This is a genomic window from Micromonospora tulbaghiae, from assembly GCF_900091605.1.
In the GTDB taxonomy this organism is placed as follows: Bacteria; Actinomycetota; Actinomycetes; order Mycobacteriales; family Micromonosporaceae; genus Micromonospora; species Micromonospora tulbaghiae.
On the sequence record NZ_FMCQ01000003.1, the window covers coordinates 122,495 to 180,165 of the forward strand.

Sequence of the window (57,671 nt, forward strand, 5' to 3'; positions counted from 1 at the left end):
GCCGGGAGCCGGGAGCCGGGAGCCGGGAGCCGGGAGCCGGGCGCCGGTTGACTACGCCCGCTCACAGATCGGCGCGGGTGGCCGCGGCGCGTCGAGCCAGGTCGGGGAGGCGACGACCGGGCTCAGAGGACGTCGAGAACCTGGCACAGCCAGGTGCCTCGGCGGCGTTCCAGGCGTATCGCGACCGCCCAGCTCGCGCCTCCGGCACCGGCGAACACGGCGGTGGCCTCGACCGCGCCCGCGCGGGGCTCGCACACACGCAGGCGTCGCAGCAGCAGCGCCGGCCGGGCGGTACGGCGGCGGACCGGGGTCACCCGGCGGGCCGCGCGGGTCAGCTCGGCCGCCACCGGGCCGGCCGACTCGGGCAGGCAGAGCGGCCGGATCTGGCCGGGTGGGCGGAAGCCGTTCACGATCTCCAGGAAGGTGCGCACGAACCGGTGCGCCGCCCGCGCTCCCTCGGGTGTGGCGGAGGCGAGGGCTGATGCCTGCGCGCCGGACCAGCGGGGCCAGGCGGGTGCCGGGTCCGGGGCGCGGCCGGCGGGGCGTGCGGTGGCACGGCGACGCGGGTCGGCCAGGTCGAGCGTGAGCTGACCGACGGGACTCCAGAGCGGTTCCTCGTCGGTGCACGGCGGGTCGAGCGGCGGGGCGGGCCGGAGACGGACCGGCGGGCGGGGTGCTCGGGGACGGCGGGTGTCGACCATCTCGAATCCTTGCGTTTGCCTTCGTTTGCCTCCGACAGGCTCTCATCTTCCCGGACTAGGGCGGCCGTCGTCAATGGCAGGCGGTCCCCGGGCGGTCACTCCTCGTCGCGCTCGCCGAGCGGGTTGCCGCGTACCCACTCGGCGGTCTCGGCGTACTTGCGCTCGATGTATTCCTCCAGCCGGGCGCGCTCGACCCGCCACTGTCCCCGGCCGCCGATCTTGATCGCGGGCAGTTCGCCGCTGCGGACCATGTGGTAGACCTGCGAGTCCGAGACGTTCAGCTCGGCGGCGACGTCGGACAGCAACAGGAACCTCGACTCCACGGTGACTCCCGGGGTTGATTGCGTTTGCTTCAGTTTGCCATCACCTGGTGACATCGCCGCGCACTCGTTCGGGAGAAACGCCGGCGGGACACTTCACCCGCGCGGGTGCCGGGTGTATGACGGTCTCGGCGTACGGCATGATCGGCGCCCGGAGTCGGCGTCCGCCGACGATCGGCCTGAGTGTGGGAGTAACAGGTGACCGACGAGCTTGTCCGGGTGTACCTGCCGGCGACCGTTCCCATGCTCGCCCGGCTGCGCGAGGAGGGGCTGAGCGCCGAGGCGGCGCACGCCGTGACCCCGGAGCTGCGCGAGTGGTACGCCGAGGGCGACGAGGAGGAACTGGAGTACGTGGCCTTCACCCGGGCCGCCCAGGACGCGCTGCTCCTGCTCCGGAACGACCCCGCCGCGCCCCGGCGACGGGTGGTCGTCTCGGCCGACCTGCCGGCCCGTGCGGTCGGCCGGGTCAACGGCGAGCTGGGGTCGAGCGTGGTCCGGCCGGCCGGGCCGGTGCCGGTGAAGTCGGTGGCCGCGCTGCACGTGGACGGCGCGGACGCGGTCGAGGACGTGGCCGCGGCCGTCGACGTGGTGGTGGAGGCCCAGGCCGGCGACCCGGACGCCCAGTTCACAGTCGACGGCGCCGAGGACCACGAACTGGAGTGGTACGACGTGACCGAGCTGGACCTGCTGCTGCGCGAGGCCGGCTGACGGCCGGTTCAGGCCGCCGGCTCGTCCTCGTCGTCGTCCACGGGGCGCGGGCCGAGCGTGCGTCCGAAGACGATGAGCGTGGTCAGCGCGCCCACGAAGAGCACCCAGATGCCGTTGTCCACCCGTGAGGTGCCCAGCGCGGTCTGCGCCACCTCGTCGGCCTCACTGAGCGCGGCCGCCAGGTCGAGCAGCCCGCGGCCGCCGATCCGGATGATCACCTCGGTGAGCAGCAGGAGCAGGCCCGCGCCCGCCCCGGCGACCAGGTACGCCGGCCAGCGCAGCGGCGACGCCGCGCCGTCGCGGCGCTCCGCCCGGCGGCGGGACCAGGCGAGATAGAGGTACGCGGCCAGGCCGGCGAGCAACCCGGCGAGCAGCGACTCGGTACGCGAGACCCACTTCGCGGCGTCGAGCACCGACTGCTGGGTCTCCCCGGCGCCGAACAGCTCGGACAGCGGATCGCGGGCGCGGCTGAACAGCACCACGAAGATCTGCGCGGTGAGCGTCGCGAGGGCGATCGCCGCCACCACCCGGGCCTGGCGCGCGCCGGCCATCGCCCCGCCGATGATCGCTGCCGCCGCCGCGGTGCCGGCGATGGTGTTCGTGGTGGCGTTGTCCGCGTACGTCAGGTTGATCGCCACCGCGGCGACGAGCCCGACCAGGAGGCCGGTACCGACGGCGGTCAGGAAGCGCACCGTGGCGCGGCCCAGCCGGTTGGTCGCGAGCAGGGCGACAGTGGCGCCGGTGACCAGTGCCGCGGTGATGACGCCGGGCAGCGCGTACGCGGAGAGGCTGATCGCGGTGACGCCGGCGGCGGTCGAGTGGATGGCCTCGCGGGTGGACCAGAGCATGGCGGCGAGCCAGCCGATCGAGACCAGGGCGAGCACGATGGCACCGGGCGCGAACTCCGGGCGCCCCGTCGAGGCGGCCTCGTCCGTGCTCGCCTCGCCGGCCGACGGCTCGACGGCCTCGGGCTCGTCCGTCTCCGCGGCCGTGGAGCTGCCGGGCTGGTTGCTCATCGTCTCCCCTTCGACGGTCGCCGGATCGCCCCGCGCCGGGCCGGGCAGGTCACCGGTCATCCAGCGTACGCGGCGTGCCGCCGCCGCCCGGGCGGGCGGGGCGCGGGTCGCCCTCGGACGACGGTCGCCGAAGGATCAACGACTCGTCATCCCGTACTCCGATGTTTCGTCGGTTGTGGGTGGGCCGCGGCCGAAGGTCCGGAGACGGCCGGGCTGTCCGGTGTAGCGGGGAGCCGGGGCCCGCAGGGGCGTCTCGTGACAGAATCGGGCCAGGTCCCGCCGCCGCTGACCCCGCGGTGTCCGGCGTCCGGCCGCCGGCCGGCGCCCGCGGGTCCGGTTTCGCCGTCGCCGTCGAGATCGCCAGGAGCCTGTGATGGACGCCGTGTTCTCCGTACCCGAGCCGGTCAACGAGCCGGTACGCACCTACGAGCCCGGCAGCGCCGACCGGGAACGGCTCCAGCGGCGGCTGGCCGAACTGGCCGCCGAGCGGATCGAGCTGCCGATGACGATCGCCGGCGAGCGACGGATGGCCGGCGGTGCGTCGATCGACGTGGTGCAGCCGCACAAGCACGCCCACGTCCTCGGTGTCACCGGGCACGCCACCCACGACGACGCCCGCGCCGCGGTCCGGGCCGCGAAGGACGCCGCTCCGATGTGGCGGGCGCTGCCCTTCGAGGAGCGGGCCGCGATCTTCCTGCGCGCCGCCGACCTGCTGGCCGGCCCCTGGCGGGACACGCTCAACGGGGCCACCATGCTCGGCCAGTCCAAGACCGCCGTCCAGGCCGAGATCGACGCGGCGTGCGAGCTGATCGACTTCCTCCGGTTCAACGTGCACTTCGCCCGGCGGCTCCTGGCCGAGCAGCCGCTGTCCTCGCCCGGGGTCTGGAACCGCCTGGACCACCGGCCGCTGGAGGGGTTCGTCTACGCGATCACCCCGTTCAACTTCACCGCGATCGCCGGCAACCTGCCGTCCGCGCCGGCCATGCTCGGCAACACGGTGATCTGGAAGCCGTCCCCGACGCAGCAGTTCGCGGCGCACTTCACCATGCGCCTGTTCGAGGCCGCCGGCCTGCCGCCCGGTGTGATCAACATGGTCACCGGGCGCGGCGAGGAGGTCTCCGAGGTGGTGCTGGCCGACCCGGATCTGGCCGGCATCCACTTCACCGGCTCGACCAAGGTGTTCCAGCACCTGTGGAAGACAGTCGGCGACAACATCGCCCGCTACCGCGGCTACCCGCGGCTGGTCGGCGAGACCGGCGGCAAGGACTTCGTGGTCGCGCACACCAGCGCCGACGTGGACGCGCTGCACACCGCGCTGATCCGGGGCGCCTACGAGTACCAGGGGCAGAAGTGCTCGGCCGCCTCGCGGGCGTACGTCCCGCGGTCGATCTGGGAGGGTGGCCTGCGTGACCGGCTCGCCGCCACCGCCGACTCTCTGACCTACGGCGACGTGACCGACTTCGGCAACTTCGGCGGCGCGGTGATCGACGACAAGGCCTTCGGCCGGCACACCGCCGCGCTGGAGCTGATCAAGGGCGACGACTCCTGCCGCATCCTGGCCGGCGGCACCGCCGACGACTCGGTCGGCTACTTCGTCCGGCCGACGCTGTTCGAGTGCTCCGACGCCGCGCACGAGACGTTCACCACCGAGTACTTCGGGCCGATCCTCGGCGTGCACGTCTTCGACGACGCCCGCTTCGACGAGGTCGTCGCCCAGGCCGAGTCGATCGCGCCGTACGCGCTGACCGGGTCGATCTTCGCGACCGACCGCCGGGTGGTCGACCAGGTGGCGGAGAAGATGCGGTACGCCGCCGGCAACTTCTACATCAACGACAAGCCGACCGGCGCGGTGGTCGGGCAGCAGCCGTTCGGCGGCGCCCGGGCCAGCGGCACCAACGACAAGGCGGGTTCCTGGCACAACCTGGTCCGCTGGATGTCGCCCCGGACGATCAAGGAGACGTTCGTCCCGCCGACCGATCACGCCTACCCGCACATGGGCTGAGACGCCCGGAAGAGGGCCCGTCCCGGCCGGGGCGGGCCCTCTTCCTCATCCGACAGTGCACATCGGACCCGTCATCGGGTGCCGAAATGAGCAAATCCTGGACGCCAGAGCCGACAAAGTGGCAGCTTAGAGGGCATGGCGGAATCCGGAGTCAACCCGACGGCAGCAGCTCTGCTCGGTCTGCTGCACGACGGCCCGATGACTGGCGGCCAGTTGATGGCCGCCGCTGAGCGCCGGCTGGCGCCGTACTGGTCGATGACCCGCAGTCAGGTCTACCGGGAGCTGCCGGTCCTGGCCGAGAAGGGTCTGGTGCGACTCGGCAAGCCCGGGCCGCGGATGAGCCAGCCGTACGCGCTGACGGCGGCCGGGAAACGGACATTCTCCCGCTGGCTGGCGGAGAATCCCGGCAAGGACACCATCCGTAACCCGATAGCGCTACGGATCGCGTTCGGCAACCTGCACTCGTCGAGCCAGCTCAAGAACCTGTACGCCACGGCGAACGAGTACCACACCGAGGCGCTGGCGGCGGTACGGGAGCAGGTCAAGAACGCCAAGAAGGAAGGCGACAGCTACGACGCCAGCGCGCTGGAGTTCGCCGTCGCCTACCACAAGGCGGCGCTGTCCTGGCTGAAGTCCTCGCCGGTCGGCTGACCACCTGCAACAGGTAGACGGAACGTGCAGCAGTCTTTTCGCGCGTGACTGCGGGGCTCGCAAGCTCACTCCTCGCACGCGCAGCGCCGACTTTCTGCGCGTGACTGCGGGGCTCGCAAGCTCACTCCTCGCACGCGCCGGTAGTCTTGTCTGTCGTGACCGCTGCCGATTACGCCGAACAGCTCAAGGAACTCGACGCCACGCTGCGCAACATCGAGGCTGTGCTCGACCTCGACAAGCTGCGCGAGCAGAAGGCCCGGCTGGAGCAGGAGGCCTCCGCGCCCGACCTCTGGGACGACCAGGCCAAGGCGCAGCAGGTGACGTCGCAGCTGTCGTACGTCAACGGCGAGATCACCAAGCTCGGTGACCTGCGCTCCCGGCTCGACGACGCCGGCGTGCTGCTCGAACTGGCCCAGGCCGAGTCCGACCCGGGCGTGCTGACCGAGGTCGAGACGGAGATCGCCGGGCTGACCAAGGCCATCCAGGAGATGGAGGTCCGCACGCTGCTCTCCGGCGAGTACGACTCGCGGGAGGCGCTCGTCGCGATCCGGGCCGGCGCCGGTGGCGTGGACGCCGCCGACTTCGCCGAGATGCTGCTGCGGATGTACCTGCGCTGGGCCGAGCGGCACGGCTACCCGACCGAGGTCTACGAGACCTCGTACGCCGAGGAGGCGGGCCTGAAGTCGGCCACCTTCACGGTGAAGGTGCCCTACGCCTACGGCACGCTGAGCGTGGAGTCCGGCACGCACCGGCTGGTGCGGATCAGCCCGTTCGACAACCAGGGCCGTCGGCAGACCAGCTTCGCCGGGGTAGAGGTGCTGCCGGTCACCGAGCAGACCGACCACATCGACATCCCGGAGAACGAGGTCCGGGTGGACGTCTACCGGTCGTCCGGGCCGGGTGGGCAGAGCGTCAACACCACCGACTCGGCGGTGCGGCTGACCCATATCCCCACCGGCATCGTGGTCACCTGTCAGAACGAGAAGTCCCAGCTGCAGAACAAGGCCTCCGCGATGCGGGTGCTCCAGGCCCGCCTGCTGGAGCGCAAGCGGCAGGAGGAGGAGGAGAAGCTCGCCGGCCTCAAGACCGGCAGCACCAGCTCCTGGGGCGACCAGATGCGCTCGTACGTCCTGCACCCGTATCAGATGGTGAAGGATCTGCGTACCGAACAGGAGACGGGCAATCCGTCCTCGGTCTTCGACGGCGAGCTGGACAGCTTCATCGAGGCGGGAATCCGCTGGCGGAAGCAGCAGCAGCTCAGCGCTGACAGTGCGTGATCACGGTCGGACTGAGCGCGTCATCGATCTCGGTCTGACCGGGTAAATCGACGACGCGCACCGCTTCGGCGGGGCTGGGGGCTTGGCTCTGCGGTTACACCGCGTAGACTACCGACCCGTGATTCAGCTTGAGCAAGTGACGAAGACGTACCCGAAGGCGTCCCGGCCTTCGCTCGACAACGTGTCCGTCTCGATCGAGAAGGGCGAGTTCGTCTTCTTCATCGGTCCATCCGGCTCCGGCAAGTCCACCATCATCAAGTTGCTGCTGCACGAGGTCACGCCCAACAAGGGCCGGGTCGTCGTCAACGGCAAGGACGTCACCTCGATGCGTTCCTGGAAGCGACCTCACTTCCGGCGTTCCATCGGCTGCGTCTTCCAGGACTTCCGCCTGCTGCCGAACCGCACCGCGTACGAGAACGTGGCGTTCGCGCTGGAGGTGATCGGCAAGACGAAGGCGGTGGCCCGCCGGGTCGTGCCGGAGGTGCTGGAGCTGGTCGGTCTCGGTGGGAAGGAGCACCGCTACCCGCACGAGCTCTCCGGTGGTGAGCAGCAGCGTGTCGCGGTGGCCCGGGCGTTCGTCAACCGGCCGCTGATCCTGCTGGCCGACGAGCCCACCGGAAACCTGGACCCGGACACCTCGATCGAGATCATGCGCCTGCTGGACCGGATCAACCGCACCGGCACGACCGTCGTGATGGTCACGCACGACTCCAACATCGTGAACCAGATGCGGCGTCGGGTGATCGAGATCGAGAGCGGCCGCATCGTGCGCGACCAGGCCCGCGGCGTCTACGGCTGAGCCGGACGACGTTCCGTAGACCCTGACGACGAACCCTCACGCCGGAGAGCCGGAGGAATATCCCGATGCGGATGAAGTACGTCCTGTCCGAAGTACTGGTCGGGCTGTGGCGCAACGTCACCATGACCATCGCCATGATCATCACAATGGCGGTGTCGCTGTTCATGCTGGGCGGCAGCGGCCTTCTCTACCAGAAGGTCGGCGACATGAAGGACCTCTACTACGAGAACGTCGAGGTCTCGATCTTCCTGAAGACCGATGCCACCAAGGAACAGGTCGACGCGCTGGGTCAGCAGCTCGGCCAGGACCCGCTGGTCAAGGACTCGACGTACGTCAACAAGGAGCAGGCGTACGAGCGCTTCCAGCAGATGTACGCCGACGCCCCGGACCTGGTGAGCGCCGTCAAGCCGGACCAGCTTCCCGAGTCGTACCGGGTCAAGCTGAACGACCCGGAGCAGTACAAGGCGATCTACGACAAGTACAAGGCCACTGAGGGCATCGACACGATCGTCGACCAGAGCAAGCTGCTCGACAAGGTCTTCGGCGTGCTGAGCGGCTTCCAGAACGGAGCGCTCGCGATCGCCACCGTGATGGCCATCGCCGCCCTGCTGCTCGTCGCGAACACCATCCAGGTCGCCGCGTACAGCAAGCGGCGCGAGGTGGCGGTCATGAAGCTGGTCGGCGCGTCGAACTGGTTCATTCAGGCGCCGTTCGTGCTGGAGGCGGTGGTGGCCGGTCTGTTCGGCTCCATCCTCGGCCTGCTCGCGTTGATCGGGGTGAAGGTGGTGGCGGCCGGCAGCTCGATGGCCGCCCTGGAGGGCCTGATCACCCCGATCTCCTGGTCCGAGATCTTCCTGACCTTCCCGCTGATGGCCGCCGTCGGTGGCGTGGTCAGCGCGGTCACCGCCTGGGTCACGCTCCGCTTCTACCTGCGGGTCTAGTCGCCCGTACGGCTCTGCCAAGGGCCCTCCCGCGCCGGAATAAACGGCGCGGGAGGGCCCTTGTGGTTCCGGTAGCATGATCTCCGCTCGCCGGCCGGTGGCCGGCGAGTCGATCAGGAAGGGGGTGGCGCCGATGCCACGGGAAAAGGGTCGCAAGGTGGTCGCCTCCAACAAGAAGGCACGCCACGACTACGCCATCCTCGACACGTACGAGGCGGGCATGGCGCTCACCGGCACCGAGGTCAAGTCCCTACGGGCCGGGCGGGCGTCGCTCGTGGACGCGTTCGCCCAGGAGCGCGACGGCGAGATCTACCTGCACGCCATGCACATCCCGGAGTACGCGCAGGGCACGTGGACCAACCACGAGCCCCGGCGTACCCGCAAGCTGCTGCTCAACCGGCTGGAGATCGACCGGCTGCTGGGCAAGCTCAAGGAGAGCGGCCTGACGCTCGTGCCGCTGCAGGTCTACTTCTCCGACGGCTGGGCCAAGGTGGAGATCGGCCTGGCCCGGGGTAAGAAGTCGTACGACAAGCGCCAGGACCTCGCCAAGCGGGACGCCGACCGGGAGATCGCCCGGGCGGTGGGCCGGCGCGGCAAGGGCATGGGTGAGTGATACGTCCGGTTCGTCCGGCTGCCCGCGTCGAGTGGGCCTCGGGATGAATCCGGTTGCGCCAGGCGTTAGGCTTGGTGTGCTGCCGACAGGGGCAGCGCTACGAGGGGGTGACTGGTTTCGACTTCGTACGCAGCGACAGGGGAAGCGAGCCGAGGAAGCCGACGTCGTCTCGAGAATCGGTCGTCGGAAACCAATAAGCGCCAAGAACAATCGCGCTGACTTCGCTCTCGCCGCCTGAGGCGAGTAGCAAGTCTGTCGGCCTGGGAGCGCCTTCGACCCAGTTAGCCGGCATCAGCTAGAAGGCTGGCCAACCGGACCCGGTCGCGGGGTCCGTGCGGCGAGATCAATCAGCGACTGGGCCCGTCACACCAACTTGCTCGCGTGAGCGGTGGGGCCGAGTAGAGGCATAGCGAGCTGCGCTCGGAGAAGCCCTGACAAACCGGCGAAGGACCCGGGTTCGATTCCCGGCACCTCCACCACACGACCTGTGCGCCTCGGTCCACCCGGACCGGGGCGCACAGTCGTGTCTGGGGTCGCTGAGACCTCTTGGGGCGGCTGTTGCAGACGGGGCAGATGAGGCGGCCCCGACGGCTGGACAGGTCCCCGAACCGGGTCCACCATCGCCATACGGGTTCGCACCCAGCAGCGGGAGGTGTCCCATGGTCACCAGTCCGATCCAGCAGCCGACCGCAGTGCTCCCGAGCGCCGCCGGTGACCTACGCGCCCTCGGGCGGGCGCCGGCCACCGGGCCGCGCTGGCGGGAGCGACTTCTCACCGATCTGAACCCCGTCCGGCGGGGCTTCACCGAACACGTCCGCGTCACCGAGGGAGCGGGTGGGCACTACGCCGACCTGGTGCGCGCCGCGCCCCGGCTGGACCGGGGCGTACGCCTGCTGGTCGGCGAGCACGCCGCGATCAGCGCGGCGCTCGCGGCGCTCCAGCACGCCGTACGCCTACCCGGGGTGTCCGCCGCGGAGGTGCGGGCCCGCACCCGCGACCTGCTGCGCGCGCTCGACCGGCACCGGCGCCACGGCGCCGACCTGCTCTGGGAGGCGTACCAGGCCGACCTCGGCGGCGAGGACTGAGCCCGGGGGAACCGGCCGGGACGGGCCCGCGTCCAACCGGCATGCGTCGCGTGCTCGCCCTGCTCGGTATCCCGTTGCTGGCCCTCTCCGCCTGCGCCACGCCCGGCGCCGATCCGGGGGTGGCCCCGCCGGCGGGCCCGGACCAGCGGCCCGCGTTCACCGAACGGGCGCAGGAGGTGGCCGCGGGCTGGCGGCCCGGGCCGGGCTGGCGCGACGGGTACGTGCCGCTCCAGGACCCCACAGTGCTCACCGGCGACCCGGGCTTCACCGACGAGACGAAGGTGGCGTTCGGGGCCGGCTGGTACCGGGACCAGATCGCGATCCCGGCCGCCGTGCCGAAGGACGGCACCATCCGGTTCCCCGACGGCACACTGCGGGTGCCGCTGGTGAGCGCCGCCGACGCGTACGCCCAGCTCCGCCAAGGCGACCCGCCGCCGTGCGACGGGCGCCCGGCCGCGCCGGACCCGGCCCCGACCGGGCGGCCCGGCCCGAACGACCCGGTGTCGACCTCGGCGCCGACGCCGTGCGTCCCGCTCACCGTGACCGAGGTACGGCTGGGCAGCGCGCCGGTGTGGACCAGCCGGGGCCGCGCCGAGGTGCCCGCCTGGCTGTTCACCGTGGACGAGCTGGCCGTACCCGTGGCCCGGATCGCTGTCGCGCCGCGCGTGACCGGCCGGGTCCCCGGCGGCGCGGTGCCCGGTGAGCCGCTGCCGAACGGTCTGGTGTCCGCGCAGCAGCTGCGGGCGGTCGAGGGCAACCGCGTCGACTACCTGCTCGGCGTCGGCGCCTGCGACGGTCCACCCACCCCGCTGGTGCTGGAACGGCCGGACGTGGTGGTGATCGGCGGCGCCGTGGTCACGTCCACCGGCACCTGCACCGCACAGCTCGTGCTGAAGCCGGTGAGCGTCACGCTCAACGCGCCGCTCGGCGGCCGGGCCGTGCTGGATGCCGCCAGCGGCGCCCCGCTGACCGTACGGCCCGGCTGAGGCTCACAGGATCCGCGGCACGTCGGTGCTGATCGGCACCGGCAGCACGGTCGGCCGGTCCGCGGCGAGCGCGGTGGTCAGCGCCGCACCGAGCCCGTCCAGCGTGGTCACCCCACCGGCACAGCCGTAGCCGTGCGCCACCGCCGTGACGTCCAACCCGGGCAGGTCCAGCGCCGGCACGCCCGGGGTGTGCTTCAGGTCGGCGAACGCCTTCAGGATCGCGTACTGCTGATTCACCGGGACCACGACGGCGAGCGGCAGCCGCAGCCGCGCCGCCGTCCACAACGCCTGGACCGAGTAGTGGAACGAGCCGTCGCCGACCACCGTGACCACCGGGCGGCCGCGCCCGGTGTCGCGTTCGGCGAGCGCCATGCCGACCGCCGCCGGGAGCCCGAAGCCGAGACCGCCGCTGGCCATCGTCAGGTACGAGCGCGGCCGCTCGATCGGCAGCCGGCGGCGCAGCGCGGCCAGGTTGGACGGCGACTCCTGCACCAGCACCCCGTCCGCCGGCCACGCGTCTGCGAGCGCGGCGAACAGCGCGTCGGCGCTCGGCGGGTCGGCCGGCTCGGGCGGGGCCGGCTGCGGTCGCGGTGACGGCGCCGGCCGGTCGGTCGCCGGCAGCAGCTCCCGCAGCGCGGCCATGGTCAGCCCGGCGTCGCCGAGCAGGCTCTCCCCGACCGGGGCGCGCGCCGCCTCGTCCGGGTCGTCGGTGACGTGCAGCAGCCGCGCGTCGCCGGGCAGGTAGTCGCCCGGCACGTGCGGGTAGTAGCGGAACACCGGCGCGCCCACCACCAGCACCACGTCGTGGCCGCGCAGCGTCTCCGAGAGCGGCCCGATCGCGTACGGCAGCACGCCCCGGAAGTGCGGGTGCCGCTCGGGGAACACGGCCCGCTCCGGCGCCGGCGCGGCCCAGACCGGGGCGGCCAGGCGTTCGGCCAGCGCGACCGCGTCCGGCCAGGCGTCCGACCGGTCCACCGCCGCGCCGAGCACCAGCGCCGGGGCGCGGGCGGCGGCCAGCGCCTCGGCGAAGCCGCGCAGCCGGTCCGGGTCCGGCGCGATCCGGGTGGCGACGGTACGCACCTGCGGCGGCGGGTCGGCCGGGCGGTCCCAGTCGTCCATCGGCAGGGAGAGGAAGACCGGGCCGGCCGGTGGCTGCACCGCCGACGCGTACGCCCGCATGAAGGCCGCCGGGATGTCCTGCGCGCGGGCCGGCTCGTGGGCCCACTTGACGTACGGCTGGGCCAGCTCGACCGCCCGTGGGCTGGCCAGGCGCGGCTCGATCAGCAGCATCTCGCGGGTCTGCTGGCCGGCGCTGACGATCAGAGGGGTCCGGTTGTGCCAGGCGGTGACCAGGTTGCCCATGCCGTTGCCGGTGCCCGGCGCGGTGTGCAGGTTGACGTGCGCGGGCCGGCCGGTGCCCTGGGCGTAGCCGTCCGCCATGGCGACCGCCGACGCCTCCTGGAGCGCGTGCACGTAGTGGAAGTCGGCCGGGAACTCCTGGAGGAACGGCTCCTCGGTCGAGCCGGGGTTGCCGAAGACCGTGGTCAGGCCGAGCGCGCGCAGCAGGTCGTAGGTCGCCTCCCGCACCGTCGCCATCGCCGGCTGCCTCCGTTTCGCACGCGGATGCCGGAGCCGGCCCGGTGCCCAGTCTCCCGACCAGCCGAATCTATCGGGCCGAAGGCGACTTTTCGGGCGCTTCCCGTGCTCAGGGCAGCGGGAACGGCAGCTTGATCCCGTCCAGCGCGCTTCCGCACCCGCACTCCCGCTCGGCGGGCAGCGCGGCCACAGCCTCCAGCAGCAGCCCGCGCAGCCGGTCGGTGTTCTCCGCGAAGACCCGGAACACCTCCTCGTGGGTGACCGACTCGCCCGCCTCGACGCCCGCGTCCAGGTCCGTGACCAGCGCGATGGACGTGTAGCAGAGCGCCAGCTCGCGGGCCAGCACCGCCTCCGGGTGACCGGTCATGTTGACGATCGTGCCGCCGATCGAGGCGAACCAGCGCGACTCCGCCCGGGTCGAGAAGCGCGGACCCTCGACCACGACAACGGTCCCGCCGTCCACCGCCGGCACGCCGCGACCGGCCGCCGTGTCCAGCAGCGTGCGCCGCCCGGCCGGGCAGTACGGGTCGGCGAACGACACGTGCACCGCGCCCCGGTCGTAGTAGGTCTGTGCGCGCCCGCTGGTGCGGTCGATCAACTGGTCCGGCACCACGAACGTCCCCGGGCCCAGCTCCGGCCGCAGCCCGCCGACCGCACAGGGTGCCAGCACCTGGCGTACGCCCAGCGACCGCAGCGCCCACAGGTTGGCCCGGTACGGGATCAGGTGCGGCGGATACCGGTGATCGCGGCCGTGCCGGGGCAGGAACGCCACCCGGCGACCGCCCACCTCGGCGACGGTGATCGGGCCCGACGGCTCGCCGTACGGCGTGTCCACCACGTGCTCCACGCCGTCGAGCAGGGCGTAGAGACCCGACCCGCCGATCACCGCCAGTTCGGCCTGCGCCGCCATCCGGCCCTCCCTCGATCCGTCGTGATCACCCGCCCGTCAGACCTTAACCAGCGGGCCGGACGCAGGCTATGGTGCGTGACATGGCGTTGACAGGGTGGACGGTCGACGGCCGCGAGCCCGTACGGGCGCACGGCTGACGGGTGTCGGACATGCAGAGTGAGGGGCAGGCGATCGGTGGCCGAGCCATGGAGTCGATGACCGGACGACTGCTGGTCGCGACACCAGGGCTCAAGGATCCGAACTTCGACCGTACGGTCGTGCTGCTCGTCGCCCACGAACCCGGCGGCGCCCTCGGGGTGGTGCTGAACCGGGCCACCGAGGTCTCCGTGGCCGACGTGCTCGGCGACTGGAGCGACCTCGCCCGCGACCCGGCCGTGCTGTTCGAGGGCGGGCCGGTGCAGCCCGACTCGGCCATCTGCCTGGCCCGGATGCGGCACCCCGTCCGGCCCGTCAAGGGCTTCCACCGCGTCTCCGGCGCGGTCGGCACCATCGACCTCTCCGTCGACCCGGAGAAGCTGCGCGAGGCCGTCGGCGGGATCCGCGTGTTCGCCGGCTACTCCGGCTGGGGCGCCGGGCAGGTGGAGCGCGAGATCGAGGAGGGCTCCTGGTTCGTGTTCGACGCGCTGCCCGGTGACGCCTTCGTCGACCGGCCGGATGATCTCTGGCCGATGGTGCTGCGCCGGCAGGGCGGCATGATGGCCGCGGTGGCCCACTTCCCGCCGGATGTGGCGCTGAACTGACCCCCTCGGTGGGGGACCCCCGCGAGATGACCATGCGGGGCGGCGTGTGTATAGTTCTTCCCGTGCCCGGGCGACCGGGCGCGAACGCAAGGGGCCGTGGCGCAGCTGGTAGCGCACCACACTGGCAGTGTGGGGGTCAGGGGTTCGAGTCCCCTCGGCTCCACCGATCGCACCATTGTGCGAACCGGTGGTACTCCTGAGGTGCCCCCGTCCGTTTCGGGCGGGGGCATTGTCGTGTCGGTGGGGATCTTGAACGCGGGTACGACTCCCTGGTCGGTGAGTTGAACTTCGGCGATGACGGGCTCGGAGTTGGGCGAGTCGTCGGCGGAGTTCGCGGATGCGGGGTCCGGCGGTGGCGTCGTCCATGGTGCCGTTCTCGACTTGCCGTGTGGTAGCGGTCGATGAGGTTTCTCGGTGGCGCTCGTCCGTACGCTGCTCCACCTCAGCCTCAAGGGCCGTCGCCTCGTCAGCCACGCTCATCGATACGGCACCTACCGCCCTGAATGCCTTGACGCGATCGGTCACGGAGCCAGGGGCGTCATGAGCGACGTCAATTCGATAAGCACTTTCCACAGCAGTCACGGTGTGGTTGTCGTCGTCAATGCGGCAGATGATCCGATAGGTGCCCCGCCGGGCGCTGAACCGATCCGACAATGGCGGCAGCAGGCGCGGCCGAGGCGCGACGGCGAATGGTATCCGCAGGAGAGCCGGCCTTCACTTCCCCCAACGGCAGCGTCGTCATGGCGGCAAGCCTGACCAAATGCGCTGGGCGTCCACCGTTCCTCCAGATACCACGGCGATGGTTCGCATCGTGAACACACGCCGCCACGAAACGGCAGGTCAGAAAGTTCCGTGGGCTGGAGGTGCCACCATGCGAACCACACCGCCACCATCGCCGGTGAGCCTTCGCTGGTGCGTTTGTGCAGTTTCCGTACGGCGTTCGCAGCCCGATGACGGAGCTACGACTCGTCGAAGACGTCGTCGAGCACGAGTGTTGCCCGGCTTGGGACCATGGCCCCGGCAGAGTCGTTAGGTGATGCCGAACAGTGCCAGCGGCCGGGTGCTGTCGCGGGCGTGATGCCGGTTGGCGGCGGCGATATTGGTGACCTCGGCCAGGCGCATGGCGCCGATTGCGGCGTTGCGGAGGGCGGCCGTGGCCTCGGTCCGGTGCCGGTGGAGATCGTCAGATCTTGCAGCGGCGGATCGCGCGGCGGCGGTGTCCGCGGTCGGTGTCGCAGGTGTCAGAGCCGGTGCACACGGGCGAGGGTCTGATCGAGGAGCAGCGCCAGTCAGGTGAAGAAAGCTCATTGACCAAGGTCACCAGTGGCTCCTACCATCTGCCCACGCGCTTTGCCGTACGGGGGCAGATGGGCAACCGCTGAACCCTGCGCGAGAACGAGTTCACCGCATGGTTCACGGGGGAGCAGCACAAATGACGATGGCGCATGCCCGCATCGCGCAGGGCGCCACTCTGGCGATCCTGGCGACGTTACTCTCGGTTGCTTCATCACCACCCACCGCCGCTCATGCTGCGGCTTGTCCGTCCGGAGTGGCCGCCGAGAGCGAGCCGGCTGCCGAGACCGAGGCGGCGGCACAGCGCCTCGCGAAGCTCTGTGACAAGCCCGTCGAGGTCCTCGCCGAAGCCGACGAGACCACCAAGGTCGTCGCCCTGCCCAGCGGTGACTTCTCTCTGGAGACCTACCTCGAGCCGCAGCGCGTCGAGCGAAACGACCGCTGGATCGCGCTTGACACGAACCTCGAGCGCGGCGCGGACGGCCGGCTCCGGCCCAGGGCCGCGGCCGACGTGTCGTTCTCGACCGGTGGCACCGGCCCGCTGGCGACCTACCGCGAGGGCGGCGCCGACTTCACGCTGACCTGGCCCGCGCCGCTGCCAGCCGGCGTCGTCAGCGAGGACTCGGTCACGTACCCGGAGGTCCACCCGGGCGTGGACCTGATGGTGCGTGCCGTGCCCGGCGGCTTCTCGCACGTGCTCGTGGTGAAGAGCGCCCAGGCCGCCGCAAACCCCAACGTGCGCGAAACCGCATACGTCATCGGCGGCTCGGCGACCGTGACCGAGACCAACGACGAGATCGTCGTGAAGGGCCCGGCCGGTGTGATCGCCGGCGCTCCCAAGGCGATGGCCTGGGACTCGACCCGGCAGGTCCGCGAGCCGCAGACAGCCGCGAACCGTCGGCTGGATCCCGGCGAACCCGCCCCGCTGCGGGTGGCCGAGCCGTCCACCGCCAAGGCGCCGAGCGAGTTCGCCCGCCGGTCCGATCTGGACGTACGGATTGTCGACAAAAGACTGACGGTCAGCGTCGACGAGGATCTGCTGTCGGCGCAGTCGACGTATCCCGTCTACATCGACCCGACCTATTCGAAGTACTACGCGAAGTGGATACCGGTCAACGACTCCCGGCCGGACACCAAGTGGGTCTCCGGCGACGCCTGGCCGCGTGAGGTCATCCGGATCGGGTCCAACTACGACAACTACGGCGACGTGTGGCGCGCGCACATGCAGTTCGACGTCAGCGCGCTCAGGGGCAAGAGGGTCATCAATACGCCCAGCGTCGACGCCTACCTGACGCACAGCGCCTGGTGCGCCGGTGAGTCGCTGGCGCTCTGGCAGACCAACGCCATCGACGGCAACACCCCGACCTGGAACGGCATGAAGGGCAAGTGGCTGCACGGCAAGGCGATCCACACCAAGACGGTCAAGGTGAACAGCGGCTGCAGCGGCCAGAAGCCGGCCTGGGTCAAGTTCAACGCGAGCGGTGTGAAGACCCACGTGCAGCGGCATGCCGACGAGAACTTCAGCAGCATCACGTTCGGCCTGCGGGTGCCCACGGAGAGCGGCGGCCACTGGGTCAAGGCCGAGCGCGGCAAGATCAAGCTGATCGTCGAGTATCAGTCGAAGCCGACCTCGCCGGTGCCGGTGCGCACCGCGCCGGGCGGTAACTGCGCCGCGTCGCCCGGTCCTTGGATCAACGACAGCACCCCGGCCCTGTACGCCACGGCGACCGACGCCGACAACTCGGTGCGGCTCGTCTTCGACGTGAACGGCCCGACCGTGCCGGCCGACTACACCTCCGCCGCGGTGGCCTCGGGCAAGGAGGCGTCCTGGACCACCCCGGTGCTCCAGGACGGAAGCTACAACTGGAAGGTCTACGCCACCGACGGCACGGACAAGACCGGCTGGAGCAAGACCTGCTACTTCCGGCAGGACCACACCCCGCCCACCCTGCCGGTGATCGCCCGCAAGGCCGGCACCCCGACGCCCGAGCTGGGCAAGCCGGTGACCCTCACCTTCTCGTCGACCGACGCGCTCTCCGGCGTCGGACGCTTCGACTACGGCATCGGCGTCGACGTGCAGTCGTCGAACGTCGCGGCGTCGGCCGGCAATGCGGAGGTCACCTTCACCCCGGACAGCGGCCAGACACAGGTCTACGTGTGGGCCCGGGACAACGCCCTCAACTACTCGTCGCGGGCGATCTACAACATCTTCACCGGGCGAGTCACACCGGTCGAGCCGATGGCCGTCTGGCGGATGACCGGCAACCTGCGTGACGACTCCGGCACCACCGACGACGAGGGCAACATCAGGGAGTCGGCCACCGAGAAGGACCTGCGATGGACGGTCTCCGGCACGCCGACGTACTCGGCGGACCGGCTGAACCACGGCGGCACCGCGCTCAACCTGACCGGCACGGGCTGCGCCACCACCATCCCGGTGGTGCGCAGTGACGCGCCGTTCACCGCCGCGGCCTGGGTCAAGCTGACCAGCAAGGCGGCCGGGTCGAACCGCACCGTGCTGGCAATTGCCGGCACCAACGCGCCGGCCTTCACGCTCTCCTACCACCAGGCCAGCGACCGCTGGGAGACGGCGATCACCAACGCCGACTCGGAGACGGGGACCTGGACGATTGCCCGAGGGACCACCTCCCCGACGCTGGACGGCTGGCAGCATGTGGCGGCCACGGTCGACCCGGCTGGCAAGACGTTGCGGCTCTATGTGGACGGCGCGGTACAGGCGACCACCGCGATCAGCGCTCTGCCGTGGCGCGGCACCGCCCGCACCCTGGTCGGCTGCGGCGGTTCCGTCGGCGTGACCAATGCGCACCTGATCGGCGCGGTGGACCACGTCGCGGTGTGGAGCGGCCTGCTCAGCGACGCGCAGATCGCGGCGGCGCGCGACGAGCTGCCGGCCGGTGTCGCTGCGGCCTGGAAGCTGCGCGGCACCGGTGACGACACCAGCGACCACGGCCACACGCTGACCGTGCCCGCCCCGGCGACGCCGCCGACGCCCGAGCCGACCCCGGAGCCCGAGGTCACCGACGATCCGGCACCCGATCCGGGCCCGGGCGGTGGCCCGACCCCGCCGCCGGGCGAGGAGCCGGCGCCCGAGCCGACCGAGACCGGCAACCCGAGCGAGCCGGACCCGACCGGCAGCCCCGAGGTGCCCGAGGAGCCGTCGCCGGATCCGTCCGAGGAGCCGACTCCGGAGCCGACTCCGGCGCCGACGGTCCCCATGGAGTGGACCGACGACGCGTACGGCCGGCCGGGCTCCGCCTGGTACGTCAGCGGTGACCGGTGCGCCACCACGCAGCACAGCGTGATCCGCAGCGACGAGTCGTTCACGCTCGCCGTCTGGGCCCGCCTGGACGACCCGAGCGCGATGAACCAGACGATCATCGGCACCGACGGCAACCGGGTCAGCGGTTTGTTCCTCGGCGCCCGCACGAACGCTTCCGGCGTACCGTTCTGGGCGCTCATGATGAAGGCCTCCGACTCCGAGACCTCGACCTCGGAGTGGGCGGGCGGCAGCACCGACGCGTTCGCCGCGACGGTGGGCAAGTGGACGCACCTGACCGCCACCTACAACGCCACCACCAGGACGATGTCGCTGTTCGTGAACGGCGCGAAGGCGGCGTCCGTGGTGCGGTCGACCGGCGCGAACTGGAACGCGTCCGGTGTGCTCAGCCTCGGCTGCGCCAAGTACGCCGGCGCGCGCAACGACTTCTTCCGAGGCGCGATCACCGATGCGAAAGTGTGGCGCGGCGCGCTCACCGACGCCGCGGCGGCCGCCGTGAAGAACGCCAACCCGCCGGTCAGTGTGCAGGCCTGGTACCCGCTGGAGGGGCCGCGTGCCGAGGAGCCGACCAACCTGGAAGACCGCTCCGGCAACGCCAGGCACCTCTCGATGGTCTCCGGCGAGCCGCACTGGGAGCAGGACCGGTTCGCCAGCCGTAGCGGCGCGCTGGGCCTGGCCCTCGACGAGGGCTCGTGCGCCGAGACCGGTGCGCCGGTGATTCAGGCGAACGAGTCGTTCTCGGTCGCAGCCTGGGTATCGCTGGACGACCTGACCGGCAACCGCACCTTGCTGTCGCAGTCGGGCAGCGTCAGGCACCGCTTCCTCATCGAGTACGCGGCCAGCGTCGGCCGGTTGCGGGTGGTGATGACCGGCGGTGACTCCGCGGACGCGCCGACCGCGGAGGTGCGCTCGCTGGCCGCCCCGGCGGCCGGCGCCTGGACGCACGTGGCGGCGGTCTTCAACGGGCTGACGAACGAGCTCACGTTCTATGTGAATGGCGAGCCGCAGGGTGAGGGCGCCACGCTGACCGGCTCCCTGTGGCCCGGGTCCTCCCCGCTGCGAGTCGGTTGTCTCGCCCTGACCGGCGGGACCCGCTCCAACTACCTGGGCGGCATCGTCGACGACGTCCGCGTCTGGACCTCCACGGTCGACCCCGACCTCTTCGGCACCTTCGCCCACGCCTGACCGGAGAACGTTCATGCCTGAGAAAAAGAAGTTCTTCTCATCAGACCGGCGCGGGTTCGCCCTGGCTGCCTCGGCTTTGATGCTGACCTCATTCCTGACCTACAACTGGGTCGCCGAGGCGCTGGACGGCGAGCGGGACAGCCAGTCCGTGGCCGCCACCAACTTCGGCACCGTCAAGGTCGACCCGGTCCCGCTGCCCGCCGACGGCGGCGCCTGGAAGGGGCCGAAGAAGGGCCGCTGGCCCGCCGCCGGCTCCACCGAGATCGTCCTGGCCGGGGCCGCCGGCCGGGCGGTCGAGGGCAAGGCCGGCTCGATCATGGTGCGGGTCAAGGCCATACCCGGCAAGAAGGCGCCGGACCGGGTGCGGGTCACGTCCCTGCCCGAGGAGCAGTCCACCAAGCTGGGGTTGAGCGGCCCGGTGCTCGCGGTCGAGGGCGACCAGCCCGGCGACGTGGAGACCGAGGTCGACTTCGACAGCTTCAGCCAGATGTACGGCGGCGGCTGGGCGGGCCGGCTCAACCTGAGCCGTTTGCCGGCGTGCGCGGCGACGACCCCGCAGAAGGCGGAGTGCCAGGACGCGGTGCCGCTGAAGACGGCGAAGCAGGCGACGACGCTGGCGGCGCCGATGGCGCTGACGGCGGCGGGGCCGACCATGCTCGCCCTGTCCGCGGACACCGAGTCCGGTGAGGGCGACTACAAGGCCAGCGACCTGCAGGCGTCCGGCTCGTGGACGGCCGGCGACAGCTCCGGGGCGTTCAACTACTCGAGCGCCATCAACGTGCCTCCGGCGCCCGGCCCGGTGCCGGCCGTCGCGCTGAACTACTCGTCGCAGATGGTCGACGGCCGGATGGCGGGCAACAACAACCAGGCGTCCTGGGCCGGCGACGGCTGGGACTACACCCCGGGCTACATCGAGCGCAGCTACGTCACCTGCCAGGACGACGTGGACAAGGTCGCCGGCAAAGACCCGAACAACAAGGACAAGAAGACTCTCGACCAGTGCTGGAAGGACAAGTCGCCGAACATCACCGTCTCGCTGAGCGGAACGAACACGGCGCTGGTCAAGGACGACGCGACGGACACCTGGCGGCCCGCCGCGGACGCCAACTGGAAGGTCGAGCTGGAGGGCTCGCCCGCCAAGAAGGGCACCGCGACCACCGAGCGGTGGATCATCACGACCCCGGACGGCACCCGTAACTTCTTCGCCGCCGAGGTCGCCACGTCCAACTCGCGGTGGTCGGTGCCGGTCTTCGGCAACCACGACGGCGAGGACTGCCACGCCGACGCGTTCAAGGACTCGTCCTGTCAGCAGGTCTGGCGCTGGCTGCTGGACAAGCAGATCGACGTCCACGGCAACATGACCCGCTACTTCTACAAGAAGGAGACCGGGCACTACGGCGCGGCCGGCGACAAGAGCAACCGCGTCTCGTTCGACCGCGGCGGCAACCTCGAGCGCATCGAGTACGGCCTGCACACGGCGTACCCGGACGTCGCGGCCACCGGCCGGGTCATTTTCAGCACAGCGGACCGGTGCTTTGCGACCGAGTGCTACTCCGACGGCAAGCCGGTCACCGCGAACTGGCCCGACGTGCCGTGGGACAAGGAGTGCACCGCCGAGCCGTGCACCGACAAGCTCGCGCCGGTCTTCTACTCCATCAAGCGGCTCGCCAAGATCACCACTCAGATCCGCACGAGCGCGACCGGGTTCGACCCGGTCGAGTCATGGACGCTCGACCAGGAGTTCAAGGCGCCCAAGGCGGCGCGCTCCGCGTCGCTGTGGCTCAAGTCGATCACGCACGCCGGGCACGTCGGTGGCACCGTCACCGACCCGCCGGTGGTGTTCACCGGCGTCGAGTTGGCCAACCAGGTCAACGCGATCGCCGGCACCGAGTTCTTCTCCCGCTGGCGGATCCAGAACGTCCGCACCGAGTCCGGCGCGGACATTTTCGTCAGCTACTCGGATGCCGACTGCGACGCGAACGACCTGCCGGCCGTGGAAAACAACAGCCGGCTCTGCTACCCGGTGTACTGGACGCCGGACGGCTACTGGGACCCGACCAGGGATTGGTTCCGCAAGTACGTGGTCAAGGAGGTCACCACGTACGAGAACACCGCCGGCCAGCCGCCGGTGACCACCCGCTACGCGTACTCGAACGAGGGCACCAATACCAACGTGCTCTGGGGCTGGGACGACGGCGAGTTCACCAAGAAGAAGCACCGCACGTACGGTCAGTGGCGCGGCTACTCCCGGGTGACCGCCACGGTCGGCGGCACGCAGGCTCCGCTGGTCACCCGCAAGCAGTTCTTCCGTGGCCTCGACGACCAGCCACTGCCCGGCGACAAGACCCGCAGCGTGCAGGTCATCGACTCGGCCGGCACCAGCTACACCGACCAGCCCGCGCTCGCCGGCTCTACGCTCGAGGTGGCCTCGCTCGACGGCACCGCGGTCGTCGAATCGTCGATCACGTCGTACTGGGTCAAGCAGACCGCGACCCGCACGCGTACCGGCGGATCAGACCGGGCGTACAAGATCGCCCCGTCGGTGAAGAAGGAGCGCCGGCTGCTCGCCCCCGGCACCTGGGAGCAGACCGAGACCCGGACGACGTACGACGACGAGGGCTACGCCGAGGTTGCGTACGAACTCGGCGACACAAGCAAGACCGGCGACGAGTCGTGCACCCGTAACACGTACGTGCAGAACGAAGCCCTGTGGTTGCGCGGGCTGGTGTCGCGGAGCGAGACCGTGTCCAAGGCCTGTGGCGCGACCGTGTCCCGGCCGGCCGACATCGTCGCCGACGTCAAGACCTACTACGACGGGTCGGACACACACGGCGCGGTGCCCAGCAAGGGCAAGGCGACCCGAGTCGACACGCTCGACGAGTGGATGAACGGCGCGCCGAAGTACACGGTGACCACGCGGGCGGCCTTCGACGCGCTGGGTCGGCCGACCAGCAACACCGACTCGCTCGGCAAGACCAGCAAGACGTACTACACCCCGGCGGGTCCGGGCCCGGTCACCCAGACCCGGACGCGCAACGCACTCGAACACGAGGTGATCACCGACCAGAACCCGGCGTGGGCCACGCCCACCTCGATCCTGGACGCCAACAAGAAGCGCACCGACCTGGAGCACGACCCGATGGGCCGGCTGGCGAAGGTCTGGCTGCCCGGCCGAGCCAAGACCGTCACGCCGAACCTGGAGTTCTCATACCTGGTCCGCAACAACGGGCCGCTGGTGGTGACCACCAAGCGGCTCGGCCCGAACAACAACCAGATCAGCGAGGTCGGCCTGTTCGACTCGCTCTACCGGTCGGTGCAGGTTCAGGAGGACGCGCAGAAGGACAAGGACGGCAAGGACGCCCGCCTGGTCACCGGCACCGGCTACAACGACCGCGGTCAGGTCGAGTACAAGTCGGACGGCAACTACGCCCTCGGCAGGCCGGGCCCCGGACTGGTGAACATCACACCGGGCGAGGACCGCAGCCGGACCGTGTCGACCTACGACCGGCTGGGCCGCGTCGTGGAGGAGGCGCTCTGGTCGCACAATGTCCGCAAGTGGGGCACCACCACGGCGTACGGCGGAAGCTCGCTGGGCTGGCAGGTGGCCGTCACACCGCCGAAGGGCGGCACCGCGACCGCGACCATCGAGAACGTCGACGGCGACGTCATCGAGGAGCGGGAGTTCCACGGGCCCAAGCCGGAGGGTCCGTTCGACAAGACGTCGTACACGTACACGCCGCGCGGCGACGTCGAGACCGTGGTGAAGGGGGCCCTCACCTGGCGGTACGAGTACGACCTGCGCGGTCGTGAGATCAAGACGGTCGACCCGGACAAGGGCACCACGGTGCTCGAGTACAACAACGGTGACGACGTCACCAAGTCGACCGACGCCGAGGGCGACGTGGTCTCGACCACCTACGACGAGCTGGGCCGGCAGAAGCAGCGCCTGTTCAACGGCGTCAAGGCGGCGGAGTGGACCTACGACACCGTCGCGAAGGGACACCTCAGCAAGTCGACGTCGATCGTCGACGGGCACTCCTTCACCAAGGAGATCTTCGAGTACAGCGACGCGTACCAGGTCGTCGACGAGGAGGTCGCCATCCCGGCGATGCCGGGGCTGACAGGGCTCGCCGGCACCTACGTCGCGACGTACACGTACACCGCGAACGGCCTGCCGTTGCGTTCCAGCTTGCCGAAGATCGGCCCGATGGAGAAGGAGGGCCTGACTCGCACGTACGACGACCTCGGCAACGTGGTCAAGCTGGCGGGCACCTCCTCGCCGTCCGGCACCGCCCGCACGTACGTCGACCGGACGACCTACTCGCCGTACGGCGAGGTGCTCAACCGCTGGCTCGGAACGCCGGTCGGGGACAAGCCGCAGGCGTACCAGAACTACGTCTACGACGACGCCACCCGACGGCTGTCGGAGTTCCGGTTCGACCGCGACGGCAGCGTGCCGAACGTGGCCACGGTTGCGTACGACTACGACGAGGTCGGAAACGTCCGTTCGATCGCCAACCGGCCCGTGGACGCGGACAAGAGCCCGCGCTCGGGTGAGGAAGACGTCCAGTGCTTCACCTACGACCACCTGCGTCGCCTGACGGAGGCCTGGACACAGGTGGCCACCGAGTGCGCCGGCCCGACTGCCGCGGGTGGCAAGGCGCCGTACTGGAAGACCTGGGCGTTCGACGAACACGGGTCGCGGACCACCACCAGCAACAAGCTCACCGGTAAGACCTCGATCTACGGGTACGCGGCCGGTGCGCAGCCGCACGGCGTGCGCACCATTGCGACCGGTGAGCAGGTCGACCACTACGACTGGGACAAGCGGGGCAACCTGAAGTACCGCAAGGTGGGCGACCGCACCGAGACGTTCCAGTGGAGTCCGCACGGCAAGCTGACCAAGATCAGCGGGCCCGAGGGCGACACCACGATGGTGTACGACGTCGACGGCAACCGCATCGCGCGGATCGACTCGACGGGGGCGGCCACCGCCTTCCTGTTCGGCAACGAGTACACCTCGTCGCCGACGAACACCAGCGCCACGCGGTACTACGAGCACGCCGGTGACACGATCGCGTCACGGACCGACACCACCAGCCGCAAGGGCGACATCATCTGGCTGGCGTCGGACGCCCAGGACTCCGCGACCTGGGCGGTCAACTCGGTCACCCGGGCCGCGACGATCAAGTACAACGACCCGTACGGCAACCCGCGCGACGGATCGCCGACCCCGCAGTGGCCCTCGGGTCAGCGCGGGTTCGTGGGCGGCATCAACGATCCCACCGGACTGACCCTGCTCGGCGCCCGGTACTACGACCCGAAAACCGGCGCGTTCATCTCGGTCGACCCCGAGATCGACGAGCACGACCCGCAACGGCTTCACCCGTACGCGTACTCGAACAACAACCCGACGACGTTCTCCGACCCGGACGGCCTGTTCTGGGGTTCCATCAAAAATGGCATCCAGAAGACGGCCAGTGCGGTGGCGAACGGCGCCAAGGCGGCCACCAAGGCGGTGGTCGACAACGCCGGCACGATCGCGTCGGTGGCCGGCACCGTGGCGATGGTCGCGGCGGTGTTGCCCCCGCCCGCGCAGGTGGTCGCCGCGGCGGCCGGTGCGGTTGCGGCCGTCGCCGGGGCGATCGACACGGCCAAGTCCTGTGTGGGTGGTGACGTCGGCGGCTGCGCGTCGGGCATCGCCGGCATGGTTCCCGGCGTGCGGCAGGCCAAGAACGCCGCACGGGGTATCGGGTCGTTGAAGAATGCCGCGAAGGGCGCCTTCGCCAAGGGCTGCAACAGCTTCTTGCCCGGTACGCGGGTGCTGATGGCCGACGGCAGCACCAAGCCGATCGAGGACGTCGACGTTGACGACCAGGTCGTCGCGCGGGACCCGGAGACCGGTGAGGATGGCATCCGCCCCGTCACGTCGCTGATCACGGGCACCGGTGAGAAGCAGCTCGTGAAGATCACCATCGACGCCGACGGCGACGGCGCCGAGGACGGCACCGTGACCGCCACCGACGGTCACCCGGTCTGGGTGGAAGACGAGCGGAAGTGGCTGGACGCCGGCGCGCTGAAGGCGGGCATGCAACTGCTCACGCCGGACGGCGCCCGCGTCACGGTCATCGCGGTGGTCGCCTACGGTGCCGTCGCCACGGTGCACAACCTCGACGTCGACGACATCGACACGTACTACGTCGTCGCCGGTGGCACGCCGGTCCTGGTCCACAACGCGGAAGCCTGCTCGATTCTCGAGCACCGAGCCAAGGAGCTGCACGACCTGCGCCGGGACGGCACCGCGGCGGGCTACTTCCAGTGGAAGCTCGGCACGACGGCGGTCGTTCGCAGCAAGAAGGTGCTGCCGGACGGCACGGTCACCTACGTCGACGTGGTCGCGGCCAACGGCAAGGGACTGACAGCGGCGCAGAGGGCGGCGCTGCGCGGCAACGAGGAAGAAGCGGTCAACTTCGACGACCTGCACGCCGAGATGAACGCCCTGAAGCACGCTGTGGACTCGAAGTACGAGCCGCTGCACGGCGCGGCGAGCCGCAACGTCTGCCCCTGGTGTGAGAACTCGATCCGGGATCGCGGCGGCCGACTCACCGGACGCTCGAAGTGGCGGCAGGCGGTTCCCGCGGCGGGCGGCAAGAAGAAATACCCGAAGGGGCAGCGCGGCTTCGAGATCTACCGCAACGGCTCACTGTATGGCATCAAGGTGCACGGCGGCACCCTGCTGCTCTGAGCACCGGGCTGCCCGGCGCTAGCGACGCCGGGCAGCCCGACCCATCGTCGATAGAATGCCGCCGTGATTCGTGAGATGCGCTTCGTCGTGACGGTGCCGGATGAGGTCTCGGCCCGTGCCGTCGCCGAGAAGCTGGCCGAGCGCGGCCACCTGCTTGTCGCGGTACGGGAGGTGCCGACCGACCCGCTGGAGGGTCGCTTCGCCGGCTGGTGGCGAGTCCACTCGCTGGCCGTGGATCCGCCCTACGAGGGTCCGCTGGAGGTCTCACCGGCCGAGAAGAAGGCCGTTGCGGCAATTGCCCGGAAGTACGGCGGGCAGGTCAACTCGGCGTGCGGCCAGTTTCCGGACAAGGCGATCGAGCGTTTCTCCCGGGAGGGCCTCGCGCACGAGCTCGACCGGGCCGAGGCCGACCGGATCCGCGCGGAGCTCGTCGGCGGGCAGACCGCCGTCGCGCCGTCTTTGCCCGCGCCTCCCGGACTCAAGTGCGGTGGTTTCCGTCGTCCTGCCGCCGATCTTCGCGCGGCCGCCGAGGTGGTGCCCTTCGAGGGCCGCACCTTCGACGGTGTGGGCGACCTGATCGCAGCGATCGCGAGCGACGCGTTCCCGCAGGGCTCGGTGGTGCCCGCCACCCCGGGGGCGGTGCCGCGGCTGGCCGCGCTGGCAGGTGCCGACGGGGTGAGCGACTTCTACCGGGCGATGACGCTCATGGTGCTGTTCCAGATGAGCACCGCGGGTCGGCGGCGGCTGGCCTACCAGGCGGACGCCCCGGAAGACGGCGGTGCCGAGACGCCCGTGGAGACGGCGACCCGGGCCGCGGTCGCGGCGGTGCTGCCCGGTCTCGCCGTGGGCCGCAGCGAACTGGCCGAGTTCCTCCTCGCCGGGCTGTCCGCGGCCACGCGGGAGGCGGGGGCCGGAATGCCGGCCGGCCTGGAGCGGATCGCGGGGCGGTACGCGGGCACCGCCCGCATCCCGGTGGTGAACCTGATCCGGGCCGTGGCTGACGGCGCCGAAGAGCCCATGCGGACCGCCACCGCAGCGGTGGTGGCGGCCCTGCCCGAGGTGGTCGACGGCCTGCAGAGCACAAAGGCATCGGTTGAGGGGCGGGCACTCGACACGCTCGACACCGTGCTGCAGTGGGAGCTGGACAACGCTCGGCTGTCCAAGCTGGGCTCGGTCTTCGGCCCTCGCTGATGACCGCCGGCCCACCGGCGGTGTGCCAGCAATCCGGGTGGTGCCGGCCGGCAATGGGCTGAACCGGCCGGAATCCGCTCAACCGGCCCCCCGGCCGGCGAGCACCAGGGCCCAGCACAGCGCGCCGAACGCGGCCGTGCTCGCCAGCGTCCGCACCACGTTCCAGGTGACCCAGGCGGACTCGAAGCGCTCCCGCGCCGCAGCGGGATCCGCCACCCCGGCCGCCGCGAGCGCGTCGTTCAGCGGCACGTTCACCGCCACGGTGACGACGAACATCACCAGGTACAGCGCGAGTCCGGCGACGATCCACGGCAGCGCCGGCCGGGCCGCCCCGCGCCACGCCAGCACCGCCGCGAACGCGGCCAGCACCGGCGTACCCAGGAAGGCCAGCAGGAACCAGCCGTTGACGATGGTGACGTTGATGCGCTGCATGGCGTCCACGAACGTGCGGTCGTCCGCGCCGCGCAGCGCCGGCATCACGGCGTACGCGAACGCGGCGACCAGGCCCGCCATCAGCCCGGCCCCGACTGTGGCGCCGACCAGCGTCAGTTGTTGTACGAGTCGCATGTCCTCATCGAACCGCCACGCGGTGAGACGGCCCATGGTCAGAACGCGCGATCCTGTGTTCAATCGTCTCCGTGGACGCCGTTTCCGGTCTGCTCGACGGTCCCCGTGCGCGGGGCGCCTTCCTGCTGCGCTCGATCCTCACTCCGCCCTGGTCGATGCTGATCCGGGACGAGGCGCCGCTCACGCTCGTCGCCGTGGTGCGCGGAGACGGCTGGATCGTGCCGGAGGAGGGCGAGTCCGCGCGGCTGACCGGCGGTGACGTGGCGATCGTGCGCGGCCCGGCCCCGTACACCGTGGCGGACGATCCGGCCACGGCGCCGCAGGTGGTGGTGCACCCGGGCCAGCGCTGCACCACGCCGGACGGGCGCGAGCTGTTCGCGATGACGCGCTGGGGCGTACGCACCTGGGGCAACGGGCCGGACGGCCGGACCGTGCTGCTCACCGGCACGTACCCGGTGCGGGGGACTGTCGGGAAGCGCTTGCTGGACGCGCTGCCGTCGCTCGCGGTGGTCCGGCGCGAGTCCTGGGACACGCCGCTGGTGCCGCTGCTGGCCGCCGAGATCGTCAAGGACGACCCCGGCCAGGAGGCGGTGCTCGACCGTCTGCTCGACCTGCTGCTCATCGCCGCGTTGCGCGAGTGGTTCGCCCGGCCCGGTGCCTCCGCGCCCGCCTGGTACCGGGCGTACGCCGATCCGGTGGTCGGCCGCGCGCTGCGGATGCTGCACCACGACCCGGCCCGGCCGTGGACTGTGGCGTCGCTCGCCGCCGAGGTGGGGATGTCCCGGGCGGCGCTGGCCCGGCGTTTCACCGGGCTGGTCGGCGAGCCGCCCATGTCGTACCTGACGGGCTGGCGGCTGGCGCTCGCCGCCGACCTGCTCCGCGAGCCCGGTGCGACAGTCGGTGCGGTGGCGCGGCGGGTCGGCTACGGAAGTTCGTTCGCCCTGAGTACGGCGTTCAAACGCCGGTACGGCGTGAGCCCGCGCCGGCACGTCGACCCGGTTAGATTGGCCGGATGACTGTCGATCTGTTCGCCGGCGTCCCGGTGCGCGACCTCGCGGTGGCGACGGCCTGGTACGAGCGGCTGTTCGGCGCCCCGCCGCAGTTCCGGCCCGACGACAGCGAGGCGGTGTGGGAGCTGGCCGAGCACCGTTACCTCTACGTCGACGTGCGGCCCGAGCACGCCGGGCACGCCATGCAGACGGTCTTCGTCGACGACCTCGACTCCCGCGTGGCCGCGATCGCCGCCCGTGGTCTGACACCGGCCGCGCAGGAGACCTACGACAACGGCGTCCGCAAGGTGATCTTCCACGACCCGGACGGCAACGAGATCGGCTTCGGCGGCGGCCCGGCCTGACGGTCCGGCCGGGCCGCGTGGATTCGCGCCCCGGCCGGGACGTCAGCGGGGACGCCGTGTCTTCGGCAGGTCGAACTGGTCCGCCCGGCGGCAGTCCTTCGGGCCGCCGATCGCCTGCGGGCCGACCTCCTCAAGCGCCTTGCGGGCACGCTGGCGGCCCAGGTTCCAGGCGTACCAGGGATCGGGTCCGGCGAGGTCGTCGGCGATCCAGCTCAGCGTGCACCGGCGCACCGGGTCGGGAAGCTTGGCCAGCGCCGGGGTGGCGTCGGCGGACAGCGCCCGCAGGTACCACGCGTCGATCTTGCCGGTCTGCTCGTACCGCAGCGTGTTGCGGCGGGCGACGTAGTCCTCCGGGTTCAGCACGGCCAGGCCGAGCAGCATCGCCACCGCCAGCGCGAGCGTGGTGCCGGGAATCCACCGGCCCTTCCACCGGACACCGGCCGCGAGGATCATCAGGAAGACCGTGCCGAGCAGCATCTCGAACGCCATCACGAAGATCCGCTCGCCGGTGAAGCTGTAGACCTTCTGGTACGTCCACATCCGGGACAGCGCCGACGCCACGATCACCACGCTCAGCGCGCTGATCAGCCCGAGCAGCACACGCAGCAGGATGCGCTCGACCGGCTGCTCCCGGCGTGCCCAGCGACTCACCCCGCCGAGCACCGCCACCGTCAGCAGCGTGACGAACAGCAGTTGCCAGAAGCCGCTGCGCGCGTACTCGGCGTAGCTGAGCCCGGCGACCCGCTGCACGTGCCGCTGGCCGCCGAAGAGCGTGGTGAACTGCACCGCCACGAACCCGGCGAACAGCAGCGTGAGCGCGCCGATGGCGGGGGCCCACTCCAGCAGCCCGAGACGGCGCTCACCGGCGCGATCCACCGTGGACAGATCCGGCGGCGCGGCGAGCGTGTAGAGCGCGGCGACAGCGATCAGCCCGCCCACCACGGCCAGGAACAGCCAGCCGAACACCGTACCGAGGTTGATCTCGGGAACGAGCGAGCCGAGCGCCTCGGAGAACGCCGCGTCGGCCGACGCGAGCAGGCTGCCGAAGACCACGAGCACCACGACCGTGGCGACGACCGAGACGGTCACCTTGCGCACCGTCGCCTCCTGCGGCGAGGCGGTGATGTGCCGGCGTACCCAGGGCAGGCCCCGCAACGCCGCGAACGGCGTCGCCACCAGGCCGAACAGGATCGAGCGCACCAGCCGCCCGCCGATGATCGCGAGGGTGGCACAGCCGAGCGCGCCGAGCACGCAGAACGTCACGAGCCACCAGGCGTTGCGGAACGCCGGCACGGCGATCAGGGCCAGGGCAGCCACCGCCCACCCGGCCCGGATGAGCTTGTCGGCGCGCGGCAGATCCGCGGTCCGAGACCGGACCGCCAGCACCACCGCGAGCGTGAGCGTGAGCCACCCCAGGAACCAGCCCACGCCGACGCGACCCAGCGGCACGAAGACCGCGCTGCCGACCGCGGCGGCCAGCACCGCGAGCGGCGCCGCCCGCCCGGTCGCCGCCTTCGGGCCGGGCCACTTCGCGCCGAGGAACGAGGTCCGCGGCACCGGAGGTCGCGGCGTCCAGCCCGGCGCCTGCGGCTGGCCACCCCAACCCACGCCGGCGTACGGCGGCGCGGGCGGCCCGACGCCGTGCGGAGGCGGCGTGCCCGGGGCGCGTTGAGTACCCGGCGCGGGCGGCGGCCCGGAGGCCGGCTGCGCGCCCGGCGCGGTCCATGCCCCAGAGGCAGGCTGCGCGCCCGGAGAGGGAACAGGCGTCTGGGCACCGGCGGCAGGCGCCTGCGTGGCGCCGGACGGGCCGGTAACCGGTGGCGTGCCGGGGGAGCCGGCAGGAGTCTCCGGGCCGGCCTGCTCGCGGCGAGCCGCCGGAACGGCGTCCGGCGGGGCGGCGACAGGCTCTCCGCCCGTCGGGCGGTCGGCGGCGGGCTTCCCAGCCTCGGTCGCTGCTGTCGCACCGTCCTCGACCGGTGTGGACCCGGGCGCGGCGGTCGGGCCGCCCGCGCCGGAGGAAGGGACCGAGCCCTCGGCCGGTGTGGGCGGGGCGGCGGCGGCCGGACCGCTCGCGGCGGCGGCTGGGCCGGCGCCCTCCACCGGGGAGCGCTCGGCGGCGGGCGCCGTCGCCTGGGCGGGCACCGCCGCCACCGGCTGGCCGGGCGCGGGGACCAGTGGGAGGAACAACGCGTACCCCTGGGTGCCGGGCGGCACGGTGACCGGAATGGCCCAGCCGGGCTGCCCCTCGGCGCCCGGCCAGGGCACCGGCGTGGGAGCGCCCTCCATGGTGGGCAGGACCAGCAGGTACGGCTGCGCGGGGGCGGGGACGTCGCCCGGCGCGGGCCCGGCCGCGGGGGCGGCGCGGGACGGCTCGGGGGACGGGGCCGGCTCGGACAAGGGACGCTCCTCGATCAGGGTTTCGTCACTGTAGGGCCCCTCCGGCGTCCGTCGCCGCCCCGGTTGTCCGTTCGGTCATGTCGCCTCGGCCGATCGGCGCGGATCGAACCTTTGGCGGCTCGCGGCCGTACCACTGCGCGGGAGGTCGATCACATGGCCGCACGTCGCGCGCTCGCCGCGCTCGCCGCCGTCGCGGCGACGGTGCCGCTGGGCGCCGCGCCGGCCGCGGCGCACGGTGCGCCGACCAGCCCGCTGAGCCGGGCCGCCGCGTGCGGACCCGAGGGTGGCCGGGCACAGACGCCCGCCTGCCGGGCCGCGATCGCCGCCGGAGCGGCGGTACGCGAATGGGACAACATCCGGGTCGCCCGCGTCGACGGGCGGGACCGGGAACTCATCCCGGACGGGGAGCTGTGCAGCGGCGGGCTGTCCGCGTACCGGGGACTGGACCTGCCGCGCGCCGACTGGCCCGCCACCACGCTCACAGCCGGTGCCCGGCACACGTTCCGCTACCGCACCACCATCCCGCACCGGGGCACGTTCCGGTACTACGTCACCACCGGCTCGTACTCGCCGAAGCGGTTGCTGACCTGGGCGGACCTGGAGAAGAAGCCGTTCCTTCAGGTCACCGACCCGCCGATCCGCGCGGGCGCGTACGAGATGCGCGGCCGGTTGCCCGCCGGGCGTACCGGCCGGCACCTCGTCTACGTCATCTGGCAGAACTCGGACACCCAGGACACGTACTACTCCTGCTCGGACGTGATCTTCCGGGCGGCGCGCGGTACGCCGGACCCGTCCCCGGCAGCGCCGAAGGCGAGCGCGTCGCCTCCGCGTACCCTCGCCGGGGCGGCGACCGACGACGAGCCTGCGGTGCCGGTCGCGACGGTGACCGACGGCGGACCGCTGTCCCGGCCGCTCGTGGTCGGCGCGGCGGCGCTCGTCGTCGCGCTGCTCGCGGCGGCGGTGGTCGGGCTGCGGCTGAGCCGCACCGGTGGGCCGCCGCCCGGGCGGCCGTGCGGTGTCCGCAACCACCGCGCCGGGCGGCGCCGGATCTGGTGACTCAGCCGAGCAGATCCTCGATCTCGGCCAGGTCGTTGCCGGCGAGGTCGAGGTTGCCCAGCGCGGCCACGTTGCCCTCCAGCTGGGCGACGCTGCTCGCGCCGATGATGAGGCTGGTCATGCGCGGGTCGCGCAGCGCCCAGGCCAGGGCGAGCTGGGCGAGCGTCTGCCCGCGCCGCTCGGCCACCGCCGCGAGCCCCCGGACCGTCGCCATCGTCTCGTCGTCGAGGTCGCTCTCGTTGAGGAAGACGCTCGTGCGCACCCGGGAGTCGGCCGGGATGCCCTTGAGGTAACGGTCGGTGAGCAGGCCCTGGGCGAGCGGGCTGTACGCGATGCAGCCGGCGCCGACGCGCTCCAGCGTGTCCAGCAGCCCGTCGCTCTCCGTCCAGCGGTTCACCATCGAGTACGACGGCTGGTTGATCAGCAGCGGCGTGCCCAGGTCGCGCAGGATCTCGGCAGCCCGCTCCGTCTGCTCCGAGTCGTAGTTGGAGATGCCCACGTAGAGCGCCTTGCCGGAGCGGACGATCGCGTCGAGCGCGCCCATCGTCTCCTCCAGCGGAGTGTCCGGGTCGAACCGGTGCGAGTAGAAGATGTCGACGTAGTCCAGCCCGAGGCGGCGCAGCGACTGGTCCAGCGACGAGATCAGGTACTTGCGCGAGCCCCACTCGCCGTACGGGCCGGGCCACATCAGATAACCGGCCTTGCTGGAGATCACCAGCTCGTCCCGGTACGGCTTGAGGTCGGTGGCGAGCAGCCGGCCGAAGTTCTCCTCCGCCGAACCGGGCGGCGGGCCGTAGTTGTTGGCCAGGTCGAAGTGGGTGATGCCCAGGTCGAAGGCGCGGCGGACGATGTCGCGCTGCCGCTCGAAGGGCCGGTCCGGACCGAAGTTGTGCCACAGGCCGAGGGAGATGACGGGCAGCTTCAGCCCGCTCCGGCCGCTGCGCCGGTAGATCATCTCGTGGTAACGGTCGTCGCTGGCGAGGTATGTCACCAGGTCATTCTGTCCGCACCGGAGTGCGCACGCAGCGGCGCGGGTACGTTCGGCCTCATGCGTTACGTGCCGCTCGACACCCCCAAGCCCATTTCCAAGATCGGCCTCGGCACCTGGCAGTTCGGCTCGCGGGAGTGGGGTTACGGCCCCGAGTACGAGCGCCGCGCCGCCGAGATCGTCCGGCGGGCGCTCGACCTGGGCGTCACCCTGTTCGACACCGCCGAGCTGTACGGCTTCGGCCGCAGCGAGCGCATCCTCGGCGCGGCGCTGGGCGACGACCGGGCCAAGGTCGTGGTCGCCAGCAAGATCTTCCCGCTGCTGCCGGTCGCGCCGGTGGTGCAGCAGCGCGCGGTCGCCTCCGCCGCCCGGCTCGGCGTCGACGGCATCGACCTCTATCAGGTGCACCAGGCCAACCCGGTGGTCGCCGACACCACCACCATGCGCGGCATGCGCTCGTTGCAGGACGTCGGGCTGGTCGGCGAGGTCGGCGTCAGCAACTACGGCCTGCGCCGGTGGCGGTTCGCCGAGGCCGCGCTGGGCCGTCGGGTGCTGAGCAACCAGGTCCGCTACAGCATGATCGACCGCGGGCCCGAGGAAGACCTCATCCCGTACGCGGAGCAGGCCGGCCGCATCGTCATCGCGTACTCGCCGTTGGCGCAGGGTTTCCTCTCCGGCCGCTACGACGCCACGAACCCGCCGGCCGGGGCGGTACGCCGGGCAAACCCGTACTTCCTGCCGGAGAACCTGGAACGCGGCACCCAGCTGATCGCCACGCTGCGCGAGGTGGCCGACGCGCACGACGCCACGCCGAGCCAGATCGCGCTCGCGTACGTGCTGCGGCACCCGAACGTGGTGGCCATCCCGGGCGCCTCCGGGGTCGAGCAGATGGAACGCAACGCGGCCGCCGCCGAGATCGACCTCGCCGACGACGAGTACGCCGCACTGGTCGCCGCCGCGCACGCGTTCCGCCCGGTCACCGGCCTGGCCGCGGTACCCCGGATGGTCCGCGCCCGCCTCGGGAAGTGAGCGGCGCTCCGGGTGCGTTCGTGGTCGTGGATACGACGACAGGCGCACCCGGAGCCGGACCGCGCTAGCGTGGGTCGGGTGACCGCTCCCAACCAGGTTTCCCCGGTCCCGCCCGCCGACCTGCCGAGCACGCTCGGCGAGCTGCGCGCGACCGGCCACCAGTACCGCACGGTCAAACAGGAACTCCGAGACAACCTCCTCGCCCGGATGGGCTCCGGCGAGGACCGCTTCCCCGGCATCGTCGGCTACGAGGACACGGTGCTGCCCGAGGTCGAGCGCGCGCTGCTCGCCGGGCACGACATGGTGCTGCTCGGCGAGCGCGGGCAGGGCAAGACCCGGCTGATCCGCTCGCTCGGCGGGCTGCTGGACGAGTGGACCCCGGTGATCCCCGGCTCGGTGCTCAACGAGCACCCGATGCACCCGATCACCCCGGCCTCCCGGGCGCTCGTCGACTCGGCCGGCGACGACCTGCCGATCGGCTGGCTGCACCGCTCGATGCGGTACGGCGAGAAGCTCGCCACACCGGACACCAGCGTCGGCGACCTGATCGGCGACGTCGACCCGATCCGGCTCGCCCAGGGGCGCACGCTCGGCGACCCGGAGACCATCCACTTCGGTCTCGTACCGCGTACCAACCGGGGCGTCTTCGCCGTCAACGAGCTGCCCGACCTGGCCGAACGCATCCAGGTGGCGCTGCTCAACGTGCTGGAGGAACGCGACATCCAGGTCCGCGGCTACCAGCTGCGGCTGCCGCTGGACCTGTTGCTGGTGGCCAGCGCCAACCCGGAGGACTACACCAACCGGGGCCGGATCATCACGCCGCTGAAGGACCGCTTCGGCGCGGAGATCCGTACCCACTACCCGCTGGACCTGGAACTGGAGCTGGCGTTGATCCGGCAGGAGGCCGACCTGGTCGCCGTCGTGCCGGAGCACGTGCTGGAGGTGCTGGCCCGGTTCGCCCGCGACGTGCGGGAGTCCCCGTCGGTGGACCCGCGTTCCGGCGTGTCCGCCCGGTTCGCCATCGCCGCCGCGGAGACGGTGGCCGCCGCCGCGTTGCGCCGTTCGGGTCTGCTGGCGGGTTCGGCCGGTGCCGTCGCCTCGGGTGGTGTCGCCTCGGCTGGTGGTGCCGGGTCGGCGTCCCGTCCGGAGGCGCCGGTGGCCCGGATCGGAGACACCGTGTCGGTCACCTCCACGCTGCGCGGCAAGGTCGAGTTCGAGAGCGGCGAGGAGGGGCGCGAGATCGAGGTGCTCGCCCACCTGCTGCGTACCGCCACCGCCGAGACGTTCCGCGCCCGGCTCGCCGGGCTCGACCTGTCCGGCTTCACCGCGCTGGTCGCCGAGGGCGGTGCCGTCGAGACCGGCGAACTGGTCGCCTCGTCCGAGCTGCTGAGCCAGGTCGGCACCGTACCGGGGCTGGCCAAGGTGCTCGACCGGCTCGGGCTCGGCGACGCGCCCAGCCCGGAGGAGGCAGCCGCCGGCATCGAGTTCGTGCTGGAAGGACTGCACCTGACCCGCCGGCTCGGCAAGGACGTCACCGACTCCGGGCGGACCGTCTACGGGGACCGGAACTGACAATGGCCGGCGGCAACCGCTTCCGGTACGGGCAGTGGCGCGGCGGACCCGACCCGCTCGCCCCGCCGTACGACGTGCGCGCCGCGGTGGACGCGGTCGGCTCGGACGTGCTCGCCGGCGGCAGCCTGCGCGAGTCGCTGCGTGAGCTGCTGCGACGTGGTCCGCAGGGGCAAGGCGGGCTGGACGACCTGGCCGCCCGCGCCCGCCGGCTGCGCCGGGACGCGCTGCGCCGGGGCGACCTGGACGGCGCTGTCACCCGGGCCCGGGCACTGCTCGACCAGGCGCTCGCCGCCGAACGCGACGAGCTGCGCGGCCGCGACGGCGACGACGCCCGGTTCGCCGAGGCCGTGCTCGACAACCTGCCCCGCTCCACCGCCCGCGCGGTGTCGGAGCTTTCCGGGTACGACTGGGCCAGCGCGGAGGCGCGGCAGACGTACCAGCGGATCCTCGACGGGCTGCGCGGCGACGTGCTGGAGCAGCGCTTCGCCGGGCTGCGCGACGCGGCGCGGGCCACCGCCGACCCGGCCGTCCAGCGGCAGCTCGCCGAGATGATGCGCGACCTCAACGACCTGCTCGCCCGGCACGCCCGCTCCGAGGACACCACCGACGCGTTCGCCGAGTTCATGCGCCGCCACGGCGAGTTCTTCCCGGAACGCCCCAAGGACGTCGACGAGCTGATCGACGTGCTGGCCCGGCGCGCGGCCGCCGGTGAGCGGCTGATGCGGTCGCTGTCCGACCGGCAGCGCGAGGAACTGGCCGGGCTGATGCGCCAGTCGCTCGGCGACCGGCTGGCCGGTGAGCTGTCCCAGCTCGACGGCCACCTGCGATCGCTGCGACCGGACCTGAACTGGCAGCGCGGCGAGCGGGTCCGCGGCGACGAGCCGCTCGGCTACGGCGAGGCCACCGGCGCGCTCGACGAGATCGCCGAACTCGACGAGCTGCTGGACTCCCTCGACCAGGACCAGCCCGGCAACACGCTCGACGACGTCGACGTGGAGGCGGTCGCCCGCACGCTGGGCCGGGACGCCGCCGACGACGTACGCCGGTTGCAGGAGCTGGAACGCGAACTGCGCCGCCAGGGCTGGGTCACCCGGGACGCGGAAGGGCTGACGCTCAGCCCGAAGGCGCTGCGCCGGCTCGCCGGCACCGCGCTGCGGCGCGTCTTCGCCGACCTGACGGCCGGCCCACGCGGCCAGCACGACCTCCGCTCGGCCGGCGCGGCCGGCGAGGTGAGCGGTGCGTCCCGCCCCTGGGAGTACGGCGACGAGCAGCCGCTGGACGTGGTGCGCACACTCACCCGGGCGGTACGCCGGGCCGGTCCCGGAGTGCCGGTGCCGCTCGCGGTCGAGGACTTCGAGGTGATGGAGACCGAACGGCGGGCGTCGGCGGCCGTGGTGCTCTGCGTCGACCTGTCGTACTCGATGATCTCGCAGGGGCGCTGGGGTCCGATGAAGCAGACCGCGTTGGCCCTGTCGCACCTGATGGCGACCCGGTTCCCGCAGGACGCGCTGCAGATCGTCGGCTTCGGCCGGGAGGCGATGCCGCTGACCCAGCAGGAGCTGGCGGCGGTGGAGCCGGACATGCAGCAGGGCACCAACCTCCAGCACGCGCTGCGGATCGCCGGCCGGCACCTGCGCCGCCACCCGGGCGCCGAGCCGGTGGTGCTGGTGGTCACCGACGGCGAGCCGACCGCGCACCTCGACCCGGAGGACGGTGAGGCGTACTTCCACTGGCCGCCGCTGCCGGAGACCATCTCGGCGACGATCCGCGAGGTGGACCGGCTGACCCGGTACGGCGCCACGCTCAACCTGTTCATGCTCGGCGACGACCCGGGACTGCGCCGGTTCGTGGACGCGGTGGCACGGCGCTCGGGTGGCCGCATGTTCACCCCTGACCTGGACGACCTGGGCGAGTACGTGGTCTCCGACTACCTACGAGCCCGCCACGGCCGCCGCTGAGTTCGCTCCCGGCACCCCTCTCTCGCCCTGCTCGCTCTCTCGTCCCTGCTCGCTCTCTCGTCCCTGCTCGCTCTCTCGTCCCTGCTCGCTCTCTCGTCCCTGCTCGCTCTCTCGTCCCTGCTCGCTCTCTCGCCCTGCTCGCTCTCTCGCCGATCTTGGAGTTGTGGCGCCCAGGATGCCCGGTTCGCGGCGTTTGCGAGGTGCCACAACTCCAAGATCGACGGCTTGCCCGAGTTCTGGGCGCAGTTCCTGCCGCCCTCTCGGGCGAGAGAGCGCCCGAGCTCTCTCCGCGCTCGCCGATCTTGCACTTCGGTGCCCCGCAAACCGCGCAAACAGGGCACCTGGAGGGCTCGAGCTGCAAGATCGCGCGGGTGCCCCCTCCCGCCCTCGGCCAGCACTGCCCTGGGTGGGTCGATCATGAGGTTGGCGGCGTTTGGTGTCCGGTTTGTCGCCGTTAACTTCATGATCGACGCGGTCGGGCGGCTGCCGTGAGGGTGCGAGGGCGCTTCGTGGTGTGCGAGCTGGCGTCGCGAGTCCGTGTGGGTGGGGTGTCCGGTTCGGGGGTGGTGGGCGGCACTCTGAGGGCGGAATCGTCGGCGGGTGGGTGGCGTTGTAACCGGGTGAGCGACCGAGTACCAGCCGAGCCCCGCAAGAGGCCGCGTTGCCTGCGGGAACAGCCCCGGGCTGTCGGTCGTTGAGTTCGGTTCTGGCGACGTGAGCCGCGGGGAATGATCCCGGCGGGCTGGTCGTTGAACACGGTTCCGACGACGTGAACCCCCGCGCCGTTCCCTCGGGAATGATGCCGGGTGGTGGGTCGTTGGACATGCTTCCGGCGCCGCGACGTGGCACCCCTGCCCCGCGGGCAGCCGAGATCCCCCCAAGACTTTCTTGAGTGCCTGACGGTGCTCGCACCCGCGCCGACCCCCGTCGGCGTGGGCGTCGATCCCCCGAATGGAGCATTTCTGATGAACACGATTCTGCGGAAGAGCATTCTGGGTGTTGCTGGTCTGGCTTTCACCGGTGGTGTGTTCGCCGGTCCGGTCGCCGCTCACGCGGCGGAGACCACCACGCATGTGAAGCCGGTGTCTGTGACGGTGCAGGGTGACACGCTGATCCCGCATGGTGTGCAGGGCGCCCAGTCGCGTATCGATCTGAACGACGAGCAGACCAAGAACGTGAAGGCGATCATCGCGGCGACGAAGAAGGCCGGCATGGACGAGCGTGCCGCGGTCGTGTCGATCGCGACGGCGTTGCAGGAGTCGAAGCTGGAGAACCTCGGCCACCTCGGCGACCGTAACGATCATGACTCGCAGGGCCTGTTCCAGCAGCGTCCGTCCAGTGGGTGGGGCACGGTGGAGCAGATCACCGACCCCGAGTACTCGACTACGGCGTTTCTGAAGGGTCTGAAGCAGGTCGACGGTTGGCAGGACATGCCGCTGACCAAGGCCGCCCAGACCGTCCAGGTGTCCGCTTACCCGGACCACTACGCCCAGTGGGAGCAGCAGGCCGCCGACCTCGTCGCCCAGCACTGGAACAAGTAAGACACACGCGTGAAGGCCGGCACCCCGAACCCGGGGTGCCGGCCTTCTCACGTCTCCGCGACCCGCCCGGGTGAACCAAGAGCGGTAGCCGTGGTGCCGGCGGTAGCGGCGGAGGTTGGATGCGGGACATGGACGAGGTGGACGTCGCGGCACTGCGGCAGGCGTACGACGAACTGCTCGCGGAGATCGACGCGGGCGGGTTCGGGCCGCCGCCGGAGGGTCAGTTGAGCGCCGAGCAGATCGTGGCCCACCTCGCCGCCAACGACGAGCTGATGAGCGAGGCGACCGAGGCGGTGCTGGCGGGCTCGCCGTTCGCCTACTACGACCTGGACACCATTCATCGGCCGCAACTGGACGCGCTGGTCTCCGAGTGCGGAGGGCTGGACGGCCTGGCCGCGTTGTTCCGGGCCACCAGTCAGAAGCTGTGCGCGCTGGCCGAGCGGCTCGGCCCGGCGGCGGAGACGCCGGTGGAGACGGTGCTGCGCGAGGGCTTCGACCTGGACGTGGACGACTCGCTGCCGTGGGGCAGAGCCCTGGACCTGCACATCCGCGTGCACCTGCCGCTGCATCTCACCCAGCTCCGCGCCCTGCGCCGCCAGCCCCACCTCGCCTGACGGTCAGGCCGCCACACCCGCCGATCATGCAGTTGTGGCAGCGGACAACTCCGGCACGCCCGGCCTTCCAGGCGCCACAACGCCAAGATCGACGGCGGCGGGCGGGGGCGGCGGGGGACCGGGGGACGGGCGGCGGAACGTCCGGCGGTACGCGCTCGGAGCCACGCCCACCCGTGCGTGGAAGTGCTGGCGCAGCGCGGCGGTGGTGCCGAAACCCGAGTCCCGGGCGATCCGGTCGATGCTCAGATCCGTCGTCTCCAGCAGCACTCGGGCGTGCTCGGTGCGCTGCTGCAGCAGCCACTGCGCCGGGCTGAGCCCGGTCTCGGAGCGGAAGTGCCGGGTGAACGTGCGGACGCTCATCCGCGCGTGCGCCGCCATCTCGCGCAGCGTCACCGGTTCGTGCAGCCACTGCCGCGCCCACTCGCGGGTGGCGGCGGTGCCGCTGTCCGCGCCGCGGGGCACGGGCCGCTCGATGTACTGGGCCTGCCCACCGTCGCGCCACGGCGGCACCACGCAGCGCCGGGCTGCCCGGTTGGCCACCGCGCTGCCGTGGTCGGTGCGGACGACGTGCAGGCACAGGTCGATGCCGGCGGCCACCCCGGCCGAGGTGAGCACGCGTCCGTCGTCGACGAAGAGCACGTCGGGGTCGAGCCGTACGCCGGGGTGCAGCCGGCGGAAGCGCGGCGCGTACGCCCAGTGGGTGGTGGCCGGACGGCCGTCGAGCAGACCGGCGGCGGCCAGCACGAACGCACCGGTGCAGATGGACATGACGCGCGCGCCCCGGGCGTACGCGGCGCGGAGCGCGTCGGTCACCTCGGCGGCCAGCGTGCCGTCGAGCAGCGGCGAACCGGCGTGGATGCCGGGGACGATCACGGTGTCGGCGCTGTCCAGCAGTTCCAGGCCGTGCTCGGGGAGGACCTGGAATCCGGCGCTGCTGCGTACCGGCTGCCCGCCGGGAGTGCAGGTCGCCACCGCGTACAGCGGGGTGCGGTCGTCGGTGCGGGCGGCGCCGAAGACCTGGGCCGGGGTGCCGAGGTCGAGCGCCACCACCCCGTCGAGGGCGAGGACGGCCACCCGGTGCGGTACGGACATGGCCCGATTATTGCGCACGATGGCTTTCCGGCCACTCGTCGCCGAGGCCACCCCGGTCCGAGACTCGGCTGGTGACCCGATCCCGCCTGCATCCGGCCTGGCTCGTCGCCGCTGTCGCCTTCGTCGCGCTCGTCGGCGCCGCCGGCTTCCGGGCCACCCCCGGCGTGCTGCTGCACCCGCTGCACGCCGAGTTCGGCTGGCCGCTGGCGACCATCTCCGCCGCCGTCTCGGTCAACCTGCTGCTGTACGGCCTCACCGCGCCGTTCGCCGCCGCGCTGATGGACCGGTTCGGCATCCGCCGGGTGGTGGCCGGCGCGCTGCTGCTGGTGGCCGCCGGTAGCGGCCTGACCGTGGGGATGACCGAGAGCTGGCAGCTCATGCTGTGCTGGGGCGTACTCGTCGGGCTGGGCACCGGCTCGATGGCCCTGGCGTTCGTGGCGACGGTGACCGGGCGCTGGTTCGTCGAGCGCCGTGGCCTGGTGACAGGAGTGCTCACCGCGGGCGGCGCGGCCGGGCAGCTCGTCTTCCTCCCGCTGCTCGCGGTGCTGGTGCGCGACCACGGCTGGCGCACGGCGGCACTCGTCGTCGCCGGGGCCGCGCTGGCGGTCGTACCCCTTGTGGTGTGGTTGTTGCGGGAGTACCCGGCGGACCTGGGGCGGCCCGCTTATGGCGCGACCGAGGTCGTGCCGCCGGCCCGGCCGGAGGGCGGCGCGGCGGGGCGGGCGGTCGGCGCGCTCGCCGCCGCCGCGCGGACGCGGCCGTTCTGGTTGCTCGCCGGCGGTTTCGCGATCTGCGGGGCGACCACCAACGGCCTGGTGGGTACGCACTTCGTGCCCGCCGCGCACGACCACGGCATGCCGGAGACCACAGCCGCCGGCCTGCTCGCCGTGGTCGGGCTCTTCGACATCGCCGGCGCGATCGCCTCCGGCTGGCTCACCGACCGGGTCGACGCCCGGCTGCTGCTCGGCGCCTACTACGCGTTGCGCGGGGCGTCGCTGCTGGTGCTGCCGAGTCTGTTCGGCGGTACGGCCGAGCCGAGCATGCTCGTCTTCATCGTCTTCTACGGGCTGGACTGGGTGGCCACCGTCCCGCCGACCGTGGCGCTGTGCCGGGAGTGGTTCGGCGCGTCCGGCGCCGTGGTGTTCGGCTGGGTGTTCGCCGCGCACCAGTTCGGCGCCGCGCTGGCGGCCACCGGCGCCGGTCTGGTCCGGGACCGGCTCGGTGACTACGCGCTGGCCTGGTACGTGGCCGGCGCGCTGTCGATCGGCGCGGCCGGGCTGTCACTGCTGCTGCGCCGCCGTGCCGCCGGCGAGCGCGCGTTCACGCTGCCGGTGGCCGCGGGCAGGCGGGCCTGGAGCTACCGGGGCTGACTGGTCAGCGCTACCGGGGCTGAGCGGTCAGCCGGCTGCCCACTGCTGCTCGGGAGCGCCGCTGCACGGCGCCTGCTCCAGCTCGCGCCCCGGCTCGGTGCCCGCGTCGTCGACCTGCGCGCACTTGCCGCTGTGCACGGCGACCAGCAGCGCCGCACCGTTCCCGGCCGACTGGAACCGCCACTGCTGGTTGGCCTGCCCGTTGCAGGACCACTGCTGCACGTCCGCGCCGTCGTCGGTCTTCGCCTCGTTGACGTCCAGGCACTTGCTGCTGGCCGCGTTCACGAGCAGGTAGGTGTCGTTGGCGACCGGCGTGACCACCCACTGCTGCTCCGGCCCGCCGGTGCAGTCGGCGAGCGCGGCCTGTGCGCCCTCGGCCTCGTCGCCGGTGACGCCGAGGCAGCGCCCGGACGGCACGCCCCGGATCACCTTCGGCGTCGCCACCGGCGCGGCGGGTGTGCTCGGCGCCGCGCTCGGCGAGGGCGACGACGACGGCGTGGGCTCCGCCGTCGGTTCCGCGCTCGGCTCGCTCGGTTGCGCTGTGGGCACCGCGGCCGCCGGCACCACGGGCCGGTCGCCACCGCCGCCGAGCACGCCGGTGGCGAAGAAGGCCCCGAGGAGCACGCCCGCCACGCCGACGCCCAGCGCGACCCGCATCAGCGGATCCTGGGGCAGCCGGACGCCACGGGGGCGGCGCGCGCCGCGGGCGCCGTAGACGGTGCCGGACGGGTCGGAGTGCGGGTCGGCCATGGGGGCATCCTGACCCACCGGGGCCGCCGGGTGCCAGTCGCCCCGGCGGCACGGTGACTCAGTCGACGACCCGGACGTCCTTCCAGAACGCCACCCGGTCGCGGACCATCTCCGCCTCCGGCTTGGGGTCCGGGTAGTACCAGACGGCGTCCGGGCTGGTGGCGCCGCCGTGTTCGAGCGTGTAGTAGGAGGCCGTGCCCTTCCACGGGCAGACCGTGTGGGTGTCGGAGGAGCGGATCAGGTCGTCGCGCAGCGCGGTACGGGGGAAGTAGTGGTTGCCCTCGACCACCACTGTGTCGTCGCTCTCGGCGACGACGAGGTCGTTCCAGACGGCTTTCGGCATGTCCTCCACGCTATGCCGGTGGTCGCGTACCGGCCACCGCTGCGCGCGTCGGCTCCTCGTCGGTCACGTCGGCCACTGTCGCGCCGAGCGCGGCCAGCACGGTGTCCGCCTCGACCGCGACGGCGAGGCCGTGCTCGCCCGCGCCGAGCGTGATCTCCCGGCCGCGCAGCCGCTCGTCGGCGACCACCGGCCAGGCGGTGGTGGAGCCGAACGGTGTGATGGTGCCGCGCGCGTACCCGGTGGCGGCCTTCGCCGCCTCGGCGTCGGGCATCGACAGCCGGCTCACCCCGAGCAGGGCGCGCAGCTTCGGCCAGGAGATCACCCGGCCGCCGGGAGTGAGCACGAACAGCAGGTCGCCCTCGCCGCGGCGGACCACGATCGTCTTGACCACGTCGGGCACCTCGACGCCGCGCGCCGCGGCCGCCTCGGCGAGGCTCGCGACCGGACCGTGGCGGATCACCCGGTACGGCAGGCCGGCGTGGTCGAGAGCGGTCAGCGCGGGATTCGCCATGGCGGTCACGGTAACGCGCGCGTCGACCCCGAGCCGGCGAGGCCACCGTGGACGTCCCACGAATTGTCGTACCCGCGCGTAAGGTGATCTCATGCACGCTGTCCGTGATCATGAACGGGCGGTGGACACGCTGCGGCGCTCCTACGCCGCGGTGCCCGCCGGGGAACCCGTACGGCTGGCCAAGCAGACCTCGAACCTGTTCCGGCCCCGCTCCGCGCCGCGTACGCCAGGGCTGGACGTGAGCGGCCTGACCGGGGTGCTCGCCGTGGACCCGGCGGCCCGCACCGCCGACGTGCAGGGCATGTGCACCTACGAGGATCTGGTCGACGCAACGCTGCCGCACGGCCTGATGCCGCTCGTCGTGCCGCAGTTGCGCACCATCACGCTGGGCGGCGCGGTGACCGGGCTGGGCATCGAGTCCACCTCCTTCCGCAACGGCCTGCCGCACGAGTCGGTGCTGGAGATGGACCTGCTCACCGGCGCGGGTGAGATCGTCACGACCCGGCCGCGCGGCGAGCACGCCGACCTGCACCGCGCCTTCCCGAACTCGCTCGGCAGCCTCGGCTACGCCACCCGGCTGCGCATCGAGCTGCAGCCGATCCGCCGGTACGTGTCGCTGCGCAACATCCGGTTCACCCGCCTGGAGGAACTGGTCGACGCGGTCGGCGAGGTGGTCGCCAAGGGTGCCTGGGGCGGTGAGCCGGTCGACGCCATGGACGGGGTGGTGTTCAGCCCCGGCGAGGCGTACCTCGTGCTGGGCACGTTCACCGACGAGGCCGAGGGCCGCCCGTCCGACTACACCGGCCAGGAGATCTACTACCGCTCGCTGCGCCGGCGCACCCGGGACACGCTCACCGCGTACGACTATCTCTGGCGGTGGGACACCGACTGGTTCTGGTGTTCGGCGGCGTTCGGGGCGCAGCACCCGGTGGTGCGGCGGCTGTGGCCGCGGCGCTACCGGCGCAGCGACGTCTACCACCGGATCGTGCGGCTGGAGCACCGGCACCAGGTGGCCGCCCGCGTCGACAGGTGGCGGGGCCGCCCGGCGCGCGAGCGCGTGGTGCAGGACGTGGAGATCCCGCTGGACCGCACGCCCGAGTTCCTGCGCTGGTTCGCGGCGAACGTGGGGATGACTCCGGTGTGGCTGTGCCCGCTGCGGCTGCGGGAGCCGTCCGGCCCCGGGTCGGCGAAGGCGTGGCCGCTATATCCGCTCCGACCGGGCGAAACCTATGTGAACATCGGCTTCTGGGGAAGCGTGCCCATCGCGGAGGGCGCCGCCGACGGCGACGTCAACCGGCAGATCGAGCGCATGGTGTCGGAGATGGGCGGCCACAAGTCGCTCTACTCCGACGCGTACTACGACCGGGCGGCGTTCGACCGGCTCTACGGCGGGGACACCTGGCGCGCCGTGAAGGACCGCTACGACCCGGACCACCGGCTCACCGGACTGTACGAGAAGGCGGTATCCCGAGCATGAGTCTGACCGACCGAACACCCGGGGCGGCGAGCGCCCCGGCCGGCCCGCCGGCGGGCGGCCGGCGTACCGGACCCACAGTCGCGGACGTGGTCCGCGCGGTCACCACCGGCGACCTGCCCGTCCGGGTCACCGGCTACGACGGCAGCACGCTGGGCCCGGCCGACGCCGGGATCACCCTGGCGATCCGCACCGAGCGGGGCCTGTCCTACCTGCTCACTGCGCCGGGCGACCTGGGCATGGCCCGGGCCTACGTCAGCGGCGACCTGGCGCTGGAGGGGGTGCACCCGGGCGACCCGTACGAGGCGCTGCGGGTGATCAAGGACGAGGTGTCGCTGCGGATGCCGGCGGTGGCCGAGGCGCTCGCGCTGGTTCGAGGGCTGGGCTGGGAACGGCTGCGCCCGCCGCCGCCCCCGCCGCAGGAGGCGGCGCCGCGCTGGCGGCGGCTGATGACCGGCCTGCGTCACTCGCGTACCCGCGACAGCAGCGTGATCTCCCACCACTACGACGTGTCGAACGCCTTCTACGAGAAGGTGCTCGGGCCGTCCATGACGTACACCTGCGCGGTCTTCCGGAGCCCTGGCGACACGCTGGAGGAGGCGCAGCGGGCCAAGTACGACCTGGTCGCCGGCAAGCTGGCGCTCAAGCCGGGGATGCGGCTGCTCGACGTCGGCTGCGGTTGGGGCGGGATGGTCCGGCACGCGGCCCGCGAGTACGGCGTCAAGGCGCTCGGTGTGACGCTGTCGAAGGCGCAGGCCGACTGGGCGCGCGCAGCGATCGAGCGGGAGGGGCTGACCGAGCTGGCGGAGGTGCGTCACCTGGACTACCGGGACGCGCCGCGCGAGCAGTTCGACGCGATCTCCTCGATCGGGCTGACCGAGCACATCGGGGTGCGCAACTACCCGGCCTACTTCGGCGCGCTGCGCTCCCGGCTCAAGCCGGGCGGGCGGCTGCTCAACCACTGCATCACCCGGGCCGACAACCGCGCGCCGCACCGTTCCGGCGCGTTCATCGACAGGTACGTCTTCCCGGACGGCGAGCTGGCCGGTCCGGGCCGGCTGATCAGCGAGATCCACGACGCCGGGTTCGAGGTGCACCACGAGGAGAACCTGCGCCAGCACTACGCGCTGACGCTCGCCGGTTGGTGCCGCAACCTGGTCGAGCACTGGGACTTCTGCGTCGGCGAGGTCGGGCCGGGCACCGCGAAGGTGTGGGGGCTCTACATGGCCGGCTCCCGGCTGGCGTTCGAGCGCAACGGCATCCAGTTGCACCACGTGCTCGCCACGCACAACGGCCCGGAAGGTGTGAACGGGTACCCGCTGCGTCCGGACTGGACGCCCTGACGCGACGTACCGACGAAAGGCCGCGCGGACCGCGCGGCCTTTCGTCGAAGCCATTGACAAAGAAGTTTTGTACGTACAAACTGATTTTGCCATGAGAGACGTCCTGTATCTGGAACAGCGCGAGCAGGCCGAGGTCCTGCTCAAGCCGCAGCGCATCGAGGTGCTGCGGCAACTGGCCGAGCCCCGCACCTGCACCGAGGTCGCGGCCCGGCTGGAGCAGACGCCGCAGCGCGTCTACTACCACGTCAAACAGCTCGTCGCGGCCGGGCTGGCCGAGCAGGTGGCGCAGCGGCAGGTGCGCGGCATCACCGAGGGCATCTACCAGGCCGTCGCCCGGTCGTACTGGCTCTCGCCCCGCCTGGTCGGCCGCATCGGCGGCACGCGCCGGGCCCGCGACGAGCTGAGTCTTGGCTACCTGCTCGACCTCATGGAGGAGGTCCAGGCCGACATCGCCGCGCTGGACCGCACCGCCCCCGAACTGCCGTCCATCGGCGTCTCCGGCGAGATCCGGGTGCCCGCCGAGCGGCGGCAGGAGTTCCTGCACGACCTGCAGACGACGCTGCAGGACCTCTTCACGCGCTACGGCGGAGCCGAGGGCGACGCCTTCAAGCTCGCCGTGGCCTGCTACCCGAAAGGCGACAAGCATGACTGAGCCGATGACCATCCGCGCCCGCCTCGCCGCGCCGGTGGCGACCGTCCGCCGTGCCCTGACCGACCCCGCCGAGCTGCGCGTCTGGCTGGCCGAGCACGCCGAGGTCGAGCTTCCCCGGCGGTACGAGTTCTGGGGCCGCTACACGCCCGAAGGTGACGCGCCACACCAGCGGCTGCTGCACGCCGACGACCGGACGCTGCGATTCGCGTGGACGCTCGACGGGGTGGAGACCACCACCGAGTTCGAGCTGGAGCCCGACGGCGACGGCACCATACTCACGCTGCGGCAGAGCCACTTCAGCTTCGAGGAGGCGATGAGCGGCAGCAGCATCCGCGGCGTGCTCCAGACGTACTGGTACCTGGCGCTCGCCAACCTCAACGACCACCTGGACGGCCGGCCGCTGCTGCCGCGTACCGACTTCACCTCCGCCGACCTTCGCGGCGAGCTGCTCATCGACGCGCCGATGGACAAGGTGTGGACGTCGCTCACCGACTCGGAACAGGCGGGCGCCTGGTTCGGCTACCCGATCGGCATCGAGCCCTGGGAGGGCGGCCGGTACGCGATGGGTGGCTTCGACGCCGGTGAGGCCGCGAAGGTGTTCGACGTGACACCGGGACGAGGGCTCTCCATCGACTGGGGACCGACCGGCGTGACCTCCTGGGAGCTGGACGAGTCCGAGGGCCGGACGAAGCTGACGTTCGTGCAGTCCGGCTTCGACGAGGGCAACCCGCCGTACGGCGCCTGGACCGGCATCGTCTCCGGGTTCGCCGAGCTGCGGCGCTTCCACGAGGTGCCGGACTGGAAGCCGATCTGGCTGACCGACGAGGTTCCCGCCTGACCTTCCGGTGACCCGCCCGGGGCCCGCTTAACCCGGGCCCCGGGTGGGTAATGCCGGGCGATGTTCTTCATCTTCGGGTTGCGGACCAAGGTCGACAGGTCCGGCGTCGTCACCCAGGTCTGCCGCAACTGCGGCAACCAGGCCGCCCAGGTGATCACCCGCCGGGTCACCAGGTTCAGCCTCTTCTTCATCCCACTGATCCCGCTGCGCACCCGGTACGGGCAGCAGTGCACGTTCTGCGGCGCCCAGTACGACATCTCGCGGGCCGAGGCCGAGCGCCTCCCGGTCGGCTGACCGGTGACCCGCTTTCTCTGCTGGCTGATCGGCCGGCAGCCGGTCACCCCGCCAGCCGCACCGGTGCACACCGCCGCCCGTCCGCCCTGCACCCCCGGCCGCCGGCACCGCCGCCGCAGCCGTCGGGTCGCGGGCGCGCAGTCGCCCCGCTCGCCCTGGAACCGCTCCGCCGGCCGCTGAGTCCCCGGGTGCGCACACCTATTCTGGGATCATGGGTGGCGTGGAGGAGCGGCTGGCGCAGATCCGGGGTGGTGAGCCGCCCCGGCGGCACAACGCCCGCACCATCGCCGCGCTGACCGGCAACCCCGGCTGCACCCGCCGTGCCGTGCTGGACAGCGCGGGTGCGGACAAGCCGGCGCTCGCCGAGCAACTCGGCTTCCCGGCGCGGTTCGGCCAGTCCCGCTTCGCGATCACCCGGGGCAACGCCTTCGAGGCCCAGGTCAAGGCCGACGGCGGGGCGGAACTGCTGCGCCTGGTGGCGGAGCGGCTCGGCGTACCGGTGCCGGAGGGCGCGACGTGGACCGACCTCGGCGCCGACGACGACCGGCCGGAGCGGTCCCGGGCGGCGCTCACCGCGAGCGGCGACGGTCCGGCGCTGTTCGACCATCCGCTGCTCGGCCTGGACGTGGCGGGCAGCCGGGTGCACCTGGAACCGGACCTGGTCGCCGCGCGGCTGGCCGGCCGGTTCCATGTCGTGGAGATCAAGTCGTTCCCGGTGATCGACGGGCAGGCCGACCCGGGCAAGGTCGCCGCCGCCGCGATCCAGTCCGCCGTCTACGTGCTGGCGCTGCGCGAACTGTTCGCCGCCGAGGGACGCGACCCGGAGCTGGTGTCGCACGAGGTGGTGCTGGTCTGCCCGCGCGATTTCGCCAACAGGCCGGTGGCCAGCCTGCTCGACGTGCGCCGGCAACTGCTGGTGCTGCGCCGCCAACTGGCCCGGATGGCCCGGGTCGAGGAGCTGCTCGCCGTCGTACCGGCCGGGTTCACCGTCGACCCGGAGGCCGATCCGGCCGTGCTCGCCGCCGCGCTGCACCAGGTGCCCGCGCGCTATGCGCCCGACTGCCTGGCGGCCTGCGAGCTTGCGTACTTCTGCCGGCACGAGGCGCGCGGGCAGACCGGCGCGCTGGGCCGGCCGGTCCGCGAGGCGCTGGGTGGCGTCGAGGACGTCGCCGACGTGCTGGCGCTCGCCGAGGGCGTGGCCGCACCCGAGCCGGAGCAGGCGGAGGCCGCCGCGCTGCTGCGGGCCGCCGCGCGCCTGCGCGCCGACGCCCTCGCCGGGCACCCCGCGTGAGTACGCTTCGCGCGCTCGCCCGGGCGCAGGCGGTCGCCACCGGGCGAGCCCAGCCGGTGGCCACCGTCCGCCATCTGCACCTGTCCGACCGGCCGCTGGTGCTGGTGCCGCTCGCGCTCGCCGGAGAGGCGAACGCCCCGCTGGCCGCGATGGTCGGCGCCGCGCCCGACGAGGCCCGGCTGCTGGTGGTGCCGCAGCCGCGCAACCGGGACCAGCGGTTCGCGTTCGCCGCCGAGCTGGCCGGGATCGTGCTGCCGTACCTGGACGAGTTCCGCGACCTGACCGAGGCCGTGCCGGTGGACCGGGGCCGGGACGTCCGCCACCGGTACGTGGACGCGCCGCAACTGCTGGTGCCGAACCCGGCCGGGATCACGTTCCTGCGGCTGTTCGGCCGTTCCACCCGGTTCCGCCGGACCGACGGCGACTATCCGGTGCACCCGTCGGTGCCGCTGCTCGGCCGCTGGCTGACGTTCTTCGCCGAGCGCGCCGAGCAGCCCGGCTCATCGGCGCTGCTGGCGCTCACCGACGCGCTGACCCTGCACTGGGCGACCGGGCAGAGCGTGGTGGAGGACCTGCATCTGCCGGCTGTGCTGGGCTGGCTCGACCCGCCGGCCGGGCTGACCGGCGCCGAGGCGGCGGCCCGCGCCGAGGACCCGGCCCACTGCCCGCCCGCCGGGCCGGCCACCGACCCCGACTTCGACAACCGCCGGCTCGCCCCGGCGATCGAGGCGTACACCCGGGCCGAGGACGACCCGGCGGCCCGCGCGACCGCGTACGACGAGCTTGCCGGCCTGCTGCGGGACCAGCTCGCGCCCACCTGGGAGCTGATGTGGCGCGGCGTGGGGCTGTTGCGGACGCTGCCGGCCGGCGCGCGGGTGACCGGCCGGTGGGCCGGAGACCGGGACGCGTTCACCGCGCACGCCGAGCACGTCGACGCCGGTGGCGGCCCGCAGCCGCGCCGCGACGGCGCGGTGGCGGCGGCGCTGCGGTTGCAGCGGCTGGAACGGGCGTCGACCGCGTGGGCGGTGCAACGCGCCTACGACGATCCGCTGGTGATGGCCGAGCACCGGCTGTCCGGGGAGGCGTTCGTCGGCGAGGTGACGCTCGCCGACCCGGCGCGGGTGGACGACTCCGGCAAGCGGCCGGTGCTGCGCCCCCGCATTCAGGTGGTCACGACCGAGCCGGTGCCGATGCCGGTGGGCGCGACGCTGTACTCCCCGGCCCGGCCGGGCCAGAAGGCGAAGATCGTGTTCGTGACGCCCGGTGGCGACGGCAAGACCGAGGTGGTGCTGGAACTGTCCGGCGGGATGGGCCGGGGGCTGACCGCGCCGCCCGGCAGCGTCCCGGAGGTGGGCGAGCGGATGTGCCTGACCAGCCTGTCCGACGGCTTCCTGCCGGGCGGCGCGTTCCCGGCGCCGGAGGAGACACCGTGGACGCACGGCGGGCCGCCCGGCACGGCCGCCGCGCCGCAGGACCCGGCCCCGGCGGAGGACTGGTCCTGACCCGCGCTCAGCCCAGGGCGGCGAGAGCGGTCCGCGCCTCGGCCGCCGTCGGCCGGTCCGGGTCCGCCGTCAGCAGCGCCTCCAGGCTCCTGCGGTACGCGACGTCGTGTGCCCGGCCGGCCGGGGTCTCCACGTCCGGGGTGACGCCGCAGCCCTCCCAGTTCGTGCCGCTGGCCGCGTGCACGGGCCGGGCCACCGGCACCGTCAGTTCCAGGTGCGGGTGCAGCCGGTGCCCGATGCGGGGATGCGCGCCGCCCCGGGTCGGCTCGCCGACCACTGTGGCGCGGCCGAACTGCTGAAGGTCGTACGCCAGCTCCTCGCCGCCGGAGAACGTGGCCGGACCGGTGAGCACGTGGACCGGCTTGTCCGGGGCGTACCGGGGGACCGGCAGCCAGGCGGCGCTCCAGAACTGGCGGGTGGCGCCGGAGCGCTCGTGCATGGTGTGCAGGTGCGTCGGCTCGGCGAAGAACCAGCCGCAGAGCAGCGCCACCCCGTCCGGGCTGCCGCCCTCGGTGCCGCGCAGGTCGAGCAGGAGCGCGTCGGTGTCGGCGAGCAGCCGCAGCGCGGCGGTCAGCGCGTCGCCGGCCAGGTCGGGCGGGAACACGTACGGCTGGATCTCCAGCAGCCCCACGTTGCCGGGTAGCCGTTGCACCCGGGTCACGCCGCCCATGCCGAGCGCGGCGAGGCGCGCGAAGTGCTCCCCGGTCGGGTCGTCGGCCTTGTCGGACAGCGGCTGCTCGTGGTGCTTGAGCCGCAGGTGCAGGTCGCCGTTCGCCGACTGGAGGTCGGCGGTGACGAGCGCGCCGAGCGTGGCGGGATCGCCTGCCGTGGCGTACGCCCCGGCGCGCAGTCGCTCGCGCAGGTGGCCGGCGAGCCGGTCGGCGACGTCGGGAAGGACGTACTCGTCGGCGACCAGGCCGGCGGCTCGCTCGACGACGGTGGTGACGTCTTCTGGGTCCATCGGTTCCCCGTTCTCGTGTGGGTGAGAAGTAGAGCAGCCGGTTGACAAAAGCGTCAAGAGAAATAGACGCTTTGGCGGTGACCGACGATCCGCTGGAGATCCGCGAGCCGGCCCAGTTCAAGGCGCTGGCCCACCCGTTCCGGCACCGGCTGCTGTTCGCGCTCGGAGCCGGACCCGCCACGCTCAGCCAGCTCGCCGCCCGTCTCGGCGCGGCGAAGGGCACGGTCGCCCACCACCTCGCGGTGCTGACCGAGGCGGGCATGGTCCGCCCGGCGCACAGCCGCCAGGTCCGGGGCGGCACCGAGCGCTACCACGAACGCACGTTCCGCCGCCTCGTCGGCACCGACACCGACGCGGGCGCGACGGCGGCACTGCTGGGCGCGTACGCCGAGGAACTCGCCGGTGACCCCGACCCGCTCGTGCACCTGCGGCACCTGCGGCTCACCCCGGCCCAGGCCGAACGCCTGCGGTCCACGCTGGACGGACTTGTGGGCGAAGCCGAGGAAGCGCCGCCGGGACAGGCGCGCTACGGCGTCCTGGTCTCCCTCTACCGGCACCCGCCTGCGGTCCGCTGACCGACACTCGTCGACTCTGGCGGCCGTCCCCGGCGCTGGCTAGGCTTGCGCCGTCCGTCGTCCGGTCCTCGTCGTCGAGGGTGCACGTCTGGAAGAGAGCCGGAGCGCATCGTTGTATCCCAGCACGACGTGAGCCTCGCCGCCGCGGCGCCGGCCCGTCATCCGCTCGTCGGCCGTGTCGGACTCGTCGCGGCCGCTGTCGTCGTCCTCGGCGAGATGGCCTGGCTTGCCGCCCGGCTGCCCGGCGCGGCACTGGTGAGCGACCTCGGCGCGATGGCAGTGTCGAGCTGGGCGGCGGTGCTCTGCGCCAGAGCGGCACGACGACAGCCGACCGTGTTGCGCCGGTTTTGGGAACTGCTCGCCGCGACCATGGCCCTGGCCGCGCTCGGCCGTGCGGTGTGGACGGTGGAACGGCTCGGTGGGCTCGGCCTGCCCCACACGCCGCTGGTGGCGGGCCTGTTCGCGGCCGGCATCGTCACCGGCACCGCCGCGTTGCTCTGCTCCCGCACCGGCCCGCGCAGCGTGATCGGCCGGGCCCGCACCCTGCTCGACGGCGTGATCGTCGGGCTGGCCCTCATCCCGATCGGCTGGGTGGTGGTGTTCCACCGGATCACCGACGCCGAGCTGGTCGATCCCATGCGGACGTTCGGGCTGCTCTACCCGATGTTCGACCTGATGCAGCTCACCATCCTGGTGGCGGTCGCCGGGCCGGGCCGGCCGATGTGGCGGGCGCTCACCGTGATCGGTGCGGGTCTGGCGATCCGGTCCGGCGCGGACGCGGTCTACGTCTCCCTGGTCGCACGCGGCGACTACACGCCGGGTCACCCGGTCGACGTCTGCTGGCCGCTGAGCTACCTGCTGGTCGGCCTGGCCACCCGCTACCCGCCCCCGAACGACGGGGACGGCGAGGACGACCTGGTCGACTCGCCGCTGCCGCCGTGGTGGCGGGTCGCGCTGCCGTACCTGCCGGTGGGCGGCGCGATCGTCGCGGTCCTGCTGTCGCGGCAGCCCAGCGGGCAGACCCCGCAGGTGGTCTTCGTCGGCATGATGGGCCTGCTCGGCGTGCTGGCGCTGCGCCAGGGGCTGGCCGCGAACGAGAACCTGCGGCTGGTCGGCCGGCTGCGCCGGCTCGCGTACTCCGACCAGCTCACCGGCCTGCCCAACCGGCTGACGTTCGTACGGCGGCTGCGCCGGTCGTTGCGGGCCGGCGGGCCGGTGGCCGTCGTGCTGCTCGACCTGGACGGCTTCAAGCAGGTGAACGACAGGTTCGGGCACGCCGCCGGGGACCGGCTGCTGACCGCCACCGCGGAGCGCATGCGGGACGCGGTCGGCCCGGACGGGATGATCGCCCGGCTCGGCGGCGACGAGTTCGCGGTGCTCGTGGCCGGGGAACGCCAGGTGTCACCGGAAGGGCTCGCGGTCCGGCTGCTGGCCGCCCTGGAACCGAAGCCCGGCGAGGAGGATCTCGGCGTCCACCCGTCGGCGAGCATCGGCATCGCCGAGTACGGGCCGCAGCACACCTCGCACACCGACCTGCTCCGCGACGCCGACATCGCCATGTACGCGGCGAAGGCGGCCGGCAAGGCCGCGTACCGCACGTGCACGCCGGAGCTGCGCGAGTCGGCGGTCAGCCGGGCCGAACTGATCGCCGACCTGCGCCGCGCGGTGGACGAGGGCCAGTTGTTGATGGAGTTCCAGCCCATCGTCGACCTGGACACCGGCACCGTACGCAGCGCCGAGGCGCTGGTGCGCTGGCGGCATCCCCGGCTGGGCGTGCTGACCCCGGCGCGGTTCCTGCCGCTGGCCGAGGAGACCGGGCTGATCGTGGCCATCGACAGGTGGGTGATCCACGAGGCGTGCCGGGCCGCGGCCACCTGGCGGGAGCACGCGCCGGACGTGACGGTCGCGGTGAACATCGCCGCCGCCCACCTGTGCCGGCCGGACCTGATCGCCACTGTCACCGGCGCGGTCGGCGCGGCCGGGCTGCCGCCCCGTGCGCTCACCCTGGAACTGACCGAGTCGGCGCTGATCGAGGGCAGCGAGTCGGTGCTCGACCGGCTGGCCCAGCTGCGTGACCTCGGGATCCGTATCGCCATCGACGACTTCGGCACCGGGTACTCCTCGCTCAGTTACCTGCACCGCATCCCGGCCACCGAGCTGAAGATCGACAGGTCGTTCGTGTCCCGGCTGGACGCCGGTGACGCCCGCGCGTACGCGACAGTCGAGATGGTGAACCGGCTGGCCGGCGCGTTCGACCTGGCCGTGGTCGCCGAGGGCGTGGAGACGGTCGCGCAGCACGCGGCGGTCACCGCGATCGGCTGCCGGCAGGGCCAGGGCTGGCGGTACGGCCGTCCGGCCGCCCTGCGGGACCTGCTTCCCGCATTGTCCGGAGCCGGCGCCGAGCGCTGACCGGCCCGGGTCCAGGGGGGCCGAAGGTCCCGGACGGGACAGGGGATTCGACCCTGCTCACCGACTGCCCGCCGCAGCCATGATGGTTCTCGTCAACAAGACGAACACACCCTCCACACGGGAGCTTGATATGAAGCGACGGACGCTCGATCTGCTGTTCAGCATCGGTGGGCTGGGCCTGGCGGTCCTGCTGCTCGTCGTCGGCGTCGTCCTGACGACGAACGCCAACTTCGCCAACGACTACGTACGCGACCAGCTCGGCGCGCAGCACATCACCTTCACCCCGGCGGACAAGCTCTCCGACGAGGAGAAGAAGTCGGAATGCCTGCGCGAGTACGCCGGCCAGAAGATGACCACCGGCAAGCAGGCCGAGTGCTACGCCAACGACTACATCGGCCTGCACCTGCAGAACATGGCCGGTGGCAAGACCTACGCCGACCTGGGCGAGCCGCAGACCGCGCTGCGCGAGCAGGTGGCCCAGGCCGAGCAGAGCAACGCCGCCAACCTGGCCGACCTGCAGAAGCAGCTCGCCGAGGTGACCGCCCAGCGGGAGACCGTGTTCAAGGGCGAGACGCTGCGCGGCCTGCTGCTCACCTCGTACGGCTTCAGCGAGTTCGGCCGCAAGGCCGAGCAGGGCGCCCTGGCCATGTACCTCGGCGCGGGCCTGCTCCTGCTGCTCTCGGCCGCCGGTCTGGTGCACGCCTTCCGCACCCCGTCGAACGCCACCTTCGCCGCCCCGGAGAAGGAGAAGGTCACCAACTGACCGCACCGACGACGCCCCCGGCCGATCATGGTCGGGGGCTTCGTCGTGTTTCCGGCTTGACCCTCACGCAGCGGGAGGCGGGAGTCTTGGTCGCGGAAGGGAGGGAACCATGGCGTACACGGTGGGTCAGGTGGCGCGGGCGGCCCGGGTGACGGTCCGGACGCTGCACCACTACGACGAGATCGGGCTGCTGCGGCCCGGCGGGCGCACACCGGCGGGCTACCGCCGCTACGACGAGGCCGACCTGGACCGGTTGCAGCTCATCCGGTACTACCGCGAGCTGGGGTTCCCGCTTGAGGAGATCGCCGAGATCCTGGACGACCCGGACTCCGACCCGGTGGCGCACCTGCGCCGGCAGCACGAGCTGCTG

General features: G+C 72.1%; 46 protein-coding genes, 1 tRNA gene and 1 other RNA gene (1 of these 48 cut by a window edge). 35 read left to right on the plus strand and 13 right to left on the minus strand.

Translation table 11 applies throughout. From position 1 onward, the window contains the following. Positions 1-122: 122 nt before the first annotated feature. Positions 123-701, minus strand: a complete 579-nt coding sequence (locus tag GA0070562_RS09500; protein ID WP_091418735.1) for an Rv3235 family protein — start codon at positions 699-701, stop codon at positions 123-125. A 95-nt stretch (positions 702-796) separates the two neighbouring features. Next, positions 797-1,024, minus strand: a complete 228-nt coding sequence (locus GA0070562_RS09505; protein ID WP_013474124.1) for a helix-turn-helix domain-containing protein — start codon at positions 1,022-1,024, stop codon at positions 797-799. Positions 1,025-1,219: 195 nt separating this feature from the next. On the opposite strand from GA0070562_RS09505, the gene GA0070562_RS09510 reads away from it, so the two are divergent. Beyond that, entirely contained in the window at positions 1,220-1,729 is a 510-nt protein-coding gene (locus GA0070562_RS09510; protein ID WP_091418737.1) for a DUF6912 family protein, read from the plus strand. Between the two features lie 8 nt (positions 1,730-1,737). Here GA0070562_RS09510 and GA0070562_RS09515 read toward each other — a convergent pair whose 3' ends face one another. Continuing rightward, positions 1,738-2,745, minus strand: coding sequence for a hypothetical protein (locus tag GA0070562_RS09515; RefSeq protein ID WP_091420178.1), 1,008 nt, complete (start codon positions 2,743-2,745; stop codon positions 1,738-1,740). Between the two features lie 373 nt (positions 2,746-3,118). Here GA0070562_RS09515 and pruA point away from each other — a divergent pair, with 373 nt between their 5' ends. The 9 genes from pruA to GA0070562_RS09560 all read left to right on the plus strand — a co-directional run bounded on the left by pruA (position 3,119) and on the right by GA0070562_RS09560 (position 11,099). Further along, positions 3,119-4,747: an L-glutamate gamma-semialdehyde dehydrogenase gene (gene pruA, locus GA0070562_RS09520; protein ID WP_091418739.1), complete on the plus strand. Its 1,629-nt coding sequence runs from the start codon at positions 3,119-3,121 to the stop codon at positions 4,745-4,747. 135 nt (positions 4,748-4,882) lie between these two features. After that, the gene (locus GA0070562_RS09525; protein ID WP_091418742.1) at positions 4,883-5,398 is read left to right on the plus strand and encodes a PadR family transcriptional regulator; all 516 of its coding nucleotides are present in this window, start codon (positions 4,883-4,885) and stop codon (positions 5,396-5,398) included. 155 nt (positions 5,399-5,553) lie between these two features. Beyond that, complete coding sequence (prfB, locus tag GA0070562_RS09530) at positions 5,554-6,675, plus strand: peptide chain release factor 2 (RefSeq protein WP_091418744.1); 1,122 nt, start codon at positions 5,554-5,556, stop codon at positions 6,673-6,675. Positions 6,676-6,793: 118 nt separating this feature from the next. After that, positions 6,794-7,474, plus strand: coding sequence for a cell division ATP-binding protein FtsE (gene ftsE, locus GA0070562_RS09535; protein WP_013284225.1), 681 nt, complete (start codon positions 6,794-6,796; stop codon positions 7,472-7,474). A 65-nt stretch (positions 7,475-7,539) separates the two neighbouring features. Continuing rightward, entirely contained in the window at positions 7,540-8,415 is an 876-nt protein-coding gene (gene ftsX / locus GA0070562_RS09540) for a permease-like cell division protein FtsX (RefSeq protein ID WP_091418746.1), read from the plus strand. 133 nt (positions 8,416-8,548) lie between these two features. Beyond that, positions 8,549-9,028, plus strand: coding sequence for an SsrA-binding protein SmpB (gene smpB, locus GA0070562_RS09545; RefSeq protein ID WP_030271124.1), 480 nt, complete (start codon positions 8,549-8,551; stop codon positions 9,026-9,028). A 103-nt stretch (positions 9,029-9,131) separates the two neighbouring features. Further along, positions 9,132-9,507: a transfer-messenger RNA gene (gene ssrA, locus GA0070562_RS09550) on the plus strand. Positions 9,508-9,687: 180 nt separating this feature from the next. Further along, positions 9,688-10,113, plus strand: a complete 426-nt coding sequence (locus tag GA0070562_RS09555) for a hypothetical protein (protein ID WP_091418748.1) — start codon at positions 9,688-9,690, stop codon at positions 10,111-10,113. Positions 10,114-10,154: 41 nt separating this feature from the next. Beyond that, positions 10,155-11,099, plus strand: a complete 945-nt coding sequence (locus GA0070562_RS09560) for a hypothetical protein (RefSeq protein WP_091418750.1) — start codon at positions 10,155-10,157, stop codon at positions 11,097-11,099. A 3-nt stretch (positions 11,100-11,102) separates the two neighbouring features. On the opposite strand, the gene mdlC is transcribed toward GA0070562_RS09560, so the two are convergent. Together mdlC and GA0070562_RS09570 are read right to left on the minus strand one after the other, a co-directional pair. Beyond that, positions 11,103-12,695, minus strand: coding sequence for a benzoylformate decarboxylase (gene mdlC / locus GA0070562_RS09565; protein WP_091418753.1), 1,593 nt, complete (start codon positions 12,693-12,695; stop codon positions 11,103-11,105). A 109-nt stretch (positions 12,696-12,804) separates the two neighbouring features. Further along, entirely contained in the window at positions 12,805-13,605 is an 801-nt protein-coding gene (locus GA0070562_RS09570) for an S-methyl-5'-thioadenosine phosphorylase (RefSeq protein ID WP_091418812.1), read from the minus strand. Positions 13,606-13,754: 149 nt separating this feature from the next. Here GA0070562_RS09570 and GA0070562_RS09575 point away from each other — a divergent pair, with 149 nt between their 5' ends. The 5 genes from GA0070562_RS09575 (at position 13,755) to GA0070562_RS09595 (ending at position 28,057) form a co-directional block, all read left to right on the plus strand. Continuing rightward, positions 13,755-14,345, plus strand: coding sequence for a YqgE/AlgH family protein (locus GA0070562_RS09575; RefSeq protein ID WP_091418814.1), 591 nt, complete (start codon positions 13,755-13,757; stop codon positions 14,343-14,345). Positions 14,346-14,435: 90 nt separating this feature from the next. Then, positions 14,436-14,508 (plus strand) — tRNA-Ala (locus tag GA0070562_RS09580). A gap of 1,386 nt (positions 14,509-15,894) precedes the next feature. Then, positions 15,895-20,121 carry a LamG domain-containing protein gene (locus GA0070562_RS09585; protein WP_091418816.1) on the plus strand — a complete coding sequence of 1,409 codons (4,227 nt, stop codon included), beginning with the start codon at positions 15,895-15,897 and terminating at the stop codon, positions 20,119-20,121. 79 nt (positions 20,122-20,200) lie between these two features. Then, positions 20,201-26,866, plus strand: coding sequence for a polymorphic toxin-type HINT domain-containing protein (locus GA0070562_RS09590; protein ID WP_091418819.1), 6,666 nt, complete (start codon positions 20,201-20,203; stop codon positions 26,864-26,866). Positions 26,867-26,929: 63 nt separating this feature from the next. After that, positions 26,930-28,057 (plus strand): hypothetical protein, encoded by a 1,128-nt coding sequence (locus GA0070562_RS09595; RefSeq protein ID WP_139135447.1) that lies wholly within the window; start codon positions 26,930-26,932, stop codon positions 28,055-28,057. Positions 28,058-28,135: 78 nt separating this feature from the next. Here the strand turns inward: GA0070562_RS09595 and GA0070562_RS09600 are convergent, their stop codons facing one another. After that, complete coding sequence (locus GA0070562_RS09600; RefSeq protein WP_175438687.1) at positions 28,136-28,624, minus strand: anthrone oxygenase family protein; 489 nt, start codon at positions 28,622-28,624, stop codon at positions 28,136-28,138. Positions 28,625-28,695: 71 nt separating this feature from the next. On the opposite strand from GA0070562_RS09600, the gene GA0070562_RS09605 reads away from it, so the two are divergent. Together GA0070562_RS09605 and GA0070562_RS09610 are read left to right on the plus strand one after the other, a co-directional pair. Next, positions 28,696-29,640, plus strand: a complete 945-nt coding sequence (locus tag GA0070562_RS09605; protein WP_091418827.1) for an AraC family transcriptional regulator — start codon at positions 28,696-28,698, stop codon at positions 29,638-29,640. Continuing rightward, a complete protein-coding gene (locus tag GA0070562_RS09610) occupies positions 29,637-29,978 on the plus strand; it encodes a VOC family protein (RefSeq protein ID WP_091418830.1) in 342 nt (113 codons plus the stop codon). The genes GA0070562_RS09605 and GA0070562_RS09610 overlap by 4 nt, the downstream gene beginning before the upstream one ends. Before the next feature lie 42 nt (positions 29,979-30,020). On the opposite strand, the gene GA0070562_RS09615 is transcribed toward GA0070562_RS09610, so the two are convergent. Further along, a complete protein-coding gene (locus GA0070562_RS09615; RefSeq protein WP_091418832.1) occupies positions 30,021-32,375 on the minus strand; it encodes a DUF4153 domain-containing protein in 2,355 nt (784 codons plus the stop codon). Positions 32,376-32,528: 153 nt separating this feature from the next. Between GA0070562_RS09615 and GA0070562_RS09620 the strand changes: the two genes are divergently transcribed. Beyond that, entirely contained in the window at positions 32,529-33,431 is a 903-nt protein-coding gene (locus tag GA0070562_RS09620; protein ID WP_091418834.1) for a lytic polysaccharide monooxygenase auxiliary activity family 9 protein, read from the plus strand. Between the two features lies 1 nt (position 33,432). Here GA0070562_RS09620 and mgrA read toward each other — a convergent pair whose 3' ends face one another. Further along, entirely contained in the window at positions 33,433-34,422 is a 990-nt protein-coding gene (mgrA, locus tag GA0070562_RS09625; protein ID WP_091418836.1) for an L-glyceraldehyde 3-phosphate reductase, read from the minus strand. Between the two features lie 57 nt (positions 34,423-34,479). Between mgrA and GA0070562_RS09630 the strand changes: the two genes are divergently transcribed. The 5 genes from GA0070562_RS09630 (at position 34,480) to GA0070562_RS09650 (ending at position 41,133) form a co-directional block, all read left to right on the plus strand. Then, positions 34,480-35,448 (plus strand): aldo/keto reductase, encoded by a 969-nt coding sequence (locus tag GA0070562_RS09630; RefSeq protein WP_091418838.1) that lies wholly within the window; start codon positions 34,480-34,482, stop codon positions 35,446-35,448. A 69-nt stretch (positions 35,449-35,517) separates the two neighbouring features. After that, a complete protein-coding gene (locus GA0070562_RS09635) occupies positions 35,518-37,020 on the plus strand; it encodes a magnesium chelatase ATPase subunit I (protein WP_091418840.1) in 1,503 nt (500 codons plus the stop codon). A 2-nt stretch (positions 37,021-37,022) separates the two neighbouring features. Continuing rightward, entirely contained in the window at positions 37,023-38,978 is a 1,956-nt protein-coding gene (locus tag GA0070562_RS09640) for a VWA domain-containing protein (RefSeq protein WP_091418842.1), read from the plus strand. 965 nt (positions 38,979-39,943) lie between these two features. Beyond that, positions 39,944-40,519 carry a hypothetical protein gene (locus GA0070562_RS09645; protein ID WP_091418844.1) on the plus strand — a complete coding sequence of 192 codons (576 nt, stop codon included), beginning with the start codon at positions 39,944-39,946 and terminating at the stop codon, positions 40,517-40,519. A gap of 137 nt (positions 40,520-40,656) precedes the next feature. Further along, positions 40,657-41,133: a hypothetical protein gene (locus GA0070562_RS09650; protein ID WP_175438713.1), complete on the plus strand. Its 477-nt coding sequence runs from the start codon at positions 40,657-40,659 to the stop codon at positions 41,131-41,133. 24 nt (positions 41,134-41,157) lie between these two features. Here GA0070562_RS09650 and GA0070562_RS09655 read toward each other — a convergent pair whose 3' ends face one another. Beyond that, a complete protein-coding gene (locus GA0070562_RS09655; RefSeq protein WP_175438688.1) occupies positions 41,158-42,225 on the minus strand; it encodes a GlxA family transcriptional regulator in 1,068 nt (355 codons plus the stop codon). A 71-nt stretch (positions 42,226-42,296) separates the two neighbouring features. On the opposite strand from GA0070562_RS09655, the gene GA0070562_RS09660 reads away from it, so the two are divergent. Next, positions 42,297-43,595, plus strand: a complete 1,299-nt coding sequence (locus GA0070562_RS09660) for an MFS transporter (protein WP_091418850.1) — start codon at positions 42,297-42,299, stop codon at positions 43,593-43,595. A gap of 27 nt (positions 43,596-43,622) precedes the next feature. On the opposite strand, the gene GA0070562_RS09665 is transcribed toward GA0070562_RS09660, so the two are convergent. The 3 genes from GA0070562_RS09665 to GA0070562_RS09675 are packed head-to-tail and all read right to left on the minus strand — an operon-like array spanning position 43,623 to position 45,199. After that, positions 43,623-44,345, minus strand: coding sequence for an RICIN domain-containing protein (locus GA0070562_RS09665; RefSeq protein WP_091418853.1), 723 nt, complete (start codon positions 44,343-44,345; stop codon positions 43,623-43,625). Between the two features lie 58 nt (positions 44,346-44,403). Further along, positions 44,404-44,688 carry a DUF427 domain-containing protein gene (locus tag GA0070562_RS09670; protein WP_091420180.1) on the minus strand — a complete coding sequence of 95 codons (285 nt, stop codon included), beginning with the start codon at positions 44,686-44,688 and terminating at the stop codon, positions 44,404-44,406. A 10-nt stretch (positions 44,689-44,698) separates the two neighbouring features. Next, entirely contained in the window at positions 44,699-45,199 is a 501-nt protein-coding gene (locus tag GA0070562_RS09675; protein WP_091420183.1) for an aminoacyl-tRNA deacylase, read from the minus strand. A gap of 91 nt (positions 45,200-45,290) precedes the next feature. Between GA0070562_RS09675 and GA0070562_RS09680 the strand changes: the two genes are divergently transcribed. The 7 genes from GA0070562_RS09680 (at position 45,291) to GA0070562_RS09710 (ending at position 52,593) form a co-directional block, all read left to right on the plus strand. Continuing rightward, positions 45,291-46,676, plus strand: a complete 1,386-nt coding sequence (locus GA0070562_RS09680; RefSeq protein WP_091418854.1) for an FAD-binding oxidoreductase — start codon at positions 45,291-45,293, stop codon at positions 46,674-46,676. After that, positions 46,673-48,016 (plus strand): class I SAM-dependent methyltransferase, encoded by a 1,344-nt coding sequence (locus GA0070562_RS09685; protein ID WP_091418856.1) that lies wholly within the window; start codon positions 46,673-46,675, stop codon positions 48,014-48,016. Before GA0070562_RS09680 ends, GA0070562_RS09685 begins: the two co-directional genes overlap by 4 nt. A 91-nt stretch (positions 48,017-48,107) precedes the next feature. Beyond that, positions 48,108-48,668, plus strand: a complete 561-nt coding sequence (locus GA0070562_RS09690; protein WP_091418858.1) for a winged helix-turn-helix domain-containing protein — start codon at positions 48,108-48,110, stop codon at positions 48,666-48,668. Then, positions 48,661-49,506: an SRPBCC family protein gene (locus GA0070562_RS09695; RefSeq protein WP_091418860.1), complete on the plus strand. Its 846-nt coding sequence runs from the start codon at positions 48,661-48,663 to the stop codon at positions 49,504-49,506. The genes GA0070562_RS09690 and GA0070562_RS09695 overlap by 8 nt, the downstream gene beginning before the upstream one ends. Positions 49,507-49,566: 60 nt before the next feature. Then, positions 49,567-49,800 (plus strand): zinc-ribbon domain-containing protein, encoded by a 234-nt coding sequence (locus tag GA0070562_RS09700; protein ID WP_091418862.1) that lies wholly within the window; start codon positions 49,567-49,569, stop codon positions 49,798-49,800. A 211-nt stretch (positions 49,801-50,011) separates the two neighbouring features. Continuing rightward, the gene (locus GA0070562_RS09705; RefSeq protein ID WP_244254564.1) at positions 50,012-51,091 is read left to right on the plus strand and encodes a hypothetical protein; all 1,080 of its coding nucleotides are present in this window, start codon (positions 50,012-50,014) and stop codon (positions 51,089-51,091) included. Further along, positions 51,088-52,593, plus strand: coding sequence for a hypothetical protein (locus GA0070562_RS09710; protein WP_091418866.1), 1,506 nt, complete (start codon positions 51,088-51,090; stop codon positions 52,591-52,593). Before GA0070562_RS09705 ends, GA0070562_RS09710 begins: the two co-directional genes overlap by 4 nt. A 7-nt stretch (positions 52,594-52,600) precedes the next feature. Here the strand turns inward: GA0070562_RS09710 and GA0070562_RS09715 are convergent, their stop codons facing one another. Then, positions 52,601-53,554: a S41 family peptidase gene (locus tag GA0070562_RS09715; protein ID WP_091418868.1), complete on the minus strand. Its 954-nt coding sequence runs from the start codon at positions 53,552-53,554 to the stop codon at positions 52,601-52,603. A 77-nt stretch (positions 53,555-53,631) separates the two neighbouring features. Here GA0070562_RS09715 and GA0070562_RS09720 point away from each other — a divergent pair, with 77 nt between their 5' ends. The 4 genes from GA0070562_RS09720 to GA0070562_RS09735 form a co-directional block, all read left to right on the plus strand. After that, a complete protein-coding gene (locus GA0070562_RS09720) occupies positions 53,632-54,129 on the plus strand; it encodes an ArsR/SmtB family transcription factor (RefSeq protein ID WP_091418870.1) in 498 nt (165 codons plus the stop codon). A gap of 129 nt (positions 54,130-54,258) precedes the next feature. Continuing rightward, positions 54,259-56,538, plus strand: coding sequence for a putative bifunctional diguanylate cyclase/phosphodiesterase (locus GA0070562_RS09725; RefSeq protein ID WP_254663764.1), 2,280 nt, complete (start codon positions 54,259-54,261; stop codon positions 56,536-56,538). Between the two features lie 130 nt (positions 56,539-56,668). Further along, positions 56,669-57,301 carry a hypothetical protein gene (locus tag GA0070562_RS09730; protein ID WP_091418872.1) on the plus strand — a complete coding sequence of 211 codons (633 nt, stop codon included), beginning with the start codon at positions 56,669-56,671 and terminating at the stop codon, positions 57,299-57,301. Positions 57,302-57,410: 109 nt separating this feature from the next. After that, positions 57,411-57,671 carry the start of a MerR family transcriptional regulator gene (locus GA0070562_RS09735; protein WP_091418874.1) on the plus strand. 498 nt of this gene lie beyond the right edge of the window, so 261 of the gene's 759 nt are visible here — the first part of the coding sequence; its start codon is at positions 57,411-57,413; its stop codon lies beyond the right edge, outside the window.

Bases quoted from the DNA above. Each gene is read 5' to 3' on its own strand.
- GA0070562_RS09675 (WP_091420183.1), bottom strand. From the start codon at position 45,199: ATGGCGAATCCCGCGCTGACCGCTCTCGACCACGCCGGCCTGCCGTAC.
- GA0070562_RS09685 (WP_091418856.1), top strand. From the start codon at position 46,673: ATGAGTCTGACCGACCGAACACCCGGGGCGGCGAGCGCCCCGGCCGGC.
- GA0070562_RS09655 (WP_175438688.1), bottom strand. From the start codon at position 42,225: ATGTCCGTACCGCACCGGGTGGCCGTCCTCGCCCTCGACGGGGTGGTG.
- GA0070562_RS09525 (WP_091418742.1), top strand. From the start codon at position 4,883: ATGGCGGAATCCGGAGTCAACCCGACGGCAGCAGCTCTGCTCGGTCTG.
- GA0070562_RS09670 (WP_091420180.1), bottom strand. From the start codon at position 44,688: ATGCCGAAAGCCGTCTGGAACGACCTCGTCGTCGCCGAGAGCGACGAC.
- GA0070562_RS09555 (WP_091418748.1), top strand. From the start codon at position 9,688: ATGGTCACCAGTCCGATCCAGCAGCCGACCGCAGTGCTCCCGAGCGCC.
- GA0070562_RS09640 (WP_091418842.1), top strand. From the start codon at position 37,023: ATGGCCGGCGGCAACCGCTTCCGGTACGGGCAGTGGCGCGGCGGACCC.
- GA0070562_RS09690 (WP_091418858.1), top strand. From the start codon at position 48,108: ATGAGAGACGTCCTGTATCTGGAACAGCGCGAGCAGGCCGAGGTCCTG.
- GA0070562_RS09500 (WP_091418735.1), bottom strand. From the start codon at position 701: ATGGTCGACACCCGCCGTCCCCGAGCACCCCGCCCGCCGGTCCGTCTC.
- GA0070562_RS09630 (WP_091418838.1), top strand. From the start codon at position 34,480: ATGCGTTACGTGCCGCTCGACACCCCCAAGCCCATTTCCAAGATCGGC.
- GA0070562_RS09705 (WP_244254564.1), top strand. From the start codon at position 50,012: ATGGGTGGCGTGGAGGAGCGGCTGGCGCAGATCCGGGGTGGTGAGCCG.
- GA0070562_RS09645 (WP_091418844.1), top strand. From the start codon at position 39,944: ATGAACACGATTCTGCGGAAGAGCATTCTGGGTGTTGCTGGTCTGGCT.
- pruA (WP_091418739.1), top strand. From the start codon at position 3,119: ATGGACGCCGTGTTCTCCGTACCCGAGCCGGTCAACGAGCCGGTACGC.
- GA0070562_RS09600 (WP_175438687.1), bottom strand. From the start codon at position 28,624: ATGCGACTCGTACAACAACTGACGCTGGTCGGCGCCACAGTCGGGGCC.
- GA0070562_RS09590 (WP_091418819.1), top strand. From the start codon at position 20,201: ATGCTGACCTCATTCCTGACCTACAACTGGGTCGCCGAGGCGCTGGAC.
- GA0070562_RS09575 (WP_091418814.1), top strand. From the start codon at position 13,755: ATGCAGAGTGAGGGGCAGGCGATCGGTGGCCGAGCCATGGAGTCGATG.
- GA0070562_RS09570 (WP_091418812.1), bottom strand. From the start codon at position 13,605: ATGGCGGCGCAGGCCGAACTGGCGGTGATCGGCGGGTCGGGTCTCTAC.
- GA0070562_RS09620 (WP_091418834.1), top strand. From the start codon at position 32,529: ATGGCCGCACGTCGCGCGCTCGCCGCGCTCGCCGCCGTCGCGGCGACG.
- GA0070562_RS09730 (WP_091418872.1), top strand. From the start codon at position 56,669: ATGAAGCGACGGACGCTCGATCTGCTGTTCAGCATCGGTGGGCTGGGC.
- ftsX (WP_091418746.1), top strand. From the start codon at position 7,540: ATGCGGATGAAGTACGTCCTGTCCGAAGTACTGGTCGGGCTGTGGCGC.
- mdlC (WP_091418753.1), bottom strand. From the start codon at position 12,695: ATGGCGACGGTGCGGGAGGCGACCTACGACCTGCTGCGCGCGCTCGGC.
- GA0070562_RS09715 (WP_091418868.1), bottom strand. From the start codon at position 53,554: ATGGACCCAGAAGACGTCACCACCGTCGTCGAGCGAGCCGCCGGCCTG.
- GA0070562_RS09695 (WP_091418860.1), top strand. From the start codon at position 48,661: ATGACTGAGCCGATGACCATCCGCGCCCGCCTCGCCGCGCCGGTGGCG.
- smpB (WP_030271124.1), top strand. From the start codon at position 8,549: ATGCCACGGGAAAAGGGTCGCAAGGTGGTCGCCTCCAACAAGAAGGCA.
- GA0070562_RS09560 (WP_091418750.1), top strand. From the start codon at position 10,155: ATGCGTCGCGTGCTCGCCCTGCTCGGTATCCCGTTGCTGGCCCTCTCC.
- GA0070562_RS09665 (WP_091418853.1), bottom strand. From the start codon at position 44,345: ATGGCCGACCCGCACTCCGACCCGTCCGGCACCGTCTACGGCGCCCGC.
- GA0070562_RS09610 (WP_091418830.1), top strand. From the start codon at position 29,637: ATGACTGTCGATCTGTTCGCCGGCGTCCCGGTGCGCGACCTCGCGGTG.
- GA0070562_RS09515 (WP_091420178.1), bottom strand. From the start codon at position 2,745: ATGAGCAACCAGCCCGGCAGCTCCACGGCCGCGGAGACGGACGAGCCC.
- GA0070562_RS09700 (WP_091418862.1), top strand. From the start codon at position 49,567: ATGTTCTTCATCTTCGGGTTGCGGACCAAGGTCGACAGGTCCGGCGTC.
- GA0070562_RS09680 (WP_091418854.1), top strand. From the start codon at position 45,291: ATGCACGCTGTCCGTGATCATGAACGGGCGGTGGACACGCTGCGGCGC.